This window comes from Rhizobium jaguaris (assembly GCF_003627755.1).
GTDB classification, from domain to species: domain Bacteria; phylum Pseudomonadota; class Alphaproteobacteria; order Rhizobiales; family Rhizobiaceae; genus Rhizobium; species Rhizobium jaguaris.
On the sequence record NZ_CP032694.1, the window covers coordinates 2,268,243 to 2,324,841 of the forward strand.

The 56,599-nt window shown below is 59.3% G+C and carries 56 protein-coding genes and 1 pseudogene (2 of these 57 only partly in view); 26 read left to right on the forward strand and 31 right to left on the reverse strand.

The annotated features are described in order from the left end of the window. Together CCGE525_RS11130 and CCGE525_RS11135 are read right to left on the reverse strand one after the other, a co-directional pair. Nucleotides 1-851, reverse strand: the 5' portion of a protein-coding gene (locus tag CCGE525_RS11130) for a tyrosine-type recombinase/integrase (RefSeq protein WP_120703950.1). The gene continues 37 nt to the left of window position 1, outside the view; 851 of the gene's 888 nt are visible here — the first part of the coding sequence; the start codon lies at nt 849-851; the stop codon falls past the left edge of the window. Nucleotides 852-1,133: 282 nt separating this feature from the next. Continuing rightward, nucleotides 1,134-1,940: a DUF2189 domain-containing protein gene (locus CCGE525_RS11135; RefSeq protein WP_120704298.1), complete on the reverse strand. Its 807-nt coding sequence runs from the start codon at nt 1,938-1,940 to the stop codon at nt 1,134-1,136. A gap of 201 nt (nt 1,941-2,141) precedes the next feature. On the opposite strand from CCGE525_RS11135, the gene CCGE525_RS11140 reads away from it, so the two are divergent. The 7 genes from CCGE525_RS11140 to CCGE525_RS11170 all read left to right on the forward strand — a co-directional run bounded on the left by CCGE525_RS11140 (nt 2,142) and on the right by CCGE525_RS11170 (nt 6,100). Continuing rightward, nucleotides 2,142-2,696 (forward strand): RBBP9/YdeN family alpha/beta hydrolase, encoded by a 555-nt coding sequence (locus CCGE525_RS11140; protein ID WP_120704299.1) that lies wholly within the window; start codon nt 2,142-2,144, stop codon nt 2,694-2,696. Between the two features lie 265 nt (nt 2,697-2,961). Beyond that, nucleotides 2,962-3,726: a phosphoribosylaminoimidazolesuccinocarboxamide synthase gene (gene purC / locus CCGE525_RS11145; RefSeq protein ID WP_015340039.1), complete on the forward strand. Its 765-nt coding sequence runs from the start codon at nt 2,962-2,964 to the stop codon at nt 3,724-3,726. 17 nt (nt 3,727-3,743) lie between these two features. Then, a complete protein-coding gene (gene purS / locus CCGE525_RS11150) occupies nt 3,744-3,986 on the forward strand; it encodes a phosphoribosylformylglycinamidine synthase subunit PurS (protein WP_120704300.1) in 243 nt (80 codons plus the stop codon). A 17-nt stretch (nt 3,987-4,003) separates the two neighbouring features. Continuing rightward, complete coding sequence (locus tag CCGE525_RS11155) at nt 4,004-4,264, forward strand: hypothetical protein (RefSeq protein ID WP_120704301.1); 261 nt, start codon at nt 4,004-4,006, stop codon at nt 4,262-4,264. Beyond that, entirely contained in the window at nt 4,261-4,932 is a 672-nt protein-coding gene (purQ, locus tag CCGE525_RS11160; protein ID WP_120704302.1) for a phosphoribosylformylglycinamidine synthase subunit PurQ, read from the forward strand. The genes CCGE525_RS11155 and purQ overlap by 4 nt, the downstream gene beginning before the upstream one ends. A gap of 131 nt (nt 4,933-5,063) precedes the next feature. After that, nucleotides 5,064-5,468, forward strand: coding sequence for a hypothetical protein (locus CCGE525_RS11165; protein ID WP_120704303.1), 405 nt, complete (start codon nt 5,064-5,066; stop codon nt 5,466-5,468). Nucleotides 5,469-5,551: 83 nt separating this feature from the next. Further along, on the forward strand, nt 5,552-6,100 hold the full coding sequence (locus CCGE525_RS11170) for an AAA family ATPase (RefSeq protein ID WP_120704304.1): 549 nt from the start codon (nt 5,552-5,554) through the stop codon (nt 6,098-6,100). Between the two features lie 29 nt (nt 6,101-6,129). On the opposite strand, the gene CCGE525_RS11175 is transcribed toward CCGE525_RS11170, so the two are convergent. After that, nucleotides 6,130-6,369 (reverse strand): DUF1127 domain-containing protein, encoded by a 240-nt coding sequence (locus tag CCGE525_RS11175; protein WP_120704305.1) that lies wholly within the window; start codon nt 6,367-6,369, stop codon nt 6,130-6,132. A gap of 105 nt (nt 6,370-6,474) precedes the next feature. Here CCGE525_RS11175 and CCGE525_RS11180 point away from each other — a divergent pair, with 105 nt between their 5' ends. Then, nucleotides 6,475-7,893, forward strand: a complete 1,419-nt coding sequence (locus CCGE525_RS11180) for an aminotransferase-like domain-containing protein (protein ID WP_120704306.1) — start codon at nt 6,475-6,477, stop codon at nt 7,891-7,893. Nucleotides 7,894-8,049: 156 nt separating this feature from the next. Next, nucleotides 8,050-8,661, forward strand: a complete 612-nt coding sequence (locus CCGE525_RS11185) for an acyloxyacyl hydrolase (protein ID WP_120704307.1) — start codon at nt 8,050-8,052, stop codon at nt 8,659-8,661. A gap of 163 nt (nt 8,662-8,824) precedes the next feature. On the opposite strand, the gene CCGE525_RS11190 is transcribed toward CCGE525_RS11185, so the two are convergent. After that, the gene (locus CCGE525_RS11190) at nt 8,825-9,814 is read right to left on the reverse strand and encodes a nitrilase family protein (RefSeq protein WP_120704308.1); all 990 of its coding nucleotides are present in this window, start codon (nt 9,812-9,814) and stop codon (nt 8,825-8,827) included. Nucleotides 9,815-9,922: 108 nt separating this feature from the next. Between CCGE525_RS11190 and CCGE525_RS11195 the strand changes: the two genes are divergently transcribed. The 3 genes from CCGE525_RS11195 (at nt 9,923) to CCGE525_RS11205 (ending at nt 13,452) form a co-directional block, all read left to right on the forward strand. Then, nucleotides 9,923-10,852 carry a LysR family transcriptional regulator gene (locus CCGE525_RS11195; RefSeq protein WP_120704309.1) on the forward strand — a complete coding sequence of 310 codons (930 nt, stop codon included), beginning with the start codon at nt 9,923-9,925 and terminating at the stop codon, nt 10,850-10,852. A gap of 117 nt (nt 10,853-10,969) precedes the next feature. Beyond that, entirely contained in the window at nt 10,970-13,201 is a 2,232-nt protein-coding gene (gene purL, locus CCGE525_RS11200; protein WP_120704310.1) for a phosphoribosylformylglycinamidine synthase subunit PurL, read from the forward strand. A 17-nt stretch (nt 13,202-13,218) separates the two neighbouring features. Further along, entirely contained in the window at nt 13,219-13,452 is a 234-nt protein-coding gene (locus CCGE525_RS11205) for a BolA family protein (protein WP_004108912.1), read from the forward strand. On the opposite strand, the gene CCGE525_RS11210 is transcribed toward CCGE525_RS11205, so the two are convergent. Both CCGE525_RS11210 and CCGE525_RS11215 read right to left on the reverse strand, forming a co-directional pair. Then, nucleotides 13,438-14,643, reverse strand: coding sequence for a hypothetical protein (locus tag CCGE525_RS11210; RefSeq protein ID WP_120704311.1), 1,206 nt, complete (start codon nt 14,641-14,643; stop codon nt 13,438-13,440). The two genes, CCGE525_RS11205 and CCGE525_RS11210, sit on opposite strands and share 15 nt — an antisense overlap. 143 nt (nt 14,644-14,786) lie before the next feature. Then, complete coding sequence (locus tag CCGE525_RS11215; protein WP_120704312.1) at nt 14,787-15,101, reverse strand: hypothetical protein; 315 nt, start codon at nt 15,099-15,101, stop codon at nt 14,787-14,789. 374 nt (nt 15,102-15,475) lie between these two features. Between CCGE525_RS11215 and grxD the strand changes: the two genes are divergently transcribed. From grxD to CCGE525_RS11230, 3 genes are all read left to right on the forward strand, one after another. Next, the gene (grxD, locus tag CCGE525_RS11220; RefSeq protein ID WP_120704313.1) at nt 15,476-15,811 is read left to right on the forward strand and encodes a Grx4 family monothiol glutaredoxin; all 336 of its coding nucleotides are present in this window, start codon (nt 15,476-15,478) and stop codon (nt 15,809-15,811) included. 139 nt (nt 15,812-15,950) lie between these two features. Beyond that, nucleotides 15,951-17,183, forward strand: a complete 1,233-nt coding sequence (locus tag CCGE525_RS11225; RefSeq protein WP_120704314.1) for a multidrug effflux MFS transporter — start codon at nt 15,951-15,953, stop codon at nt 17,181-17,183. Nucleotides 17,184-17,196: 13 nt separating this feature from the next. Continuing rightward, nucleotides 17,197-18,477, forward strand: coding sequence for a multidrug effflux MFS transporter (locus CCGE525_RS11230; protein WP_120704315.1), 1,281 nt, complete (start codon nt 17,197-17,199; stop codon nt 18,475-18,477). Between the two features lie 23 nt (nt 18,478-18,500). On the opposite strand, the gene CCGE525_RS11235 is transcribed toward CCGE525_RS11230, so the two are convergent. The 14 genes and pseudogenes from CCGE525_RS11235 to CCGE525_RS11300 all read right to left on the reverse strand — a co-directional run bounded on the left by CCGE525_RS11235 (nt 18,501) and on the right by CCGE525_RS11300 (nt 31,187). Then, nucleotides 18,501-19,421, reverse strand: coding sequence for an adenylate/guanylate cyclase domain-containing protein (locus CCGE525_RS11235; protein ID WP_120704316.1), 921 nt, complete (start codon nt 19,419-19,421; stop codon nt 18,501-18,503). A 143-nt stretch (nt 19,422-19,564) separates the two neighbouring features. After that, on the reverse strand, nt 19,565-20,389 hold the full coding sequence (locus CCGE525_RS11240) for an inositol monophosphatase family protein (RefSeq protein WP_120704317.1): 825 nt from the start codon (nt 20,387-20,389) through the stop codon (nt 19,565-19,567). A gap of 17 nt (nt 20,390-20,406) precedes the next feature. After that, on the reverse strand, nt 20,407-21,231 hold the full coding sequence (locus tag CCGE525_RS11245) for an inositol monophosphatase family protein (RefSeq protein WP_120704318.1): 825 nt from the start codon (nt 21,229-21,231) through the stop codon (nt 20,407-20,409). Between the two features lie 90 nt (nt 21,232-21,321). Beyond that, on the reverse strand, nt 21,322-22,194 hold the full coding sequence (gene ttcA, locus CCGE525_RS11250; protein ID WP_120704319.1) for a tRNA 2-thiocytidine(32) synthetase TtcA: 873 nt from the start codon (nt 22,192-22,194) through the stop codon (nt 21,322-21,324). A gap of 60 nt (nt 22,195-22,254) precedes the next feature. Beyond that, on the reverse strand, nt 22,255-23,184 hold the full coding sequence (locus tag CCGE525_RS11255) for a glutaminase (RefSeq protein ID WP_120706371.1): 930 nt from the start codon (nt 23,182-23,184) through the stop codon (nt 22,255-22,257). Nucleotides 23,185-23,255: 71 nt separating this feature from the next. Continuing rightward, entirely contained in the window at nt 23,256-23,873 is a 618-nt protein-coding gene (rpsD, locus tag CCGE525_RS11260; RefSeq protein ID WP_120704320.1) for a 30S ribosomal protein S4, read from the reverse strand. Between the two features lie 224 nt (nt 23,874-24,097). After that, a complete protein-coding gene (locus tag CCGE525_RS11265) occupies nt 24,098-24,922 on the reverse strand; it encodes a nucleotidyl transferase AbiEii/AbiGii toxin family protein (RefSeq protein WP_162950154.1) in 825 nt (274 codons plus the stop codon). A 3-nt stretch (nt 24,923-24,925) separates the two neighbouring features. Next, entirely contained in the window at nt 24,926-25,261 is a 336-nt protein-coding gene (locus tag CCGE525_RS11270) for a hypothetical protein (RefSeq protein ID WP_120704321.1), read from the reverse strand. 67 nt (nt 25,262-25,328) lie between these two features. Then, the gene (locus tag CCGE525_RS11275) at nt 25,329-26,846 is read right to left on the reverse strand and encodes a helicase HerA domain-containing protein (protein WP_120704322.1); all 1,518 of its coding nucleotides are present in this window, start codon (nt 26,844-26,846) and stop codon (nt 25,329-25,331) included. Between the two features lie 127 nt (nt 26,847-26,973). Then, nucleotides 26,974-28,119, reverse strand: coding sequence for an alpha-hydroxy acid oxidase (locus CCGE525_RS11280; RefSeq protein WP_120704323.1), 1,146 nt, complete (start codon nt 28,117-28,119; stop codon nt 26,974-26,976). A gap of 215 nt (nt 28,120-28,334) precedes the next feature. Beyond that, nucleotides 28,335-28,788 (reverse strand): annotated as a pseudogene (locus tag CCGE525_RS11285) (N-acetyltransferase family protein). A gap of 2 nt (nt 28,789-28,790) precedes the next feature. Beyond that, on the reverse strand, nt 28,791-29,591 hold the full coding sequence (gene murI, locus CCGE525_RS11290; RefSeq protein ID WP_120704324.1) for a glutamate racemase: 801 nt from the start codon (nt 29,589-29,591) through the stop codon (nt 28,791-28,793). Continuing rightward, a complete protein-coding gene (locus tag CCGE525_RS11295; protein WP_120704325.1) occupies nt 29,572-30,414 on the reverse strand; it encodes an RNA methyltransferase in 843 nt (280 codons plus the stop codon). The genes murI and CCGE525_RS11295 overlap by 20 nt, the downstream gene beginning before the upstream one ends. A gap of 173 nt (nt 30,415-30,587) precedes the next feature. Next, a complete protein-coding gene (locus tag CCGE525_RS11300) occupies nt 30,588-31,187 on the reverse strand; it encodes a hypothetical protein (RefSeq protein WP_120704326.1) in 600 nt (199 codons plus the stop codon). Nucleotides 31,188-31,421: 234 nt separating this feature from the next. Here CCGE525_RS11300 and CCGE525_RS11305 point away from each other — a divergent pair, with 234 nt between their 5' ends. Then, nucleotides 31,422-32,636 (forward strand): NADP-dependent isocitrate dehydrogenase, encoded by a 1,215-nt coding sequence (locus tag CCGE525_RS11305; RefSeq protein WP_120704327.1) that lies wholly within the window; start codon nt 31,422-31,424, stop codon nt 32,634-32,636. Between the two features lie 121 nt (nt 32,637-32,757). Continuing rightward, the gene (locus tag CCGE525_RS11310) at nt 32,758-33,384 is read left to right on the forward strand and encodes a glutathione S-transferase family protein (RefSeq protein WP_120704328.1); all 627 of its coding nucleotides are present in this window, start codon (nt 32,758-32,760) and stop codon (nt 33,382-33,384) included. Nucleotides 33,385-33,429: 45 nt separating this feature from the next. On the opposite strand, the gene CCGE525_RS11315 is transcribed toward CCGE525_RS11310, so the two are convergent. From CCGE525_RS11315 to recA, 3 genes are all read right to left on the reverse strand, one after another. Beyond that, nucleotides 33,430-34,281, reverse strand: coding sequence for an AraC family transcriptional regulator (locus CCGE525_RS11315; RefSeq protein ID WP_120704329.1), 852 nt, complete (start codon nt 34,279-34,281; stop codon nt 33,430-33,432). Nucleotides 34,282-34,419: 138 nt separating this feature from the next. Next, complete coding sequence (gene alaS, locus CCGE525_RS11320; protein ID WP_120704330.1) at nt 34,420-37,080, reverse strand: alanine--tRNA ligase; 2,661 nt, start codon at nt 37,078-37,080, stop codon at nt 34,420-34,422. Between the two features lie 251 nt (nt 37,081-37,331). Continuing rightward, nucleotides 37,332-38,417 (reverse strand): recombinase RecA, encoded by a 1,086-nt coding sequence (gene recA / locus CCGE525_RS11325; RefSeq protein WP_120706373.1) that lies wholly within the window; start codon nt 38,415-38,417, stop codon nt 37,332-37,334. Between the two features lie 239 nt (nt 38,418-38,656). Here recA and CCGE525_RS11330 point away from each other — a divergent pair, with 239 nt between their 5' ends. Continuing rightward, nucleotides 38,657-39,601 (forward strand): carbohydrate kinase family protein, encoded by a 945-nt coding sequence (locus tag CCGE525_RS11330; protein WP_120704331.1) that lies wholly within the window; start codon nt 38,657-38,659, stop codon nt 39,599-39,601. A gap of 46 nt (nt 39,602-39,647) precedes the next feature. Next, on the forward strand, nt 39,648-40,574 hold the full coding sequence (locus CCGE525_RS11335) for a pseudouridine-5'-phosphate glycosidase (protein ID WP_120704332.1): 927 nt from the start codon (nt 39,648-39,650) through the stop codon (nt 40,572-40,574). Nucleotides 40,575-40,613: 39 nt separating this feature from the next. Here the strand turns inward: CCGE525_RS11335 and trpS are convergent, their stop codons facing one another. Together trpS and cckA are read right to left on the reverse strand one after the other, a co-directional pair. Further along, entirely contained in the window at nt 40,614-41,633 is a 1,020-nt protein-coding gene (gene trpS, locus CCGE525_RS11340; RefSeq protein ID WP_120706374.1) for a tryptophan--tRNA ligase, read from the reverse strand. A 302-nt stretch (nt 41,634-41,935) separates the two neighbouring features. After that, entirely contained in the window at nt 41,936-44,554 is a 2,619-nt protein-coding gene (cckA, locus tag CCGE525_RS11345; protein ID WP_120704333.1) for a cell cycle histidine kinase CckA, read from the reverse strand. A 290-nt stretch (nt 44,555-44,844) separates the two neighbouring features. Here cckA and CCGE525_RS11350 point away from each other — a divergent pair, with 290 nt between their 5' ends. Further along, nucleotides 44,845-45,768, forward strand: coding sequence for a flagellar biosynthetic protein FliO (locus tag CCGE525_RS11350; RefSeq protein WP_120704334.1), 924 nt, complete (start codon nt 44,845-44,847; stop codon nt 45,766-45,768). 204 nt (nt 45,769-45,972) lie between these two features. Here the strand turns inward: CCGE525_RS11350 and dksA are convergent, their stop codons facing one another. Then, nucleotides 45,973-46,392, reverse strand: a complete 420-nt coding sequence (dksA, locus tag CCGE525_RS11360) for an RNA polymerase-binding protein DksA (protein WP_120704336.1) — start codon at nt 46,390-46,392, stop codon at nt 45,973-45,975. Between the two features lie 280 nt (nt 46,393-46,672). On the opposite strand from dksA, the gene CCGE525_RS11365 reads away from it, so the two are divergent. The 4 genes from CCGE525_RS11365 (at nt 46,673) to CCGE525_RS11380 (ending at nt 50,514) form a co-directional block, all read left to right on the forward strand. Beyond that, a complete protein-coding gene (locus tag CCGE525_RS11365; protein ID WP_120704337.1) occupies nt 46,673-47,164 on the forward strand; it encodes a SixA phosphatase family protein in 492 nt (163 codons plus the stop codon). A 125-nt stretch (nt 47,165-47,289) separates the two neighbouring features. Beyond that, nucleotides 47,290-48,765 (forward strand): YcjX family GTP-binding protein, encoded by a 1,476-nt coding sequence (locus CCGE525_RS11370; protein ID WP_120706375.1) that lies wholly within the window; start codon nt 47,290-47,292, stop codon nt 48,763-48,765. Beyond that, a complete protein-coding gene (locus tag CCGE525_RS11375) occupies nt 48,762-49,850 on the forward strand; it encodes a YcjF family protein (RefSeq protein ID WP_120704338.1) in 1,089 nt (362 codons plus the stop codon). The genes CCGE525_RS11370 and CCGE525_RS11375 overlap by 4 nt, the downstream gene beginning before the upstream one ends. Nucleotides 49,851-49,962: 112 nt before the next feature. After that, on the forward strand, nt 49,963-50,514 hold the full coding sequence (locus tag CCGE525_RS11380; RefSeq protein WP_120704339.1) for a hypothetical protein: 552 nt from the start codon (nt 49,963-49,965) through the stop codon (nt 50,512-50,514). Between the two features lie 111 nt (nt 50,515-50,625). Here CCGE525_RS11380 and folK read toward each other — a convergent pair whose 3' ends face one another. From folK to folP, 3 genes are all read right to left on the reverse strand, one after another. After that, nucleotides 50,626-51,075, reverse strand: a complete 450-nt coding sequence (folK, locus tag CCGE525_RS11385) for a 2-amino-4-hydroxy-6-hydroxymethyldihydropteridine diphosphokinase (protein ID WP_425375899.1) — start codon at nt 51,073-51,075, stop codon at nt 50,626-50,628. Between the two features lie 73 nt (nt 51,076-51,148). Then, a complete protein-coding gene (gene folB / locus CCGE525_RS11390; protein ID WP_120706376.1) occupies nt 51,149-51,511 on the reverse strand; it encodes a dihydroneopterin aldolase in 363 nt (120 codons plus the stop codon). Nucleotides 51,512-51,516: 5 nt separating this feature from the next. Next, nucleotides 51,517-52,380 (reverse strand): dihydropteroate synthase, encoded by an 864-nt coding sequence (gene folP, locus CCGE525_RS11395; RefSeq protein ID WP_120704341.1) that lies wholly within the window; start codon nt 52,378-52,380, stop codon nt 51,517-51,519. A gap of 103 nt (nt 52,381-52,483) precedes the next feature. Between folP and CCGE525_RS11400 the strand changes: the two genes are divergently transcribed. Beyond that, nucleotides 52,484-53,101, forward strand: coding sequence for a DUF922 domain-containing Zn-dependent protease (locus CCGE525_RS11400; protein WP_120706377.1), 618 nt, complete (start codon nt 52,484-52,486; stop codon nt 53,099-53,101). Nucleotides 53,102-53,549: 448 nt separating this feature from the next. Here CCGE525_RS11400 and CCGE525_RS11405 read toward each other — a convergent pair whose 3' ends face one another. Next, nucleotides 53,550-53,870 carry a 2Fe-2S iron-sulfur cluster-binding protein gene (locus CCGE525_RS11405; protein WP_120704342.1) on the reverse strand — a complete coding sequence of 107 codons (321 nt, stop codon included), beginning with the start codon at nt 53,868-53,870 and terminating at the stop codon, nt 53,550-53,552. Nucleotides 53,871-54,019: 149 nt separating this feature from the next. Then, on the reverse strand, nt 54,020-54,388 hold the full coding sequence (locus CCGE525_RS11410) for an Hpt domain-containing protein (protein WP_120704343.1): 369 nt from the start codon (nt 54,386-54,388) through the stop codon (nt 54,020-54,022). 493 nt (nt 54,389-54,881) lie between these two features. Here CCGE525_RS11410 and CCGE525_RS11415 point away from each other — a divergent pair, with 493 nt between their 5' ends. Then, a protein-coding gene (locus CCGE525_RS11415; protein ID WP_120704344.1) for an apolipoprotein A-IV repeat region-like domain-containing protein crosses the window boundary here: on the forward strand, nt 54,882-56,599 show its 5' end (the start). It continues 5,512 nt past the right edge of the window; 1,718 of the gene's 7,230 nt are visible here — the first part of the coding sequence; it begins with the start codon at nt 54,882-54,884; its stop codon lies beyond the right edge, outside the window.

The window sequence follows — 56,599 nt, forward strand, 5'->3', positions numbered from 1 at the left end:
TTCTTCAGGGTCTCGAACGGGCTGATCGTGTCGCGGATCGTCTTCGTGGCGACATGCATATAACGGGCGGTGGTCGTCAGCTTGGCGTGTCCCAGAAGGACCTGGATCACCCGCACATCCGTGTTCGCTTCCAGCAGGTGGGTGGCAAAACTGTGCCGCAGGGTGTGCAGCGTCGCTGGCTTGGCGATCCCGGCCAGTTTTTTGGCGGCGGTGAAGGCGCGGTTGAGCTGCCGCGGCGAGATCGGGTTGATCTTCGGTTTGCCAGGAAAAAGCCAGCCCTGCGGCCGTGACTCGCGCCAATAGTCGCGCAAGAGTTCCAGCAGCAGGGGCGACAGCATCACCTTGCGGTCCTTCTGTCCCTTGCCCTGTTCGACATGGATCAGCATCCGATCGCTGTCGATGTCGCTGATCTTGAGGTTGCAGACTTCGGAGGCCCGCAGTCCGGCGCCATAGGAGATGCTGAGCGCCGCTCGATACTTCAGGCCCGGCCCCTGGGCCGCCACAAGCAGGTCGGAAACCTCCTCAACGCTCAAGACAACGGGCAACTTCTGCGGTTGCCGACGGAACTGCATATGCCGCTTCATCTCTTCGCGGTCGCAGGTGATGCCGAAAAAGAACCTCAGCGCGACGATGCGGGCGTTGAAGGTCGGCGGCGTGACGCCCGCATTGGTCATGTGCAATTGGTAGGCGCGCAGGTCGTCGGGTGTCGCGGTATCCGGAGATCGCTTCAGAAACCCGGCGAAATCCTTGATCGCCCGAATATGGGCTTGCCGGACTTTGTCGCCCATCCCGCGGATGCGCATGTCTTCGATCATCCGTTCGCGCAGCGGGGTCGTCTTCTCCTCCGTCATGGGAACCTCCTGTCTGGTGATTGAGAAGACCCCAATCCTCAGCCAGGACGGCAAACCCACAAAATGCACGGCGTTCAGATCGTTGCTGCACCGTCACCACGGGCGCCAATGCCGCGCGAGCGGCTTCGTCCTTGGGCATGCAGAGGTCAACGGAAAGCCGAACCTCGCACGCAACTCCCGAATTCCTTGGGATTCGGAGGATGCGCGCGAGATGATGCGGATCAACGTTACAAGGTCATTGGCGGTTCCACTCGATCCGAGTGGACCAATACCAAGGCGGATTTAGTTCCCAACGGGCGGCGCCACGAGTTTGCGATAGAGATGCCATGTAGCATGCCCGAGAATAGGCATGATCACAGCGAGCCCCGCAAAGATGGGGATCGTACCGACGACAAGAAGCGCGGCCACGATGAGACCCCAAATCGCCACTGGCACCGGATTGATCAACGTTGCGCGGATGCTGGCATCGATCGCCGCTACGGCGCCGATATCGCGATCGAGCAGCAGCGGGAAGGTGATGACCGTTGTTGCGAGCACGACGAGCGCAAAAACGAAGCCGATGAGATTACCCCAGAGGATCATCCCCTTGCCCTCGGGCGTGCTCAGCACGTTCGTCACGAAGGATGCCAGTGTAGCCGGCACGCTGTCGCCGAAATAGGCGGTGTAGATGGTCTGCGCCACGACCAGCCAGACGATGAAGAAGCCAAACAGCAACAGGCCCACCGCAATGATAGACGGCAGCGCCGGCGAAAAGCGCACGTCGAAAGCATGGCGCCAAGACGTGTCCAGCCCCATCTCCCGCCGTCGGCTGATCTCATAGAGGCCGATCGCCGCCAATGGTCCAAGCAGCGCGAAACCGGACATCAGCGGAAAGAGCAACGGCAGCAGATTTTCACCGGAACTCCAGACCACCAGCGCTATGCCCGCGATTGGATACATGAGACACAGGAATACGTAATGCGATGGTTTTTCGCCGAAATCGTCCAGCCCCAGTTTCAGGGCGTCGACGAGATCGACAACGCCGATCTTGCGGATGGCCGGACGCGTAAAGCTGTTGTTCGCACCAGCCATGACATGAAATGCCGTCATAGTATTCCTCCTCCTCATCAGCCTAGGTGTATCCTGCTGGCGGCACGAAAATGTCGGACAAAAGAGGTGCCGACATCATTCAATCGCTACCGGCAGCCGCAATGCTAGCAAATTTTGCCACAATTGTCGCCTTTTCCCTTGACAGCAGCGTCGTCCCTTTCCACATCGGCGCAATTCCTCCCTTTCCACATCGGCGCCACTATGAAAGCTTCCGACGCAGATATTCTCATCATTCCCGGATACACCAACTCAGGTCCGGAACACTGGCAGACACGCTGGGAACAGAAACTCTCGACGGCGCGACGAGTGGAGCAGGCCGAATGGTCGAAGCCCGTGCGCCAGGACTGGGTTGCCCGCATTGCCGCAGAAGTGAATGCGTCGAGCCGGCCGGCGGTGCTGGTGGCGCATTCGCTTGGCGTGCCCTCGGTGATCCACGCGATCCCGCATTTCCGCAACAAGGTCGCCGGTGCGTTCTTTGTCGCCCCGCCCGACGTCGCCAATCCGAAGATCAGGCCGAAGCATCTGATGACGTTCGGTCCCTACCCGCGTGATCCCCTGCCGTTTCCGTCGATCACCATCGCCAGCCGCAACGATCCCTTCGGCAGCTACGAGCACGCCGACGATATAGCTGGAAGCTGGGGTTCACTCCTGATCGATGCCGGCGAGTCCGGCCATATCAACGCCGATTCGGGCCATGGTCCCTGGCCGGAAGGCACGATGGTCTTCGCCAAGTTTCTCAGTCACCTCAAGCCATGATTGCGGCCGAGCATGATATAATGGCGTAGTAAGCCAGCCCACTAGCTTGTGTAGTACAGGGGCGGCTTCATTCCATCGTCAAATAAAAGCCTGTAGAACATGAGAGGACAGGATCCCGATTCTCGCATTGGTATAGAACCAAAGCCGGAATCCCAAGGAAGGAGGCGCAGGCGGATTGTGAATTCGCTTCTTATCCGTTATGGGGACGCCCAAAGATCGATCCACTTGCGCTATCTGAGAGCGCTAACGACAGAGAACAATACCAATGAACCGTCGCCGCCGTATTTACGAGGGCAAGGCCAAGATCCTTTACGAAGGGCCTGAGCCGGGCACGCTGATCCAGTTTTTCAAGGATGATGCCACCGCCTTCAATAAGAAAAAACACGAAGTCATTGATGGCAAAGGCGTTCTGAATAATCGTATCTGCGAATACATTTTCAGCCACCTGAATAAGATCGGCATTCCCACGCACTTCATACGCCGTCTGAACATGCGCGAGCAGCTGATCAAGGAAGTGGAGATGATTCCGCTCGAGATCGTCGTGCGCAATGTTGCCGCCGGCTCGCTCGCCAAGCGCCTCGGCATCGAAGAAGGCGTCGTACTGCCGCGCTCGATCATCGAATTCTATTACAAGTCCGACGCGCTCGAAGACCCGATGGTCTCCGAAGAACACATCACAGCCTTTGGCTGGGCCAATCCGGCCGAGCTTGACGACATCATGGCGCTCGCCATTCGCGTCAACGATTTCATGACCGGCCTCTTCCTCGGTGTCGGCATCCAGCTCGTCGATTTCAAGATCGAATGCGGCCGCCTGTTCGAAGGCGACATGATGCGTATCATTCTTGCCGACGAGATTTCGCCAGACTCCTGCCGCCTCTGGGACATCGAAACCCACGAAAAGATGGACAAGGACCGCTTTCGCCGCGACATGGGCGGCCTGCTGGAGGCCTATTCCGAAGTTGCCCGCCGTCTCGGCATCATCAATGAAAACGAACCCGTGCGCGGCACGGGCCCGGTTCTCGTCAAGTAAGCGCAGGAAGGACAATCGTGATCAAGGCTCGTGTAACCGTCACGCTGAAGAACGGCGTTCTCGATCCGCAGGGCAAGGCAATCGAAGGCGCGCTCGGCGCTCTCGGCTTTGACGGCGTCCACCAGGTTCGCCAGGGCAAGGTCTTCGACCTCGAGCTCGAAGGCGCCGACAAAAGCAAGGCCGAGGCGGATCTGAAAGCGATGTGCGAAAAGCTCCTCGCCAACACGGTGATCGAGAATTATAGTATCGCTCTCGACTAAGGATTGTGGAGCATGCGATGGCTGAGGTGACGCAAGAACTGATGTATGAGCTGTTCAAACGTCTTCATGCGGAGATCGCGTCTGTTAAGGATGGTCAGCGCGAGATCCAGGCTGAAATGAATGCCTTTAGGGGCAGTTTGGTCGCAGTGCATCAAGACCTTCTCAACATTCACACGACCCTGATCAGGCATGAACAGCGCCTTGACCGCATCGAAAATCGTCTTGAACTGCGCGAACTCGCAGAAGCAGCACAAACAAGGTATGAGCCGCACTCATGAAATCAGCAGTCGTCCAACTTCCCGGCCTCAATCGCGATCGTGACATGATCGCGGCGCTGACCAAGATTTCCGGCAAGGCGCCCATCACGGTCTGGCAGACCGAAACCGAGATCCCCGATGTCGACCTGATCGTCATTCCCGGAGGCTTTTCCTATGGCGATTATCTGCGCTGCGGCGCGATCGCAGCACGCATGCCGGTCATGCAGGCGATCAAGGAGAAGGCTGACAAGGGTGTCAAGGTTCTCGGCGTCTGCAACGGCTTCCAGATCCTGTTGGAAGCCGGCATGTTGCCCGGTGCGCTGATGCGCAATGCCTCGCTGAAATTCGTCTGCCGCGAAATCAAGCTCGAGGTCGTCAACGCCGAAACGGATTTTACCCGCGCCTATGCCAGGGGTCAGGTCATCCGCTGCCCGGTCGCTCACCACGACGGCAACTATTTTGCCGACGCGGAAACGCTGGCGGCAATCGAAGGCAATGGCCAGGTGGTGTTCCGCTATGCCGAAGACACCAATCCGAACGGCTCCATCAACGATATCGCCGCAGTCATCAACGCCAAGGGCAATGTACTTGGCATGATGCCGCATCCGGAGAACCTGATCGAAGCGGCCCACGGCGGCTCCGACGGTCGCGGCCTCTTTGCCTCCGCCCTCGACGTGATCGCCGCCTGAGGCGGTAAATCCGCAGCAGCAGGATTGCCATACCGGACGACGTTTTGTCCTGAACAAGGCGTCGGAAAGGTTTCGATTCACACCATCACAAGCTAAGAGCTGCCCTAACCGATTTTTTGGAAGAGAGATTGATGCGCCCTCGCCTCGTTACCGGATTGTACTCTGCCGCCGCGCTCGCAGCATTTGGCCTGCTCTTTACGTCCTGCGCGACACGCACCCCGAGCGTGAGCACCACTGAGCATAGCGCTTTGCCGACGATGGAGCGCGTCATGCTCAATGCCAATGCCTGCTGGTTCAAGTCGGCCGATCCGGCCTTTGCAGGCTACCAGCTCGCCCCCGAGCTCAATTCCTACACTGGCCGTCCGCGCATTCTCGTGGTTGACAAGAAACATCCGACCGGCCGGCCATCTCTCGTGGTCCAAGCCGAAGGCAACCCGGCGCAGTTGCAGGCTTTTGGCCCGATGATGAATGGCGCCTCCGGTGGCCGCATCACGGGCGATGTCAACCGCTGGGCTGCGGGCACGAAGGGCTGCTAAGGCGCAGCCTGCATCGTGATCAAGCGCGGGCATCGCGCGTTGCCGGAATAGCACGACCGGCCCGCAATTTCGGGGTTCCTCTCTTGGATCGATTTGTTGTCATTTCCGGATGTTCGGGCGGAGGCAAATCGACGCTGCTTGAAGAGCTTAGGCGGCGTGGCCACCAAGTCGTGGAGGAACCCGGACGTCGGATCGTCATCGAGGAATTGGATCGTGGCGGTTCGGCCTTGCCTTGGGCCGATGCTCCCGCCTTTGCCCGCCGGGCTACGGAGATGTCCATCGCCGATCGTTCTTCGGCGGCCTCCACCGCCGACCTCGTATTCTTCGACAGAGGCTTGATCGATGCCGCGGCTGCGCTGCAGCACCTGACCGGCGAAGACACTTTGGCCGCATTGAGCAAGTCTCATCGTTATAACAGGCATGTGTTCCTGACGCCGCCATGGCCGGAAATATACGTCGCGGACCGCGAACGAAAGCACGACCTTTCGGCAGCCATCGCGGAATATGACAGGCTGTGTGTGGTTTATCCTTCGCTGGGCTATCAGGTCCACATCCTGCCGAAAGTGCCTGTCGAGGAGCGCGCGGACTTCGTGCTTTCCACGTTGAATGGCGGTAACCGCCATTCAGTTTGATTCTGGCGCAGTAGCCCGTCGCCACCTCGTCAATCCCAGAAAAACGATTTGCTCGCCTCGGCCATTGATTCATGCCGGGTCAGGCCGATGTCGCGCAGCTCGTCGTCCGTCAGATATCGCAAAGTCCAACGGCTTTCTCGCTTCTGCATCCAGACTGCAAAAGCGTCGAGAGCACGACGTGCCAAGCGCGAAATCCGCCCGAAGATACGCGGCGTCCCCTCGTCAGCCACTGTACTTCTGTTAGGATGAATTGTATCTATTGTATCCATTTCTCTGCTCGTTTGATCGTGACAATCGGGGCGTATCGAGCCAAACGACACAAATTGACTCTTAATATTGACTCCATTGGTGAAGCAATCTAAGAAATTGTCATTATGACAAATTGGCTGCCTGACATATCCAGCGGGACCGGACCGGTTTACATCCGCGTTGCCGACAGCATCGAGAACGCGATCACTCATGGCGTGCTGCCGCCGGGCACGAAGCTGCCGCCGCAGCGCAATCTCGCCTATGATATCGGGGTGACGATCGGCACGGTCAGCCGCGCCTACGCGCTCGTGCATGAGCGCGGCCTCGTTGCCGGAGAAGTCGGCCGCGGCACCTATGTACTCGAGCGCGCCAACGGCAAGCAGATCGAGCCCGTGGACCCAATTACGCAGGCGCTCGCCGGCACCCGGGGTCTCGATATCCCGGGCGACAAGATTCGTTTCGATACGACAGCAGCACCCGACATTGGGCAGGGCGAGATTATCGGCCAGCTCTTTGCCGATATCAGCCGCGAACATCGGACGGAGATTTCCTCTTATTCGCGAAGCTTTCCCGCAAACTGGTTTCGTGCCGGCCAGGTTTGGCTCGCCCGTAACGGCTGGCAGCCGGCGATCGAAACGGTCGTGCCGACGCTCGGCGCCCATGCCGCCGCCATCGCCGTTATCTCCGCCGTCACCTCCCCCGGTGACAAAATCGTTTTCGAGAACCTGACCTATACGCAGATCAGCCGCGCCACCCGTCTTCTCGGCCGCCGTTCCGTGCTGGTGGATTCCGATGAACACGGCATCATCCCCGACGATTTCGAACGCCTGTGCCAGCAGCAGCATCCGCGCCTGGCTTTCCTGATGCCGACGGCGCACAATCCGACACTGATGACCATGCCGGAGGCGCGCCGCCGGGCCATCGCCGCCATAGCGCGCCGCCACAGCGTCTGGCTGATCGAAGACGATCTCTACGGAGGTATGACCGAAGATCAGAATCCGCTGATGGCAGCTATTGCGCCGGAACGTACCTTCCTGGTCAGCGGCCTGTCAAAATCGGTGACTGCCGGCGTGCGCGGCGGCTGGGTCGCCTGCCCGCAGCATTTCGCCCAGCGCATCAAGGTCACCCACAAGATGACGACCGGCGGTCTCCCCTTCATCCTGGCTGAAACCTGTGCTCGGCTCGTGCTCGAAGGTCATGCGCTGGCGCTGCGTCGTCAGGCGGTCAAGGAAATCCGCGCTCGCGAGCAGCTGGCGCGGGAAGCGTTGTCGGGCTTTGAATTCGCCTCGCATCCGCACGTCCCCTTCCTTTGGCTGAAACTGCCCGAACCCTGGCTTTCCGGCACCTTCAAGAATGCCGCCTTAGCCGAAGGCGTGCTCGTCGACGATGAGGACGAGTTCAAAGCCGCCCGCACGGACAGGGCCTATCATCGCGTACGCGTCGCCTTTTCCTCACCGCAGCGGCGCGACGATGTCGCGAGCGGATTCATGATATTACGTCACCTTCTGGATAATGGCTCGACGGGTTACGACAGCCATATATGAGGGCTGTCGATAGCCGTTTGTGACAGCGCTGTTGCAGCTTCGCTGCAGTTTTGGCGATATGCACTGTCATATAATCACGCCCACTTTACCCCGACCTCGGCGATGCTACCGTTTGGTTAACGAATCGCGAATCGCTTGGCATTTGGGGGTTGGTGCATGGCTGTTGACGCAATTTCTTGCGGCCGTTTTTGGAAATATGTGATCACAGCTATTGTAACGATTGGGTCAGTTTTTATCGCCGAGGAATCCGCTGCCGCGGCAGATGCCCAAATGGCCCCGAACACCAAAATATTCGACGAACTTCGCTTCGGCGCCAGCGGCTCCATCCAGACCGGGCATGACCATGAAGCCGGCGTTTTTCCGGAGGTCGAGGTGCTGTTCAATCCTTTCGGCTACAATCCGACAGACGGTTGGAAAGATCAGCTTTTGCGCCCGCGCATTCACCTGGGCACCTCGATCGGCACTTCTGATTCAGCGGCGACTCAGGTCTTTACCGGCCTGTCTTGGACACTCACCCACAGCAACGGCATCTTCACCGAAGTCGGCTTCGGCGGCACTGTGCACACAGGAAATCTTGACGACTGGACCGAACGCGGCCCGATGCTCGGCTGTCGTCTGCTCTTCCACGAATATGCCGGGGTCGGCTACAATTTCGACAAACATTGGAGCCTCATGGCGCAAGTGGCGCATTCCTCGCACGCCAATCTCTGCGATGGGCCGAATGCCGGCATGACGCGCGCCGGGCTGCTGGTGGGCTACAAATTCTGATGATCTGAGAGCGGCCGCAAATAGCCGTTTGTCTGACAAAAGTTTCAGCCTGCCATCGACGAGATCGTGGAGCGCATGACGCACCTTCGTGTCCCCCATATCGCCAGCAAGGATGATCGCTTCCCCCTCTCGCACTCTCTCGGGGCAGCTTGCGCAATGACCCTCACAACGTCTCGTCTGCACGTGTGTGCTTGCGGGTCGAGGTATCGGAGAACCTAGCGTCCATCGGCGAAAGGCCCTGTGGATCAGGCTGCGTCAGAACGCCGTAAAGTTCCGGACGACGGCCGCGAATCCAGCGCTGCCCCGTGCATTTATCGAGCAAAGAGAGATCTATTTCGGTGGTCACAATCGCGTCGGCGGCCTGCCAGGTCTCGACCAAAATCCGGCCATATGGATCGAGAATCATGGCGTTGCCGGTGCGCACTTCGTCCTCGTCTTGGCCGACGCCATTGCTGAACACCAGAAACATCCCGTTGTCATGCGCGCGAGACGGCAACCAACGCATAAACCACTCACGACCATTGGGACCACGAATTTCGGCTTCGATCGCTTCAGGGTCTTCATGACGTCGGGTCCACTTCTCGACCGGAATCCGCTTCATTCCATGCGGACTGACGGAATAGCCCCCGCCCGCCTGGTGAGGCGCGATCAGGATTTCTGCGCCAAGCAAGGCGGTTGCTCGCGCGTTTTCGATAAGATTGTTGTCCCAGCAAATCAGAATGCCCGCGCGCACTCCCCAAGGCGTATCGAAGACGGTAAATGCATCGCCGCTGGAAATGAGGCGATGCTCCCAGGCATGGAGTTTACGATGGCAATGAATTTGCCCATCCGGCATGCAGACGGCATAACTGTTGTACAGAGATTGATCGTCGGCCAACTCCAGGAATCCCGCGCCGATCGCAATCCCTTTCTCGCGTGCCAAGGCAGCGACATAGGAAATCGACGGGCCTGAAAGCGGTTCGGCAAGCGCGTGTAGACCAGCGCTATCCAATTTGGGGACATGCCAGTATCCGGTGATGCACATCTCCGGGAACGCGATGAACTGGCTGCCTGCGAGAATTGCCTCGTTCGTGAAATGCGTGATCCGCGCCAGGTTGTAGGCTTTGTCGCTGGCTTTGTGCTGAAACTGCACGGAAGAAACCTTGAACGTCATGACCGATGTCCCTGATGACCTGTGGCGATGGAATGCTTCGTGATGATTTGACCGTGCCGGCACCCTTTTGTAAAATGAAACTTTCGATCAAAAATATTCGGAAATGGAATGGAAATTAAACTGCTACGATCTTTCATCGAACTGGCCGATGCGGGTCACTACGGCAAGACCGCAGCGAAGCTGTTCATCACGCAATCGACGCTATCCAAGCAAATACAGGCACTGGAAGAAACTGTTGGAGGAGCACTGTTCGAGCGCGGGCGGCATGGCGCGATACTGACGCCATTGGGGATGCTGCTAAAGCGGGAAGCGTGGTCGCTCCTGCGCCTCAGCGAGGATATCGATGTCAAGATGCGTCGAGCCAATGCCGGGCTGACAGGGCAGTTGGACATTGGATTCGGCGTTTCGACGCTCATCGTCGCACCCGAACTGATCGCCGGATTTCGCGCGGCGACACCGGACAGCCAGATCACGCTCAATGATTTACCGTCACGTGAACAGCATCAGCGTTTGATGACCGGCCGGCTCGACGTCGGCTTTTGCCGAGCGCCTGAGGAAGACGGCGAGTTGTCTTTCATGCCGCTCGTCGAGGAGCAGTTGGCACTGGTGCTCCCTCGCGAGGTGGAGTTCCCTGCTCCAGATCGAATGTCGACGTTGAACCGCCTTGGTTTCGTAGCGCTCTCGCCGTCCAGTGGGCCGGGGTTGGATGGGCAGGTCAGCCGCTGGTGTGCGGCGAACGGCTTCAAGCCGCGTATCGTTCAACACGCTGAAGATATTCTGACCGTGCATGCGGTGGTGGCCGCCGGGCTAGGAGCGGCATTTTTACCATGGCGCGGCGTCAATGCTTTATCCGGTCGCACTCATCAGCAACCTCTCTCCGGCGTGGAGTCAAGCTGGCCTATCGGCCTTTGCTGGCACGAAAAACAAGCAACTCCTTTATTGAGCCGATTTGTAGACTATGTATCCGCACATCGGCGAGGAGACGCTTTCCTGTGCGACCAGCAGGAACAGTTCCAGCCGACGCCCCGTCGTAAATAACGGCGTGTTGTGAACGCGGTTATTTTCCTGTCGCACGACAGGTTCACATGCGCTAAAGAGACCCCGATCCCCTGACCGGCCTTCAAACCCTTTACAGGCAAGGACCATCGAGCGCCCATGACCCTTTCGAATACGATCCAGATCACCCCGGAACTCATTGCCGCCCACGGCCTGAAGCCGGACGAGTATCAGCGCATTCTGGATCTGATCGGCCGCGAGCCTTCCTTTACCGAGCTCGGCATTTTCTCGGCCATGTGGAACGAGCACTGCTCGTATAAATCCTCGAAGAAATGGCTTCGCACCTTGCCGACCAAGGGGCCGCGCGTCATTCAGGGTCCCGGCGAAAATGCCGGCGTGGTCGACATCGATGACGGCGATTGCGTCGTGTTCAAGATGGAGAGCCACAATCACCCCTCCTATATCGAACCCTACCAGGGCGCTGCGACCGGCGTCGGCGGCATCCTGCGCGATGTCTTCACGATGGGCGCGCGTCCGATTGCAGCGATGAACGCCCTGCGCTTCGGGGAGCCAGATCATCCGAAGACCCGCCATCTCGTGTCCGGCGTCGTAGCCGGCGTCGGCGGCTACGGCAATTCATTCGGTGTGCCGACCGTTGGCGGCGAAGTCGAATTCGACGCGCGCTACAACGGCAACATCCTCGTCAATGCCTTTGCCGCGGGTCTCGCCAAGTCCAACGCCATCTTCCTGTCCGAAGCCAAGGGCGTCGGCCTGCCTGTCGTCTATCTCGGCGCCAAGACCGGCCGTGATGGTGTCGGCGGCGCAACCATGGCCTCGGCCGAATTCGATGAATCGATAGAAGAGAAGCGTCCGACCGTCCAGGTCGGCGACCCCTTCACGGAAAAGTGCCTGCTGGAGGCCTGCCTTGAGCTGATGCAGACTGGCGCGGTCATTGCTATTCAGGACATGGGCGCCGCCGGCCTCACTTGCTCCGCCGTCGAAATGGGCGCCAAGGGCGACCTCGGCATCGAGCTCGATCTCGACAAGGTGCCGGTGCGCGAAGAGCGGATGACGGCCTATGAGATGATGCTGTCCGAAAGCCAGGAGCGCATGCTCATGGTGCTGCAGCCGGAAAAGGAAGCGATCGCCAAGGCGATCTTCGTCAAATGGGGCCTGGATTTCGCGATCGTCGGCAAGACCACGGATGATCTGCGCTTCCGTGTCATCCACCAGGGTGAGGAAGTCGCCAATCTGCCGATCAAGGATCTGGGCGACCAGGCGCCGGAATATGACCGGCCGTGGCGCGAGTCCGACAAGCGCGCCGACCTGCCCGCCAATCTCGTCGCCGCTCCTGAGGATTATGGTCAGGCGCTGCTGACGCTCGTCGGTTCGCCCAATCAATCCAGCCGTCGCTGGGTTTACGAGCAATACGACACGCTCATTCAGGGCAATTCCCTGCAGATTCCAGGCGGTGACGCCGGCGTCGTCCGCGTCGAGGGCCATCCCACCAAGGCGCTCGCCTTCTCCTCCGACGTTACGCCGCGCTATGTCGAGGCCGATCCGTTCGAAGGCGGCAAGCAGGCCGTCGCCGAATGCTGGCGCAACATCACCGCAACGGGCGCCGAGCCGCTGGCAGCGACCGACAACCTGAATTTCGGCAATCCGGAAAAACCCGAGATCATGGGCCAGTTCGTCGGCGCCATCAAGGGCATCGGCGAAGCCTGCCGAGCCCTCGATTTCCCGATCGTCTCGGGCAATGTCTCGCTTTACAACGAGACCAACGGCATCGCGATCCTGCCGACGCCGACGATTGCCGGTGTCGGGCTTCTGCCCGACTGGAAGGCGATGGCGCGCATCGGCACGGCCTCGGAAGGCGATCAGATTATCATGTTCGGTGTCGACGGCAGCCATCTCGGCTCCTCGGCCTATCTGCGCGATGTTCTTGGCATTGCGGACGGCCCGGCTCCAGAGGTCGACCTCTTCGCCGAACGTCGCAACGGTGATTTCGTCCGTTCGGCGATCCGCAATGGTCAGGTCACTGCCTGCCACGACATTTCCTCCGGCGGTCTTGTGCTGGCACTGGCTGAAATGGCGATGGCATCGGGCAAGGGTCTTCGTATCGATCTCGCCGAATCCAAGGGTCTGCCCCATGCCATACTCTTCGGCGAGGATCAGGCACGTTACGTTGTTGCGGTACCCGCCGATGTCGCGGAATTCGTCTGCATCAATGCCGAAAGCGCCGGCGTGCCCTTCCGTCGCCTCGGCACGGTCGGCGGCGATGTGCTTGCCATCGACGGGCTGCTGTCCGTTTCCGTTCGACAGTTGCGCGAGGCGCATGAATCGTGGTTTCCTGCCTTCATGGATGGCAGTGCACTCGCCGCTGCCGAATAAAGTGAGGTAAATCGCTGATGCCAATGAATCCCGGCGATATTGAAGACATGATCAAGGCCGGCATTCCCGGCGCCAAGGTGACAATTCGCGACCTGGCCGGGGATGGCGACCACTATGCGGCCGAAGTCGTGGCCGAAGCCTTCCGCGGCAAGAGCCGCGTGCAGCAACACCAAATGGTCTATGACGCGCTGAAGGGAAATATGGGCGGCGTGCTGCACGCCCTGGCGCTGCAGACCTCAGCGCCCGACTGAGGAAAGTCGGGCTTTTTCACCGTCATTGCCGGCGCCGAAAGTCAGGTCCGGCTTGGTGGCCTGGGTGAATGTTGCAAAGCTGGAAGCTGGCAGCGGGCTGGCCGTCAAGAGCGTGAAATCGAATGGGGCTCGGACATCCGGTCCGAGCACATATTGCCTATGCACGCGCAGGAAATCGCGCTTGATCTTGGCGTAGTGCTGTGACGTCAACATCTTCTTGAAGCGAACGAGTATGATCGTCGGCTGCGTCATGTCCGGATGTCCGCAAACAGCAGCCACCTTCGCTTTGTAGAAATGGATCGCATCGGTCAGGCAGTGGACGTCCAGCCAAAAAATCTCCTGACAGCGGGCTATCAGGCCGACGCGTGAGCGCAACACAGCGGCGGGCCGCAATAATGCGCATTGCAGGATAGCGCTGCCGAGCGTCGCGAAAACGACGCGCTTGCCTTGGAACAATTCCGGCTCCCGTTCGAGCAGCAGCCCGATCACATGGGCGGCTACGCTTGAGCCCATGCTGTGGGACGAGATGACATATTCGTCGGCTGGCTCGTCAAGCGCCTGGCGGGCACTGATGGCGCAGGCTTCGATCCACTGCTCGGCACCGATCCCGTTCAAGCCCGCCATGGCCACGGCCATTTCCCAGTCGGAAAAGAGGTGCAGCGTATGCAGCCGCTCGGCCTGTGGCAGGAAGACATAGCTGAAAAAGGCCACCGCCAAGGCGATGCTGCCGATATGGCTCCACGACGGGAGCCCGAAGACAAAGGGTGAAAAGGCGATGAACAGGCTGAGCAGCAACCCAACCAGCACCAGCAGGAACGGAAAGATGAAGAACAAGCCGAACCGCCAGGCATGCCGGAAATAGCCTGTCAGACCGCCGGAGAACGCAACCTTGGCGGCGGCGAGATAACCTTGCCCCAGCCGCTGAGAAAAAGGCCTGCCATTCAGTTTGGCGACCAGATCATCATGGTCGAGTATGTGGATTCGGCTATGGGTTTCCCAGTCCGTTCCCTTGGCGTTTACATCGAAATATGGGGCTCTGCCGAAATTTCGAAGCGTATCAACCGCCACCGAAAAATCCCAGACAGCCGCGCTTTGTTTTGCTGATCGCTCATAACGGGCCCTATGGGCCGTGGCCTCCAATGGTTCAAAGCCCGGGAAATGAAGGACTACCCTTTTTTTTATGCTATTCATAATGCTCTTAATTCCCGGCGCATTGGCAGCGTCACATAGACATAGGATACTGCCAACACCATGATCTGCCGGCTTTTTCATGGCAGGCATAATGCGAAAAATATGCGCGAGACCCCCACGATAGCGTTAAGGAATCTCTGACGTCAGCAATCGCGGCCGGCATAGGGCGAAAGATCGGAACAGGAATCGATCGGCGGATCGGTCATGATTCTATCGACAGGCGCGGCCTGAGCCTGCGCTGCCTGAGCCTGTGCCACCGGCGGCGTCGTACTGCGATAGCCGAAAGCGATGCTGAGAATCAAAACGATGACGCTGACCGTGATGGCGCTGTTCAGCATCGATGCTCGTGGGGTACGGACATGTTCATAATATTCCCGTTCGCCTTCACTCGTCTCGCTAGCCCCGTAGAATTCGCGCTCCTCGCCGACCTGGCCGTCGGAATAGTGATGATGGCTCATGGTGCCACTCCCTTAAAAAGCAATGTTCACAAAGGGACTGGTACTCGCTATGCCGCTTCCGCCGGCATACCCCAACAACTCCCGCCACCGGTCAAAATAACCCTAGTGGCACGATACTAAGCGTCCCTTGCTTCTTGCCTATGTGTGTTATTCAGCTTCCGCGTTGAAGAAGCAATTTCAAAACGCACTGTTCAAGAAAAGTTGCTAATTCCAATGTTCCGCCATCATTCGGAACCAATGTTGCGCGAAAGCCCATTCATGCGATGAAAAACACCTCGGGTGCATTATGCGGCTGGAAATCGAACCATCACCTTGCTATTTAAGGATGAGATTTGAAGCTGCGGACCTTGAACCCGCATGTGAAAGGACGAAATATGAGCGGCATCAACGAATTCATCGACAATGAAGTGAAGAACAACGACGTCGTTCTCTTCATGAAGGGCACTCCGCAGTTTCCGCAGTGTGGTTTCTCGGGCCAGGTAGTCCAGATCCTCGACTACATCGGCGTCGATTATAAGGGCATCAATGTTCTGGCTGATTCGGAAATTCGCCAGGGCATCAAGGACTATTCCAATTGGCCCACCATCCCCCAGCTCTACGTGAAGGGCGAATTCATCGGCGGTTGTGACATCGTGCGTGAAATGTTCCAGGCGGGCGAATTGCAGCAGCACTTCCAGGAACACGGTATCGCCATTCGCGGCGCCGCCTGATCGGTCACCGGGCTCTTTCGTCCGGTTTCCATAGTCCAATTGATTTGAAAGGCGCTGCTATCGGGCAGCGCCTTGACATGTTTATGGGAATAAAACCGTGACGACTACATCTCAGGCTATGTCCAGTGGGCAATTGCCCATGGGCAAACGCGAGTTCATAGCACTCGCGGCCTTCTTGATGGCGATCAACTCACTGGCGATCGACATCATGCTCCCCGCTCTTCAGCAGATCGGCTCCAGCCTCGGCGTTGAAAACGAGAACCACCGGCAATATGTGGTGACCGCCTATCTGATCGGCTTCGGCTCGGCGCAGCTTTTCTACGGTCCATTGTCGGATCGCTTCGGCCGTCGCATACCCCTGCTGATCGGCCTCGCTGTTTACATCATATCCGCCTTCGGTATTGCGCTGATACCCTCCTTTGCAAGCTTGCTCGCCCTGCGCTTCATTCAGGGCCTGGGCTCGGCGGCCACTCGCGTCATCACCATTTCCATCGTCCGCGATGTCTTCGGCGGCCGTCTGATGGCCGAGGTCATGTCGCTGATCATGATGGTCTTCATGATCGTGCCGGTCATCGCGCCTGGAAGCGGCCAGATCATCATGCTGGTCAGCACCTGGCACATGATCTTCGTCTTCATCGGCACCATGGCAACGCTCGTGGGCATTTGGATGTACTTCCGGCTTCCCGAAACGCTGAAGCCGGAAAATGTCCGCCCCCTGACGGTCAAATCCGTAGCGGCCGGTTTCCGCATAGTCCTGACGAACCGCGTGGCGCTCTGTTACACCCTTGCCAGCACGTTCCTGTTCGGGGCGCTGTTCGGCTTCATCAACTCGGCTCAGCAGATCTACAGCGGCATTTACGGACTTGGCGTCTACACGCCCGTCGCCTTTGGCGGTGTGGCGCTGTTCATGGCGCTGTCATCCTTCATCAATTCGCAGCTCGTTGGCCGTTTCGGCATGCGGCGGCTGTCGCACGCGGCCCTGCTCGGCTTTTCCCTCGTTACCTTCGTCTGGCTGATAGTGCAGCTTTACGGTCCTGCGCCGATGCCCTTCCCGTTATTCATGCTCTTCTTCGCGCTGGCGATGTTTCAGTTCGGCTGGATCGGCTCCAACTTCAACTCGCTCGCCATGGAGCCGCTCGGTCATGTTGCAGGCACAGCCTCCTCGGTGCTCGGTTTCATGAGCACGGTTGGCGGGGCATCGATCGGTGCCGGTATCGGCCAATATTTCAACGGCACGGCAACACCGATGGTCATCGGTTACTTCACCGTCTCCCTGTTCGGGTTGATGTTCGTGCTGATTGCCGAAAAGGGTCGCCTCTTCCGCCCGCACAATGCGCCACCACCGGCCGATCAATCCCTCGCTTTGCATTGACAGGCAAATCCATATGACCCCGCCTCAAGCACACACGCCGGTGCAATCCGGCTCCGCCCGCATCGGCCTCGGCATCGTCGAATTCATCATAATCATCGCGCTGATGACGGCGAGCATCTCGATGGGCATCGACAGCATGCTGCCGGCCCTGCCGAATATCGGCCAGTCGCTGGCAGTCGCCAATCCCAATGACACGCAATTGGTCATTGGTGTCTATTTCCTTGGCTTCGGTATCTGCCAACTCTTTTTCGGCAGCCTGTCCGATGCCTACGGCCGGCGGAATATCCTGCTCGGCGGACTCGCCTTTTACACTGTGACTCTTTTCGCTGCGGCCTGGAGCGGCAGCCTCACCGCGCTGCTCGTATTGCGCTTCATCCAGGGCGTCGGCGCCGCCGCCGTTCGTATCACCACCTTGGCGATCGTGCGCGATTGCTTCGGCGGTCGTGAAATGGCGCGGGTGATGTCCTATGTCACCATCGTTTTCATGATCATGCCGATGGTTGCACCTTTCGTCGGTCAAGTGATCGTCGCTCATTCGAACTGGCAATGGATCTTCATCGCACTGGGTATCGCAAGTGCCGCTCTCCTTCTTATCGCGTATCTTCGCATGAAGGAGACGTTGACTGACAATGAGCGCCTGCCGCTCTCCGTCAGTTCGGTAATATCCGGCTTCAAGACTGTGCTGACCAACCGCGTCACCTGCGGCTACATGATTGGTTTGACACTCTTCACCGGCGTTATTTGTGCCTACATCGTTTCGGTCCAGCAGGTGTTCGGCGAGGTCTATGGCCTTGGCGAATGGTTCCCTACGGCCTTTGCAGCGACGGCGGCCGGCACTGCGGTTGCGCAGTTCGCCAATGGCTATTTCGTTCGCAGCTTCGGCATGCGGCGCATCTCGCATGTGGCAATGATCATCTTCACCGTTCTCGGCGCTTTCGGCTATGTCGCGGGCTCCGCTGGTCTGCCGAGTTTCCTGTTCACCTATGTGCTGATCTCCGTGATGCTGATGATGTTTGCAGTCATCACCACCAATTTCATGGCCATCAGCCTTGAACCGATGGGGCACCTGGCAGGCACTGCCGCCGCAATTACGAGCTCCATCTCCACCACCGGCGGCGTATTGCTCGGCGGCATCGTCGGGCAGATGTTCGATGGAACCCCTCAGCCTTTGATTGCCGGCTTCACGATTTTCGGTGCCTTGACGATCGCTGCAACCTTATGGGCGGAAAAGGGAAAGCTCTTCACCCATCCAGGCGACAGCCCGCAGCTTGAGCCGGGCATGGGCCATGTTTGATTGGCAGCCCCGCGGCGCAGCGATTAGATATCGCTGCGTTGGCGAGTGACCCAGCGGATCCCTGCAAGAACCGCCAGAACCAGCAGTGGCCATATCGCCCAGGGCGTCCCGTGCCACGACAGAAGGTTGATCCCGACAAGGCCGGCGCCGACCACCGCGAAAATGGCGAGACGGCGATCGATTTGAGTGTTCCTTCGCGCCCAACGAAGCCCCGCCGCCATGGCGATAACGAGCACGGGCCATCTCGCCCAAAAGTCACCGTGCCATGTGAGAATGTTAAGCACCACCAAGCCCACAGCGATGACTGCAAGTACGCCATAACTCCGTTCGCCTTGTGTGGCGGCTTCTACGAAACTCGTGGCCGCACTGGGTACTTGTTCGCGGAGACTCTCAGGATTTGTCGATGTCGTGGCCGTCTGTGCTGCTCCTATCCGCACCGCATAACTCGGCACGCCGCCGTCGATATTCTTGACCTCGAGTTGGCCAAGAAAATCGAAGCCGACAGCCACCTTGTTGCGGACCTGATCGTAGACCGTATTGGAAATCACGATGCCGCCAGCGACCGCACATGCCTGAAGCCGGGCGGCGATGTTGACGCCGTCGCCATAGATGTCGTTGCCCTCGGCGATGACGTCTCCAAGGTTGAGGCCGATGCGAAAGAGCATCTGTGTGTTGGGGTCGCTGTTGGCATTATAGCCGGCAAGTTCGTTCTGAACGTCGATTGCTGCGCGCAAGGCCTCCACAACGCTGGGGAATTCGGCGAAGACCCCATCGCCCCAGGTGTTGATCACCCGACCGCCATGCGCTTCGATCAGGCGCGCCATGGCATCACGATATCGCTTCAGTGTTGCGAGCGTGCCTTCCTCGTCTTTCCGCATCAAGCGCGTATAGTCTTGAACGTCGGCGGAGAAGATGGTGGTCAGCTTGCGGCTCGTTTCGGACATCGATCTTATCCCAGCCGGAAAATCCCGCTGAAAGGCGGGTATAGCGCGTGAGCGACGATAACGTTTCGCTCACGGCTTTCCAAGTGAAAACACCCGCATAAGCGGTTTCGCAAGATCTGCCTGACTGTGCAGTCGCCGCCGTTTCAGATGGTGAAGACCTCGCGCCGCAGCAATTCCCATGATGCCTTGTCCGGCGTAATCAGTAGCCCACCATCGATATGATGCGGCAGATAGGGCGAACCGTCGAAGCGCCTGGCGTAGGCGCCCGCCTCCTCCGAAATCAGAGTGCCGGCCAAGTGATCCCAAGGCATCAGCTTGTTGTACATGAGATAATGGACATGCCCGCCGGCGAAGGTGCGGTATTCATGGGCGGCACAGCGGTAGTTGGTAAGAAAGCGCACTTTGGCGAGATTGCCCATGATTTCGGCGCGTTTCCCGTTCGGTAGGTAGCCGGTAGAGGCCATCCCGACCATTTCTTCCAGGGCAACCGGCGTTGCCACTGAGAGGCGCTGTGCCTCGCCATCCGGCCGCCGGAGCCAAGCCCCACCACCCTTTTCCGCCATCACCCAATCGTCACCCATCGGATCGAAGATGATGCCTGCCACCGTCTCACCCTTGGAAACCACCGAAGCCATGACACCGAACGCGGGAACGCCGGATGCAAAATTGAAGGTGCCGTCCACGGGATCGACGATGATGGCCAGCTCCGCACTGGATAGCTTGTCGAGCAGCGCCGGTTCGGCCGCGACCGACTCCTCGCCGATGAAAAGCGCGCCCGGCCAAAGCTGTTTGGCCTCCGCCTTGATCATCCGCTCGGCCTGCTCATCCGCTTCAGTCACGAGATCGGTCGCCTCGCTCTTGGCACGGACATCGTCAGTGCCGAGTCTGCGGAAGCGTGGCAGAATTTCCGCCTGCGCTGCACGGCGCAAAAGCTCGGCCAGGGTCGTAACGTCAACGGGCGATGTCATGAAGCAATCCTTTCCAATCAACCAATGATCTCGCAGCGGATCATCCGCCAGCTTTCCTCATCCGGTGCCAAAATAATGCCGCCCGTCGTTTCAGCGGGGAGATAAGGCGTGCCGTCGAATTTTGCGGCAAAGCCGCCGGCCTCCTGATGAATAAGCACGCCAGCGAGATGATCCCAGGGCATCAGCCTCGCGTGGCCAATGAAGTGGATTCTGCCCGATGCGATCAACCAATATTCATAGGCCGAACAATTCAGCGAAAATGGCATGCGTATCTTCGCCATATTGGTGCTGATGCGCGAACGATCCGGCTCGTCCAAATAGAGCCAGGATATCAAGCCAGCCATCTGGCTCAAGGGTACGGCCGGGGCAACCGCCAGCCGGCTCACCTGTCCTCCTCGTCGCCGCAAATAGGCGCCGGAACCGCGTATGGCGGTGACGGTATCCCCAAGCACTGAATCATGGATGATACCGGCAATCGTCTCGCCCTTGGCGACAACGGCAAGGATGGTTCCGAAAAGAGGCGAACCGGATGCAAAATTGAAGGTGCCGTCAACCGGATCGATAACAAAGGCGAGTTCCGCGTCCGCCAACGCCGGCAAGACCGACTTATCGGCCTCGTAGGCTTCCTCCCCCACGATGAGCGCGTCGGGAAAGCGCGCTTTCAGCGCCGCCGTGATATGCTTTTCCGCCAACAGATCAGCTTGCGTCACCACATCAATGGCCGAGGTCTTCTCGGAAATACCACCAACGCCCAGATTGCGGAAGCGCGGCAGGATTTCCTGCGCCGCAGCCTCGGCTACTGTTGCCATCAGATATTCGAAGTCTAAATCAGAGAGCGTCATCGGTGGCCTTTGTCTGAAGAGGGAGCTCCTCTTATGCCCGATTCGATGACGCCGATGTGGCAAAAGCGATTGATTCCGACGATCGGAAGCTCAGGGGTTTTGCGTCATCAACCCGGCAAAATCAAACAGCTTGGGGTCGAGCAGATGCGACGGGTTCACGTGCGCCAGTGCCCGCAACATCGTATCCTTGCGGCCGGGCATGCGGCGTTCGATATCGGCCAGCATATCCTTCATCGCATTGCGCTGCAGACCATCCTGCGAACCGCAGAGATCGCAGGGAATGATCGGAAACTGCATGGCGACTGCAAACTTGGCGAGATCATCCTCGGCGGCATAGGCGAGCGGACGCAGCACCATCAGGTCGCCCTCATCGTTCAAGAGCTTTGCCGGCATCGAAGCAAGCCGGCCGCCGTGGAAGAAATTCATAAAGAAGGTTTCGAGGATATCCTCACGATGATGGCCGAGCACCAGGGCGTCGCAGCCCTCTTCACGGGCGATGCGATAAAGATTGCCGCGGCGCAGGCGCGAACAGAGTGAGCAATAGGTGGCGCCCTCCGGCACCTTTTCCTTCACGATCGAATAGGTATCGCGATATTCAATCCGGTGTTCGACACCGATCTTCGTGAGATACTCCGGCAGGACATGCTTCGGAAAATTCGGCTGTCCCTGGTCGAGATTGCAGGCGATCAGCTCGACCGGCAGCAGACCGCGCCATTTGAGATCGAGCAGGATCGACAACAAGCCGTAGGAATCCTTGCCGCCGGACAGACCGACGAGCCAACGCTTCTGGCCCTTCAACATCTGGAAATCGTCGAGGGCCTGGCGCGCCTGGCGCAACAGGCGTTTGCGCAGCTTGTTGAAGGAGACCGACCGCGGTGCATCGGCAAACAACGGATGGGCGCTGCCGCCGCCATCCTCGGCTTCGAAATCGAGTTCGTCCGCCACTGTCGTTGCGATATTCATCTTGTCATCCTTCAGGCTTCGCCACGCTGATAGCAGAAAGCGCGGCCGCAAGACACCTTATCAATCGCCGAAGACCGACCATCCGGTACGCGCGGCCAGCATTTCCAGAGCCACCGCGCCGAGCTGCGAATTGCCGACCTTGTTCAGCCCCGGCGACCAGACCGCGATCGAGCCAATACCCGGAGCGACGGCCAGAATGCCGCCGCCGACGCCGCTCTTGCCGGGCAAGCCGACATGATAGGCGAAATCGCCGGAACCGTCATAGTGGCCACAGGTCAGCATCAGCGCATTGATACGTCGCGCCCGCTTCGGCGAAACGACCGAGTGGCCGGTGATCGGGTTGGTGCCGCGAGCCGCGAGATAGAGCCCCGCTCTGGCCAGTTGCTCGCAACTCATCGACAGCGCGCACTGATGGAAATAGACGCCGAGGACGTGCTCGACGGGATGATCGAGATTGCCGTAGGCGCGCATGAAATTGGCGAGCGCGATGTTGCGAAAACCGGTCTGCGTCTCCGAGCGTGCCACCTTGTCGTCGATGGTGATTGACTCGTCGTCGGCGACATAGCGCACGAAACGCAACAACTCGCCAATCGCTTCGCGCGGTGCATGGCCGGAGAGCACGACATCGCTGATGGCGATCGCGCCGGCATTGATGAAGGGATTGCGCGGAATTCCTTCTTCGCGTTCGAGCTGGACGATGGAGTTGAAGGCTGTTCCCGAAGGCTCGCGCCCGACCCGCTTCCATAGGCCTTCGCCCACCTTGCCAAGCGCCAAGGTCAGCATGAAGACCTTGGAAATGCTCTGGATGGAAAAAGGAATATCGGCATCGCCGACACTGCGGACATTGCCGTCCACCGTAGCGATCGCCATGCCGAACTGCTTTGGATCAACCTTGGCAAGCTCCGGAATGTAGTCAGCCACCTTGCCTTCGCCGAGGCGCGGCAAAAGCTCTGCATGAATGCTGTCGAGAATTGCCTGCAGATCGGTCATCGGACGCTCCAAAGACAAAAAAGCCGCTCGAAGGGAGCGGCTTTTCCATTCGTAAGAAAGATATCCGCCTGTTAACGCGAATAGAATTCGACGACCAGATGCGGTTCCATGACGACCGGGTACGGTACGTCGCCGAGAGCCGGAACGCGGGCGAAGGTCGCAACCATCTTGTTGTGGTCGACTTCGACGTACTCCGGAACGTCGCGTTCAGCCAGAGCAACCGATTCCAGAACGGTGACGAGCTGCTTGGACTTTTCGCGAACTTCGATAACGTCCCCAGCCTTGCAGCGGAAAGAACCGATATTGACGCGAACGCCGTTCACGGTGACGTGGCCATGGTTGACGAACTGACGGGCAGCAAAGACGGTCGGAACGAACTTGGCGCGGTAGACGATCGCGTCGAGGCGCGATTCCAGCAGGCCGATCAGGTTTTCCGAGGTGTCGCCCTTGCGGCGGTTGGCTTCGTCGAAGATGGCGCGGAACTGCTTTTCACGCAGGTCGCCGTAGTAGCCCTTCAGCTTCTGCTTGGCGCGCAGCTGCACGCCGAAGTCGGAGAGCTTGCCCTTGCGGCGCTGGCCGTGCTGGCCCGGGCCGTATTCGCGGCGGTTGACCGGGGACTTCGGACGGCCCCAGATGTTTTCGCCCATACGGCGGTCAATTTTGTACTTGGACGATTCGCGCTTGCTCATCGCATTTCCTTTCAAAGTGTTATAGCGGCCCGTTGCCGAACCGCGAAGGAAACACGCCCTCCTCTGAACTCCGTTTTCGAGCTCTGACAGGCTTCTCACGTTAGCGAACGGACGAAGCCACGGGACATGTCAAATGAAACACCGGACATTTCTGCCCGGCGTTGGCGCGGTCTGTAAGGGGTCGTCATGAAAATGTCAACAGCGGGATGGCGAGAAGCATGGTTTCAATCGGCGTTATCTATTCTGCGCCAGCTTTCCGGCACGTCCGGCAACGAGGGCATCACATCTGGCTCGGATGTCGCTTTTCGAAACTGCACGCCCGCTTCGTTCAAAACCGATATCTGAACGGGTATACCATTGCTATCGATCACAAGCAGACCGACGATATCCGCAGGCGCCAATCGAGCATAATCCTCGGCTCGATCCAGTGCCTCAACGAGTCGTTCGCGGATGACAGTAGCCGTGAAGTCGTCCGGAAGGCCTTTCACGGAATTATACTCATCAGTCGAAACCGAAAGTCCCCTTCGCCGAATTTCATCGACGATCTTGATAGGGGAATAGTGCGGCGGTTTTCCCGATGCAGCCATTATGAGTGCGCCGAGGGGCGACAGCCTTTCGTCGATCATTAGCAAGTCGACGAAATCGCGCGGCTTCGTTCTTGTTGATGCCGCCAGCACTTTGTTCACAGCGAGATCCGCAGGATGGAGCCTCGCTCCCCACTCCTCATCTCGAATGAGTGGAAAAAAGCGGATTCGCGATTCGCTCATCCATTGGATGAGTGTATTTTCAAGCGCCTGGGAAACTTCAGCTTCGACGCAGCCGTAGACATTTACCTCAATATAAACGCGAAAACCGTCACTCCTGAGTGTTTCTATATCTCGGTCGGCAGTCGGACCAATTTCCTCATCGGTGTCTTGAAAAATGTCAATGTCATCAGAAAGACGAGGCCAGTTCATATTCAGAACTAGCCCGCCGGCTACATAGCTGGTTTCCGAGCGGTTCTTTGCGATGGATGCCATAATTGCCTTTTGCAGCTTCGTGAGCGCCATCGTCTATTGGCCGATCTCGTTAAGCATGCGCCGTCCCATAACAAAAGCACGCGCATCACCGCGCTCCATTAAGGCCTTGGCCACCACTTTCGCTTTTTGGGCGAGGTCTGGAAGTCGGGTTAAGTCGATGTTGTCCAACAAGCGAACGCTGTACCGGGCAAGCGCTTCATCGAGATTCTGCTGAAGACGTTCTTTTCTTTGCCGGTGTTCAGCGCGCATCTCGGCAGCTTGCGACAGGATATCGTTGCGACGCGCAGCCGGAACCAGAACTTCCACCCTCACCAGGTCGGAAGCCCCTCCACTTTCTCTATATCGCTGTATTCTCTCACGCACAGCCATTCGCCATCTCCTATGGAAACGAATATAGGCGTATCCCGGATACGGTTCAACCGTGCCGTATTCCCTGCTATTCCGCCGCTGCCTGCTCCCCGGCATCGGTGTCAGGCGCATTGGCGTCACCCGGCGCGGTCTGGCAGCCCATATCCGGAAACGCCACGATGCGCTTGCCGGAAAAATCCGTGTGGACGACGACGCTGCCCTGTTCCTCAAAATAGCCAAGCAAGCGCCGGGCGCGGCGGGCGGAGTGGGTGCCGTAAGCGCGAGCGATCCGGGCATCGGAAGGGCATGGCTCGCCGCAGACGGCCGCTTTGGCGAGCATCAGGAAAACACCCTGCAGATCGTCAGTGACGCCAGAAGAGAGCGACAGCGCCGTTGCCCAGGCGTCCGTCGCCATGACAGCCTCATCGGCGCCGGAGCGTACGATTGCCACACGGCGGCGGAATTCCGGCAGCGATATCGGTGCGCCCGGCACGCGACGCATGCGCAGCCGCACGAGGAATTCCTGATAGAGCACCGAATCGGTGCGGAAGGCCGAAGCCGGATCATCGAGGATTTCCGAGAGCACGGCACTCACCCGCGCCTCCCGGTCCTCGGTCGACAGGTCGGGCTGGCTGGCCTTTGGTTCAGCCGGCGTCGCGCTGGCGGCGGGTGTGGAACGGGAGAGCTCCGCCAAAATATCCGTCGTCGGACGCGGTGGAGGTGCGGCGCGGCGAACGACCGGTCGCGAGAACTCCTCGGGATCCGGCGTAAAAATCAGATCTTCGACGTCTTGTGGTGCATCCGGCAGCGGCATCAGCTTAGGGCTGGAGGAGCGCGCCGAGGTTTCGACTGTGCCGATGGTGATCGGCAGAGGCCGGCGCGACAGTGCCGGTCCGAGTGCTACGAAATTGCCGCGCTTCAAGTCGCGGAACATTTCTGCCTGTCGCCGGTCCATGCCGAGCAGGTCGGCTGCGCGGGCCATGTCGATATCGAGAAAGGTGCGGCCCATCAGGAAATTCGAAGCTTCGGCGGCAACGTTCTTGGCGAGCTTGGCCAGGCGCTGCGTGGCGATGACGCCGGCAAGCCCGCGCTTGCGGCCACGGCACATCAGGTTGGTCATGGCGCCAAGCGACATTTTACGTGCGTCTTCGGAAACGTCGCCGCCGACGGACGGGGCAAACATCTGCGCCTCATCGACGACGACAAGCACCGGATACCAATATTCGCGATCGGCATCGAACATGCCGTTAAGGAAGGCGGCCGCAGCGCGCATCTGCTGCTCGATATCGAGGCCTTCGAGCGTCAGCACGCAGGAGACGCGATGCTGGCGGATGCGATTGGCAATGCCGGCAAGCTCCGCCTCCGTGCGCTCGCCGTCCACCACCACATGGCCGAACTTGTCTGCCAACGTGACGAAATCGCCTTCGGGATCGATGATAACCTGCTGTACCCACTGCGCCGACTGCTCCAGCAAGCGGCGCAACAGATGCGATTTTCCGGAACCAGAATTGCCCTGCACGAGGAGACGCGTTGCCAGCAGTTCCTCGATATCGAGTTGGGCGCTGGTCCCGCCGGACGCCGTTCCCATGTCGATGCCGACCTGCAATGCACTACCCCTTTGACAAGACTCAGATGTGAAGGTGCCCATCTTTCAGAAGCGGGGCGCCTTCGTCTATCAAAGATTTCCAAGCTTCGCGCCCGTGGATTGAAAAAACCCACAGGCGATTATGACGTCAGCGGAACCGCAGATTGGCCCGCGACAATTCGCTGACCGAGGTGCATCCCATCAGCTTCATGTCGCGCTCGATCTCGGTGCGCAAATGCCTCAATGCCCGCTCCACACCTGGCTGACCGGCAGCCGCCAGCGGATAGAGATAGAAACGGCCGATACCGACAGCCTTGGCGCCGAGCGACAGGGCCTTCAGCACGTGTGTGCCGCGCTGGATGCCGCCGTCCATCATCACATCAATCCGATCTCCGACCGCATCGGCGATCTCTGCCAGTTGATCGAATGCGGAGCGCGAGCCGTCCAATTGCCTGCCGCCATGGTTCGAAAGCACGATGCCTGTGCATCCGATATCGACAGCACGCTTGGCATCCTCGACCGACATGATGCCCTTCAGGCAGAATTGCCCGTTCCAGTGCTTCACCATTTCGGCGACATCGTTCCAGTTCATCGACGGATCGAGCATCTCGGTGAAATATTTGCCGATCGACATGGCGCCACCGCTCATGTCCACATGCTCATCGAGCTGCGGCAGGCGGAATTTCTCGTGCGTCAGATAGTTCAAGGCCCAGGTGGGCTTGATGGCGAACTGGGTGATACCCGCCAGATTGAGCTTGAACGGAATGGAAAATCCGGTGCGAAGATCACGCTCGCGATTGCCGCCGGTAATGCTATCGACCGTCAGCATCATCACGTTGACGCCGGCATCCTTCGCCCGCTCCATCATGGCCCGGTTCAGCCCACGATCCCTATGGAAATAGAATTGGTAGACCTGCGGACCCGGATACTTCTTCCGTATCTCCTCGAGGCTAACTGTGCCGAGCGATGAGACGCCGAACATCGTGCCGAGCGAAGAGGCAGCCGCCGCGACAGCGTTCTCGCCCTGGTGATGAAACAGCCGCTGTAAGGCTGTCGGCGAGCAATAAAACGGCGTTGCCAGCTTCTGCCCCATGACTGTAACCGACATGTCCACGCTGCTGACGCCACGAAGGACATTGGGGACCAGATCGCAGCATTCGAAGCTTTCCGTGTTCCGGCGAAGTGTCACTTCGTCGTCGGCGGCGCCGTCGATATAGTTGAAGATAGGTCCCGGCAGCCGACGTTTGGCGAGAGTCCTGAAGTCATGGAAATTGTGGCAGTCACCCAGGCGCATGGCTTACTTCGCTGATTGATTTAAGACGGTCCGTTAAGATACTAATGTAGAACATTTTTTATTATAGGAAAATTGTTTGCATTTGTATCCTGATCCTAGTCACCTTCTTCCTGACGGGAGGACCCTGGTCACGGAAAAAAGCGCCTAGCATTTGTTTCTGAATGATATAATCGTCAGTAAATGTAGCGCGTATCGATGCATGCAGCAATCGTATATTACATCCGATGCAGCCGGGCTTCCCATTTGTAGAGCATGTCCGGCTCCCTTTCCTCATTGCCTGCCCCATCCGACTCGTCAACAACGAAGAAGCCGTGCTTCTCGTAAAAGCGGCGAGCCGGCGCATTTCGTTGAAATGTCCATAGGGAAAGAACCGGATAGGCCGACTTGGCGATATCAAGCAGACGGCTGCCGACGCCGCGGCCCTGCGCCTCCGGCAGAACGTAGAGCTGGTCGATCCAATCTTCGAAGAAAGCAATGACGACCGCCCTCTTCCGCGCCCCAGATCTGGCAATCCTTGAAAACCACGGCGCTCCAGAAGCCGACGTCTTCTTCCGGCGTATGAAGTCCGGCAAGCGTCGGCAGCCTTTCGTTGAACGAAGCGCGATGGACGGTCGCGGCCGCCGGCATGTCCGCGAGATCGAGTTTGCGCAACGAAATTTTGCCAGTCATCATCAAGCCTTAAGCCCAAAGCCCTGCATCAGCCGGCGGGTGGGAAAATCCGGCGCACCTGAGGTGAAGACCGCGAAGTCGAAATTGTCCGGATGAATGGCATCGACCGCCTGCGGCAGCAGGCTGCGGGCACGCCTTGCAATCGCCTCGGCTGGATCGAGCCAATCGACCGGCCATGGCGCGAGCCGGCGGAAAATATTGGCCATGAAGGGATAATGCGTGCAGGCCAGCACAACGATATCGGTTTTGCGCCCTTCCTTCTCGACAAAACACTGATCGATTTCGGAGCGAACGGCGTCGTCCGAAACGGCATCGCCACGAATATAAGCCTCTGCCATGCGCGCCAGATTTTCCGAGCCGACCAGACGCACATGGCATTGTGTCGCAAAGGATTGGATGAGATCGCGCGTATAGGCACGTTTGACGGTGCCTGGCGTCGCCAGCACCGAAACCAGCCCCGAGCGCGTCCGCTCCGCCGCCGGTTTGATCGCCGGCACGGTGCCCACGAAGGTCATTTGCGGAAAGGCCGCACGCAGATCGGCGCCGGCGAGCGTGAACGCCGTATTGCAGGCGATGATGCAGACTTCGGGATTGTGTTCCATGAGCAGCTTGGCGAAGAGGCCGATGATGCGCTCCCGCAAAGCCTGTTCCTCCCAGCCGCCATAGGGAAAGCCGGCATCGTCGGCGACATAGATGAAACCGCGCTCCGGCATCAGTACCCGTGCCTCGCGCAGCACGGTCAGCCCGCCAATGCCCGAGTCGAAGACCAGAATGGGTTTCTGCTCATTCGCCGTTGCTGTCATCGCGCTTGATATCCTTCGGTACTGCAGGGGATCTGGGATGCGAGCCGCTGCCGCGCGGAGACTTCCGCGAGAAGCGGTCGAGGGACGAGATCACACCGCGCAGGACGCTGATTTCCTGTTCCGTAAACGCCTGGCGCGAGAGGACGGCGCGCAGATTGTCGACCATTTTCGGCTTTTTCCCGGCAGGATGGAAATAGTTGCGTGCATCCAATGCTTCTTCCAGTTGATCAAACAGACCGAAGAGCTGTTCCTTGGTGGAAGGCCGTTGCCCTATCGCCTGGAAGGGCACGGTGGCGAGATCCTCCATGCCGGATTTCATCCATTCATAGGACATCAGCAACACTGCTTGCGCGATGTTCAAAGAGGCGAAGGCAGGATTGACGGGAAAGGTCACGATCTCGTCGGCGAGCGCCACTTCTTCGTTGGTCAGCCCCCAGCGCTCGCGGCCGAAGAGAATGCCGGTCCCCTCGCCGGCCTTGAATTTCGCCCGCAGGGTTTCGGCGGCAGCGACCGGTGAGCGCACCGGCTTATAGCCGTCGCGTTCCCGCGCAGTCGTCGCATAAACGAAATTGAGATCGGCGATCGCCTGCTCCAACGTGTCGTAGACTTTGGTCGCTTCAATGATGTGATCAGCCTTCGAGGCAGTCGCCTGCGCCCTCTCATTCGGCCAGCCGTCGCGCGGATTGACGAGGCGCAGTTCCGCCAAACCGAAATTTGCCATCGCGCGCGCCACCATGCCGATATTCTCGCCCATCTGCGGCTCGACCAAAATGATGGCCGGCCCTTCGGCCAGAAGTTGACGCTCGCTATTGGTGCCTGCCATGAACTCAAATCCCTATGCGGTAAGCATACCGCGCAAATAAGGGCCGAAATAGCGGCGCCGGCTGCAATCGGCAAGGGCGAAGTCGGCTATCGCTGCCGATCTAACAAGCTGAAGCGGTGGCCAGTGATGCGACGGATGTCTGCAAAGCAGAGCGTCCACCAATCGTCACTTGATTACTGCTGTTGCTGCTGCGGCTGATCCTGCTGCGGCGTCTGATCCGATGGCAGCTGTTGCTGCTGCTTGACGATGTCCTGCATGACCGACTTTAGCGAATTGGTCTGACCAGCATCGTCGACCGTGATGATGTCGTCGATGACCGGCTTGCCGGCTTCCTGGATGACTTCGAAGCGCACCGTGGTCGTTCCCTGATAATCAGCGTCCGCGCCCATGCAAGTCGACTTCTTGAAGGTTGCAACGACCTCCGTCGTGTCACCCTTCGGTGCTTGCGGGACAATGTTCACCTCCTGCAGCGGACACGCATCCTGGCCGCCGACAATGACATCGTAATCGAAGGGCGAAATGCCGTCTTCATCGGCGGCCGGGAACTGTGCCGCCGCCTGGTATTTCGCAACAAAATCCTTGCTGTAGAGGTTCTTCAGCTTGCTGTCGTCGAAAATATCCTGCCAGTCGCTGTCACCGCCCGCCCAATTGGAAACAGTAGCATCCATCACCGTCTTGACTGGCGCCGCCGCGTCGGCTGCCGCGGCTGAATTCGCGCTAAGCGAGAGTGGAAGGAAAACGGCGAGAAGCGCGGCAGCGGCAATTTTCTGCATGATAAAAATCCGTGATGATCGGCGAAGCATGCGCGCGACATTAGCCGCATCCATCGCTTTGGCAATGGGCCGATCTTGAAAAGCGTGCGTCGCGATGAGGCCGACGTGACGAGCAAAAACGCCGTTTCGTCGCCGCTATCGGCTTTGCGTTCGGGACTTGCGGTGCTATAGCCCTCGGGACTTCACATCACTCACAGGGACATCCGGTCCCATCAGCTTAAATGAGGCAGAAGCATGAAGAAGATCAAGGTCGCAAACCCCGTTGCCGATCTCGATGGCGACGAAATGACTCGCATCATCTGGCAGCTCATCAAAGAAAAACTGATCTTCCCCTACCTCGATATCGATATCGATTATTACGACCTCTCCGTCGAAAACCGCGATGCCACCAACGACCAGGTCACCGTCGATGCCGCCAACGCCATCAAGAAATACGGCGTCGGCATTAAGTGCGCCACGATCACGCCGGATGAGGCCCGCGTGAAGGAATTCAACCTCAAGGAAATGTGGAAGAGCCCGAACGGCACGATCCGCAACATCCTCGGCGGCGTCATTTTCCGCGAGCCGATCATCTGCAAGAACGTTCCGCGCCTGGTTCCGGGCTGGACGCAGCCGATCGTCGTCGGCCGTCACGCTTTCGGCGACCAGTATCGCGCCACCGACTTCAAATTCCCCGGCAAGGGCAAGCTCACCATCAAGTTCGTCGGTGAAGACGGCCAGGTCATCGAAAAGGAAGTCTTCAACGCTCCGGGCGCCGGCGTTGCCATGGCGATGTACAACCTCGACGAATCGATCCGCGAATTCGCCCGGGCTTCGATGATGTATGGCCTGATGCGCAAGTGGCCGGTCTATCTCTCGACCAAGAACACCATCCTCAAGGCCTATGACGGCCGCTTCAAGGACATCTTCGAAGAAGTCTACCAGAACGAGTTCAAGGCGCAGTTCGACGAAGCCGGCATCACCTACGAGCACCGCCTGATCGACGACATGGTCGCTTCCGCCCTGAAGTGGTCCGGCGGCTACGTCTGGGCCTGCAAGAACTACGACGGCGACGTCCAGTCCGATACAGTTGCCCAGGGCTTCGGCTCGCTCGGACTGATGACCTCGGTTCTGCTGACCCCGGACGGCAAGACGGTCGAAGCCGAGGCCGCTCACGGTACGGTCACCCGCCACTATCGTCAGCACCAGAAGGGCCAGGAAACCTCGACGAACTCAATCGCTTCGATCTTCGCATGGACCCGCGGCCTCGCTCATCGCGCCAAGCTCGACGACAATGCCGAACTCGCCAAGTTCGCTTCCACGCTCGAAAAGGTCTGCGTCGATACCGTCGAAGCCGGCTACATGACCAAGGACCTGGCGCTACTAATCGGTCCCGATCAGCCGTGGCTCTCCACCGCCGCTTTCCTCGACAAGATCGACGAGAATCTGAAAAAGGCCATGGCAGCCTAAGTCCAGGCTCCATCAAGCTTCAAGGAAACCCGGCTTCGTTGCCGGGTTTTCTTTTGCCGAGAAAATCTTGCGGTTACACGTTGCTGGTGGCAAAAATATCGCGAGAAATGAGGAGGAGCATATGACCGAGGAACTCGTTTTCTACACCAACCCTATGTCGCGCGGACGCATCGCCCGCTGGATGCTGGAGGAGATCGGTGAGCCCTATCGCACTGAATATCTCGACTTCGGCACGACGATGAAGGCGCCCGAATACCTCTCAGTGAACCCCATGGGCAAGGTTCCGGCGATCAGGCATGGCGACACAATCGTCACCGAATGTGCCGCCATCTGCGCCTATATGGCCGAAACATTTCCGCAGGCCGGTCTGGCGCCGACGGCAGCAGAACGCGGCAACTATTTCCGCTGGATGTTCTTTGCTGCCGGACCGATGGAAATGGCTGTTGTCAACCACGCCTTGGGCTTTGAAATCCCTCCCGAACGCCTGCGCATGGCCGGCTGCGGCAGTCTGGCCCATGTCTTCGACACTTTGGAACAGGCCGTTAGCGCCTCGCCGTTCATCGCCGGCGACCGTTTCACGGCCGCCGACGTTTATGTCGGTTCGCACGTCGGCTGGGGCCTGAATTTCGGCACCATCGAGAAGCGCCAGGCTTTCATCGATTATTGGGGCCGCGTCAGCGACCGCGATGCATATCGCCGCGGCAACGAACTGGACAATGCCGCAATGCCCAAGCAACCGAACTCCTGATAAGACAACCGGTTATAGACAAAACATCCAGTGAAATATCAGCCGCTATTGCAGCGGCATGTGAATTTCCGTCAGTAATTCCGTCGGCGGCACATCGCGAGGATTGTTGAGATATTCTTCGAACATCACGGCATCGCGCAGTTGCCGGCCAGAAGCCGGTAGCCATTCGGCATAGAGCCATTGGTACGCCTTATACATGTCGGAATATGGGCCTTTGTGCCGTAGCACAGCATATTCCCCGCCATCGATATTCCATCGCTCCAACGGCGCATCTGCAGGAATCTGGTCGTCGGCATTGACGCAAGCATAAGAGCGTAGCTGGTCGGCGGAAACGAGATCGGGATCGTCGAGATAGACGCCAATCATGCGCATGTCAGGCCTGGCGAGGCCGCGGGCATAGATGGTGCCGAAGAGTGTTTCGAAAGCCTGGCCGATCTGCATGTAGGAGCCGCGATGGGCAACGCCGATAAGCGAGATCGGGGAGATGGTGCGAAGCGTAACGTCGAACATGACCGTGATCCTTGCTTGGGTACTGGGTTCGAAGATCGTGTGGCTTCCCTCATTCCGATATCGCGCCGGCGGCATGCCGTAGACGGATTTGAAGATGCGGTTGAACGACTGGAGATTGGGATAGCCCGACCGCTTTGCGATGTCGTTGACAGATATACGGGTGTTGACGAGATTGCCGGCTGCACGATGCAGCCGCAGCCGCTTGACGGTGGCCGCCGCCGTCTCGCCATAGATCGCCCGATAGATCCTGTGCCAATGATAGCTCGACATGCATGCGATCTCGGCAAGCTTTTCCATATCGAGCTCTTCATCCAGATGCTCGTGGATATAAGCAGAGACCCGCCGCAGACGGGTTTCATAAAGCGCCCATGCCGTTTCGCCGTTCATGTCAGCCCCTTGCAAATCGATCGGTCTCAAAGAACCATATCTCGATTTGACAAATCCTGCTGACTTCAGGGCATAAACGAAAAGCGGCGGAGGCCATTGGCTCCCGCCGCTTCTGGTATTTGGAATAAGATCTTGCCGTTAGCCGGCGAGAGCCGCAGCAACAGCCTCGATCGCTTCATCCGCCTTGGCGCCATCCGGGCCGCCGGCCTGCGCCATGTCCGGACGACCACCACCACCCTTGCCGCCAAGAGCGGCGGAGGCGATGCGGACGAGATCGACGGCGCTGAGGCGGCCGGTCAAATCGTCCGTCACCGCCACAACGGCGCTGGCCTTGCCATCGTCGGAGACGCCGATCAGTGCCACGACGCCAGAGCCGAGGCTGGTCTTGCCATCATCGGCCAGCCCCTTGAGGTCCTTCGGATCGACGCCGGAAATGGCCTTGCCAAGGAACTTGACGCCGCTGATTTCGCGCACGGCATCCGCCGAGCCGCCCTGACCGCCGCCCATGGCGAGCTTGCGCTTAGCGTCGGCCAATTCGCGCTCCAGCTTACGGCGCTCATCCATCAACGCCTCGACGCGCGACACGACATCGCCCGGCTGCACCTTCAAGGTCGAGGCTAGCGTCTTCACGCGCTCATCCTGCTCGGCAAGATAGTCGCGTGCTGATTCACCAGTCACGGCTTCGATACGGCGCACGCCAGCACCGACGGCGCTTTCGCCGAGAATGCGAACAAGGCCGATCTGACCGGTGGCCGAAACATGTGTGCCGCCACACAGTTCGACGGAATAGGGCTTGCCGGTCTTGGCACCGCGCACGCCCTGCCCCATGGATACGACGCGTACTTCATCGCCATACTTCTCGCCGAACAGCGCCATTGCGCCCTCGGCAATCGCGTCATCGACGCTCATCAGCCGGGTCGTCACGGGCGAGTTCTGCAGCACGATTTCGTTCGCCATGTCCTCGACGACCTTCAGCTCCTCGGCCGACATCGGCTTCGGATGCGAGACGTCGAAGCGCAGGCGCTCGGGCGCCACCAGGGAGCCCTTCTGCGCGACATGCGTGCCGAGAACCTCGCGCAGCGCTTCATGCAGCAGGTGGGTCGCCGAATGATTGGCGCGCAGGCGCGAGCGTCTGTTGTGATCGACCGTCAAAGCGACGGCATCGCCGGCTTTGATCGTGCCTTCCGAAACGGTGGCAGTATGCACGAACAGGCCCTCACCCTTCTTCTGGGTATCGCTGACCGAAAGCTTGCCGTGGTCGCTGGAGATGACGCCGGTATCGCCCATCTGGCCGCCGGATTCGCCGTAGAACGGCGTCTGGTTGACAACGATCTGCACCTTGTCGCCGGCCGAGGCGCTGTCGACGGCTACGCCATCCTTGACGATTGCCTGGATCACGCCTTCAGCCGATTCCGTGTCGTAGCCGAGGAATTCGGTCGCGCCGAACTTCTCCTTGAGCTCGAACCAAATGGTCTCGGTTGCCTTGTCACCTGAGCCGGCCCAATGCGAGCGGGCCTCGGCCTTTTGCCGTTCCATCGCATCGGTGAAGCTCGAGATATCGACGCCGATGCCGCGAGCGCGCAATGCGTCCTGCGTCAGGTCGAGCGGGAATCCGTAGGTGTCGTAAAGCTTGAAAGCGGTTTCGCCATCAAGGCTGTCGCCCTTGTGAAGGGTCGAGGTTGCATCCGCGAGAAGAGACAGGCCGCGTTCCAGCGTCTTGCGGAAACGGGTCTCTTCCAGCTTCAGCGTCTCGGAGATCAACGCTTCGGCGCGTACGAGCTCGGGATAGGCGCGGCCCATCTGCTGCACCAGCGTCGGCAACAGCTTCCAGACCAGCGGCTCCTTGGCGCCGAGCAGCTGCGCATGGCGCATGGCACGGCGCATGATGCGGCGAAGCACATAGCCGCGGCCTTCGTTCGACGGCAGCACGCCGTCAGCAACCAGGAAGGCAGATGAGCGCAGATGGTCGGCGATGACGCGATGGCTGGCGCGATGCTCGCCCTCGGCCTTGACGCCGGTCGCCTCTTCCGAAGCTTCGATCAGCGCGCGGAACAGGTCGATATCGTAATTGTCATGTTTGCCCTGCAGCACGGCGGCAACACGTTCGAGACCCATGCCGGTATCGATCGACGGGCGCGGCAGGTCGACCCGCTGTTCCTTGGTGATCTGCTCGAACTGCATGAAAACGAGATTCCAGATCTCGATGAAGCGATCGCCATCCTCTTCCGGCGAGCCGGGAGGGCCGCCCCAGATATGGTCGCCATGATCATAGAAGATTTCGGAGCATGGGCCGCAGGGACCGGTGTCGCCCATCGCCCAGAAATTATCGCTGGTGGCGATACGGATGATCTTGTCGTCCGAAAGACCGGCGATCTTCTTCCAGAGATCATAGGCTGCGTCGTCCGTATGGTAGACCGTCACCAGCAGGCGCTTGGCGTCGAGGCCGAATTCCTTGGTGATCAGGTTCCAGGCAAGCTCGATGGCGCGCTCCTTGAAATAGTCGCCGAACGAGAAATTGCCGAGCATCTCGAAGAAGGTGTGGTGACGGGCGGTGTAACCGACATTGTCGAGGTCGTTATGCTTGCCGCCGGCACGCACGCATTTCTGCGCCGTCGACGCAGTCTTGTAAGCGCGCTGCTCCAGACCGGTGAAGACGTTCTTGAACTGCACCATGCCGGCATTGGTGAACATCAGCGTCGGGTCGTTGCGCGGCACAAGCGGGCTCGACGGCACGATCTCGTGGCCGTTTTTCTTAAAATAGTCGAGAAAGGTCGACCGGATTTCATTCACACCGCTCATATTGGGCCCTTCAGTCCTTGCCTCAAGCGAGATTTCGTCTCGCTCATGTTCCTTCGTTTAGCTTGATCTTATGCAAAAACCGCTTCGCACTTTGGGGATCACGCTCTGGCAATATTTAGTAAATCCAGTGGCTTTTATCGTCCGCTCCCGGCCCTGTCCAGCCGCACAAACAAAACCGGCCGTACATCCCTTAGACAATACGGCCGGTTTCGAATTTTAGTCTTGGTTAGTCCTTGGCTCGATCGCGGAAATTACGCGTCCGCGGCGTCGCCGTCATCAGCGTCAGGTCCGCCATTCTGCAGGAAGCGATCGGCGATCAGGCCAGCATTCTGGCGCAGCGACAGTTCGATCTCGCGGGCGAGATCCGGATTGTCGCGCAGGAAGAGCTTTGCATTCTCGCGACCCTGACCCAGACGCTGGCTGTTATAGGAGAACCAGGCACCGGACTTCTCGACGATCCCAGCCTTGACACCCAGATCGACCAATTCGCCGGTCTTGGAAACGCCTTCGCCATACATGATGTCGAACTCGACCTGCTTGAAGGGGGGCGCCATCTTGTTCTTGACGACCTTCACGCGCGTCTGGTTGCCGACCACCTCTTCGCGCTCCTTGACCGCCCCGATACGGCGGATGTCGAGACGAACGGAGGCGTAGAATTTCAGCGCGTTACCGCCGGTCGTCGTTTCCGGCGAACCGAACATGACGCCGATCTTCATGCGGATCTGGTTGATGAAGATCACCATGCAATTGGACTTCGAGATCGAAGCGGTCAGCTTGCGCAACGCCTGGCTCATCAGACGCGCCTGCAAGCCCGGCAGGCTGTCGCCCATTTCGCCTTCGATTTCGGCGCGCGGCGTCAGAGCCGCAACGGAATCGACGACGAGAACATCGATGGCGCCGGAGCGCACCAGCGTATCGGTAATTTCAAGCGCCTGTTCGCCGGTGTCCGGCTGCGAAATCAGAAGGTTCTGCAGGTCGACGCCGAGCTTGCGGGCATAGACCGGATCAAGCGCGTGTTCGGCGTCGACGAAGGCGCAAATGCCACCCTTCTTCTGAGATTCTGCGATCGTCTGCAGCGCCAGCGTTGTTTTACCAGAGCTTTCCGGTCCGTAGATCTCGATGATACGCCCCTTCGGCAAGCCACCAATGCCGAGGGCGATATCGAGGCTCAGGGAGCCGGTGGAAACTGTTTCGATTTCGACCACATTCTCGTTCGAACCGAGCTTCATGATCGAGCCCTTGCCGAACGACCGCTCAATTTGAGAGAGTGCCGCTTCAAGTGCCTTGCTTTTATCCACCGATTTGTCCTCTACAAGCCGCAAAGAATTCTGAGACATCCGATCCACCTTTAGGTTATTGAAGCCGCTCAAGCAATGTCGCCGCTGATGAGAATTGTGTACTCCATTTGTTCTCATGCCGCAAGAGCACAACAAGCGATTGAAAGAAAAAGGTAAAATGAATTCCGTTCTACATTTGTTTTCTTCTTTCATAGCAAGGACTTACATGCCCTCGCCCGGCTTTTTGCGCGAAAAATCAGCCGGCTCGATTCGCCTTTGGGACCGCTGAGGAGATCGATATGGCGAAGAAGATTCTGGTGCTGGGTGGTGCCCATATCGATCGGCGCGGCCGCATCTTCGGCGAGACGGCGCCGGGGGCCAGCAACCCGGGCGCATGGTTTGAAGAGCCGGGCGGCGGCGGCTTCAACGCGGCGCGCAATCTGGCTCGCCTCGGCTTCGATGTGCGGCTGATCTCGCCGCGCGGCGGCGACGCAGCCGGCGAGATGGTGGCGGACGCCGCGCGCAATGCCGGGGTCGATGACAAGCCCTTCGTTTTCCTCGATCGCAAGACGCCGAGCTATACCGCAATCCTGGAACACGACGGCAATTTGGTGATCGCGCTTGCCGATATGGAGCTCTACAAACTGTTTGTGCCGCGCCGGCTGGCAATCCGCGCTATTCGCGACGCCTTCGCGGCTACCGACCTGATCCTCTGCGATGCCAACCTTCCGGCCGAAACGCTGGCGGCTATCGCAACGCGTGCCGCCGATTGCGGCAAGCCGTTGGCCGCGATCGCAATTTCGCCGGCCAAGGTGGTGCGCCTGAAACCAAGCCTTGCCGGTATCGACCATCTTTTTCTGAACGAAGCGGAAGCCGTGGCATTGACCGAAAGCCGCCCCGACGACCCGCGCCATTGGGTTGCGGGATTGCGCTCACTCGGCCTCAAAGGTGGTGTGATCACCCGCGGAAAGCGCGAGTTGATCGCCTTCTCCGGCGATAACGCGATCAGCCTGCAGCCCCCCATCGTCGATGAGGTGGCCGATGTTACCGGGGCAGGCGACTCGCTCGCCGCCGGTGTTCTTGCCGCACTGCTTGCCGGCCACGATCTCGGCGAAGCCGTGCGCTATGGAGCGGCGGCGGCGGCGATCACCGTGCAGTCACCTTTCGCCACCGCGGAAAATCTTTCGCCCGAGCTTCTGAAGGCAACGCTGGCTCTTGTTCCCGAAGCCGCTATTCTATCTTGAAGCGCGCGTATTACGCATTTCCCATCTCAGCCAACTGGACTCAACCATGACCAAGCCCATTTCACCCTCGCTGCCGATCTCCTATTCGAAGGAGGTTGCTGCCGCCAAGCTGCGCGGCGCGCCGTTGGTGGCGCTGGAATCGACCATCATAACCCACGGCATGCCCTATCCAGGCAATATCGAGATGGCACGCAGCGTCGAGGCGATCATCCGGCAGGAAGGCGCCGTTCCGGCGACGATCGCCGTCATTCACGGCGTGCTGCATATTGGCCTGGAGCCGGCAGAGCTGGAAGCGCTTGCCAAGACCAGCGGCGCGATGAAGGTGTCGCGCGCCGATCTCGCCTTCGCGATTGCCGAGCGCCGCACAGGCGCCACCACCGTTGCCGCAACGATGATTGCCGCGGCGCGGGCCGGCATCAAGGTCTTCGCGACCGGCGGCATTGGCGGCGTACATCGCGGCGCTGAGGAAAGCTTCGATATCTCGGCCGACCTGGAAGAGCTCGCCCGCACCGACGTCATCGTCGTTTGCGCCGGCGCCAAGGCCATCCTCGATATCCCGAAAACACTCGAAGTGCTGGAAACCCGCGGCGTCCCTGTCGTCACCTATGACAGCGCCGAATTCCCCGCCTTCTGGTCGCGTTCTTCCGGCCTGCCGAGCCCGCTCACGCTGAATAGCCCGGCCGCGATCGCCAACTTCCAGACAACGCGTGAACAGCTCGGGATCGACGGCGGCATGCTGATCGCCAATCCCGTGCCGGAAGCCGATGAAATCCCGCGCGAGGAAATGGAGATTTACATCGAGCGCGCCCTGGACAGCGCCGAGCGCGACGAGATCGCCGGCAAGGCGGTTACCCCCTACCTGCTCAGCACCATCTTCGATATCACCGACGGCCGCAGCCTCAAGACCAATATCTCGCTCGTCGAAAACAATGCTCGCCTTGCCGCTGAGATCGCGGTTGCTCTGGCCGAATAAGTACGACGTCCCGTTACGGATGTCGGCCCTGTGGCCGCTTTAGGTGAAGGTGAATAGACCTAAAGCGGCGCGCAGTTCTGCAAAGGTTGCCTCCGTCCGCTCTTTAGCCCTGAGCGTGCCTTGCCGCAGCATGTCCAGAACATAGCCGGGATCACCGGCGAAGCGCTTACGGCGCTCGCGGATCGGAGCGAGCAGAGCTTGCAGAATATTTTCGAGCTGTCGTTTCACGACCATGTCGCCAAGGCCGCCCTTTCGATAGCGCGCCTTCAGCTCCTCGACGAAATCCTTGTCCTCGGCAAATGCATCGAGATAGGTGAAGACGACATTGCCTTCGACCTTTCCCGGATCGACGGCGCGCAGATGGTCGGGATCGGTGAACATTCCGCGCACGGCTTGCCGAATATCATCGGGCGAGGCGGATAGCGGGATGGCATTGCCCTGCGACTTGCTCATCTTAGCCTTGCCGTCGATGCCCGGCAGGCGGCCCACCATCGGTATCATCGCTTCGGCCTCCGGGAGAACGTCGCGGCCGACCTGCCGGTTGAGACGACGTACGATTTCGTTGGTTTGCTCGATCAATGGGGCCTGATCTTCGCCCACCGGAACGAGCGTCGCCTTGAAGGCGGTGATGTCAGCCGCCTGAGCGACGGGATAGCAAAGAAATCCTACCGGAATATCGCGCTCGAAACCGCGAAGCTGGATTTCCGTCTTGATCGTCGGGTTGCGCTCCAGCCGTCCGACAGTCACGAAGTTCAGATAGAGCAGCGTCAACTCCGCCAGCGCCGGCAAGGCGGACTGCACGCAGATCGTTGTTGCGGCCGGATCGATCCCGACTGCGAGATAGTCGAAGGCCACTTCCAGCACGTTGCGGCGAATCCTGTCCGGATCATGGGCGTTGTCGGTCAGGGCCTGCGTATCCGCGAGAAGCAGGAATTGCCGGTGGCTATGCTGAAGGGCAACGCGGTTCCTGAGGGACCCGACATAATGACCGAGATGGAGAGGACCGGTGGTGCGGTCGCCGGTAAGAATGACCGGTCTGTTATCGATAGGTGAAGACATTGGTTGCTCCGCAAAGGAGCCGCCGCGATCGAGGAAATGTCGGGAAATGACCATACCTGCCGAATCACGGCGGCAAGGGTCGATTTCAAGAAATGACGACTGCCGCTCCTAGAGGGAGCGCCACCACATCCGCAGACTGAGGTTTGCAAGGTCGATCATGCCGGCTTGATGCCATGGATCGGATAGGTATGGCAACCGGAAATGTCAGCGCCTGTCACCTCCGCCGCCTCCATGCCCCACGCCTCTCCAGATCGCTGACCGGTAAAGCACATTGGAACAGCGCCTTACACAGCTTTTCTCGTCTATCGATCCAGCGTCTCTCTAACGACGACGGCAAGCTGCTTCAGAGAGAAGGGCTTGGGCAGGAAACCGAATTTGGCGTCGGCCGGCAAATTGCGGGCAAAGGCATCTTCAGCATAGCCGGACACGAAGATGAATTTCATGTCGGGATATTTTTTACGCAATTCGCGCAACAGCGAAGGCCCGTCCATCTCCGGCATGACAACGTCGGAGACGACGACATCCACCTGCCCGTCCAGCTCATCCATGATGTCGAGCGCCTCGACGCCGGACCCTGCCTCGTAGACTGTATAGCCGCGCGTCTCGAGCATGCGCTTGCCGCCACGGCGCACAGCCTCCTCGTCCTCGACCAGGAGAACGACGGCCGACTTCCCGGTGAGGTCGGCAGGCTCGTCCGGCGGGGGGACGATGGCGGCGACGCTCTGATCCATCGCCGAGATATCGCGGCTCTCGGAGACCTGCCCTTCGATAATCGTGGGGATCTCAACGATGTGGCGCGGCAGGAAGATGCGGAAGGTCGTGCCCTTGCCGACTTCGGATTCTGGATGGATATAGCCGCCCGATTGCTTGATGATGCCGTAGACCATGGCGAGCCCAAGCCCGGTGCCTTTGCCCACTTCCTTCGTCGTGAAGAAGGGCTCGAAGATCTTATCCATGATATCGGGCGCGATGCCCGTACCCGTGTCGCTGACCTCGACCAGCACCATTTCCTCATGCGGCAGATAGGCGTAGTTGAAAGAGGCCACATCTGTTGCCGACAAATTGCGGGTGCGCAGCGTCAAGGTGCCGCCGCCCGGCATGGCGTCGCGGGCGTTGACGCAGAGATTGATCAGCACCTGCTCGAACTGCGACAGGTCGGTCTTCACCGGCCAGAGATCGCGACCATAGTCGACATCCAGTTTGACGTGCGTGCCCGAAAGCAGCCGGTCCACCAGCATACGCAGGTCGCCGATCACGTCAGTCAGATTGAGGATCGTCGGCCGCATCGTCTGTTTGCGCGAGAAGGCCAGCAATTGCCGCACCAGCACAGCGGCACGGTTGGCGTTGCGCTTGATCTCCATCAAGTCGGCAAAGCTCGCGTCGGATGGCCGCGCCTGCAGCAACAGATGGTCCGAAGACAGCAAGATCGCCGTCAGCACGTTGTTGAAATCATGCGCGATGCCGCCGGCGAGCGTGCCGACCGCATTCAGCTTCTGCGTCTGCGCCATTTGCGTTTCCAGCGCCTTCTGCTCGGTCACTTCGACGGCATAGACGATGGCCGCTTCCTCAGGCGCTTCGTCAGTCTGGTCGATGACGGCATTGACATAGAAGCGGAAATGCCGCGTGTCATCGTTCGGGTTGCGGGAGTCGATCGGCGGGATATCACCTTGCCGGTCCTTGGCGGCGGCAAGCGCCTGTTCGAGCCGCGGCCGGTCAGCTTCATAAACGATGGTCTCGAGAGCAGCACCACGCTCGATATCGTCACGCGATACGAGATCGGAGAAGAGTTTCAGGAAAGGTGCGTTGGTGCGCAGAATGCGCCCTGCACCGTCGACTGAGGCAATCGCCATCGGCGTATTGTTGAAGAAGCGGCTGAAGCGCATCGCCGCAACAGACGCGGATTGATCGTTGTCGCCGCCATTCTGTCGCGTCAGCACGATGGTGCGGCTTTCGCCCGGCGCGCCGTCGCGCATCGACGTGACGCTGTGGACAATCTGCACCGGCAAGCTCTGGCCATTGGCGCGGCGCAGGTCGAGATCGAGTGACACCGTCTTTTTCAGCCCGGGCTCGGCCTGCACGGACTGGATCAGAGCCAAGCCCTCGCCGGCGACGAGATCGCCGATGGTCATCGAGCCCGGCGTGAATTTGGTGAGATCGAAGCCGAGCCATTCGGCAAGTGTCGCATTCAGATAGAATATCTCGCCCTTGCGGCCGGCCGAAAAGAAGCCCGCCGGCGCATGATCGAGATAGTCGATGGCGTTCTGCAGTTCCTTGAAGAAACGCTCCTGATCGTCCCGCTCCGAGGTAATGTCGGTGACCTGCCAGATATGCAGTGCTTTGCCGCTCCCCTGCTCTGGCGGCAGTACACGCGCCTTCAAGCGATACCAATGTGCGCCGTTGCCATTGCCTTCCTCTGGGCCGAGCGGCTTTAGGAGCCGAAATTCCTCCGAACCTTCCTTGCCATCGCGCAAACCGTTGGCGAGACGGTATAGCGCCTCGTTGGATTCGCGATTGCGGGATAGCAGCGTTTCCAGCGATTGCACTTCGGTAGCCTTGGCTGCGCCCGTCAACCGACCGTAGGCGGCATTGGCGTAGATGATACGGCCCTTTTCGTCCGTAATCAGCGTGCCGTCCGGATGGCTGTTCAGGAACGAACGCGCCAGGCTGTCGGACTGCGTCTGCGGCATGACCTCGACGAAGCCGATGATGGAGGAGACAAGGAAGAAGATGCCGACCATAGCAAGAATGCCGAGCCCGCCAAGCACCGTTTCATTGTCAAGCTGGTCCTTGAAGACCACAAAAGCCACGGCGGCGGCCACCAGCACCAGGGCAAGCAGGATGATGCGCAATGCGGTGCCCGACCGAACCCCGCGATCCACCAGCGGCACGCTATACTCGTCGGACTGACGCTGCTTCGTCATAAACCCCTCGTCTCCATCCTCTTCCTTGTCACGTCACGTGCTTGACGGATCGCTGGATTCGGATCTTTTCGAATCTTCTTTACCAATTTGCAGCATCAGCAAAAAGCTTTGCGGGGCTAGAAAGGCCTGTATTCACAAGGAAGAGCGCTGGACAAACAACGATCCTATCTTGTTTCCGGGGCAGACCTGTCCATATGATCGCCTCATATCAAGACAAAGGTGAAGACGTAGGCCGGTCGTTACGTTACGGCAAGGTCACGACATCGGGGACAATTACGGAGTATCTCGAAATGTGGGACGAAATCGCCGGGGCTTACGGCAGTCGCTTCTTCCTCGCAGCCGGTGGGGTCGGCATTGCCCTTCTTCTGCTGATCTGCATCCTCTGGATCTTCCGCAACCGAGCGCCCTCGCCTTTCGTGCGCGGCGGCAAAAACCGCCAGCCTCGCCTGCAGGTGCTTGATGCTGCTGCCGTCGACGCTCGCCGCCGTCTCGTGTTGGTACGGCGCGATGGCATCGAGCATCTTATCATGATCGGCGGCCCGACCGATATCGTCATTGAGTCCGGCATTTCGGATGCGGCCAAGGCAGGCATGCCGGGGCCGGTCGGAACGCCCTTGGCCTTCGAACAGCGCTTGGAGCCAGCGCAGGAAGCGCCGCGCGTCGATCATCAGTCGGCGGCAGGTTTACAACCGTCTATGCCGGAGGAAGTCTCACTCGAATCTCCTATGCGGCCTGAGCCTCAGGCTGGCTTTGAGCCGCCCCCGCGTCGTGTCACGCCCGCGGTCGAGCAGCCCGCCCCCGCGTCTCAGCAGCGCGCGCAGCAGTCGGCTGCCATGCTGGGCGAGGCGGAAGTGGCCGAAATTCTCGATGCAGCACGTCAGCACGTATTGCCGCAAGAGCCAGCGCGTGTCGCTCCGGCCGCACAGCCCATTCGCCCCTCCGTCGTCGCAGCAGCACCGGTGGTTGCGCCTCCGCCGGTGCGCGAACCCGGCACCGAATTCCAGCGCATATTGGAAGCGGAAATGTCCAACAATCTGACTGCCGAGCGGATCATCCCGAATGCGCAGGCACAACGGCAAATACAGCAGCAGCCCGCAGTTTCCCCACAGCAACGCCGAGATCCGGAACTCGCTCCGATGGCCGGGTCGGATGCCGCGCTTCAGAAGGAGGTTGCACGTATCTTCGGTGAAATGAGCGTCAACCGCGACAAATAAGGTGGAGCGCTCAAGCATGTCGCGCAAAAGTGCGCCGCGGTTTTGCGATAACGACATGCGCAAAATCAGGAAGCTAAAGCGCAGGGAGCGAATCCCAGAGATCGCGATGCGCTTTAGCCGTCTTCGAAACGGTATGAAAAAGGCACGACGGAAATTTCCGCCGTGCCTTAATTTTTTTGCGCTCCAAGCGGCTCGATCAGACGCTTATTCGTCGCGATAGACTTTTTCGCGGCGCTCGTGGCGTTCCTGCGCTTCGATCGACAAGGTGGCAATCGGGCGGGCGTCCAGGCGCTTGAGACCGATCGGTTCGCCGGTTTCCTCGCAGTAACCGTAGGTCCCGTCCTCGATCCGCTGCAGAGCGGCGTCAATTTTTGAGATAAGCTTGCGCTGACGGTCGCGAGCCCGAAGCTCGATGGCTCTGTCAGTTTCAGAAGAAGCCCTATCAGCGAGATCCGGATGGTTTGCGCTTTCTTCGGCCAGATGATCGAGGGTTTCGCGCGCTTCCCTTAAGATGTCATTTTTCCAGGCGACTAGCTTTGCACGAAAATAGGCACGCTGGTTTCCATTCATGAACTCCTCATCCTCAGAGGGTACATAACTGCTAAGATCGATCTTCTCACTCAACGCGATTCTCCTGAAGAACATCTCATATGGCGCGCTGTATATCCCAACCGATAGTATCGATTCAAGCCAAATAGACGTGGTAAACGGTTTTTTAAATTTGTCATAAAATTCGGCTAAAGGTCTATTTTTTCATCATATATTCGCGATACTAAAAATGTGGTAGAACCATAACCTTCGCGTGAACGACCGCCAAACTCGTGCATCGCCGATGGTTCCGCTGTTGACGGCGCATGGGATGAGGCGGTACGTCAAACGACAAATCCAGCACGGGAATTCCGCCATGACCCGCATCACGCCGCCGCCTTCCCGGATTTATCTGTTGCGTCATGCCAAGGCTCAGCGACCCGCGTCCGGCCAGAAGGATTTCGACCGCGCGCTCAGCGACAAAGGCTATGCCGCAGCCGAAATCGTTGCCGAAAAAGCCGTCGAAAAGGACTACAAGCCGGATCTCGTCATCTCTTCGACGGCGTTGCGCTGTCGCCAAACCGCCGACGCCATTCGCCGCGCCATGAGCCCTTCTACAGAGTTTCGTTACGTCGATGCGCTATACGACGCCACAACGGACATCTATCTCGAAATCATCTCATCGCAGGCGACCAATGACTCCGTCATGCTGGTCGGCCATAACCCGACCATAGAACGGACGCTGGAAGCGCTAATTGGCCATGACGCCTTGGTCTCCGCGATTCCCGATGGCTTTCCGACCGCCGGACTTGCCGTCGTCGACTCGACGCCGTCGGGCTGGGTTCTGACGGATTTCGTCACCAGATAGGTTCGGCAGCAAAGATCAGGCGCAGCGACGATTGAGTGGGCTTGCCCCTGAAAAGGCCGGTCATCTTTTCGGCTCTCGCATCGCTTCCTATATTGACGATCACGCTGTCATCCAGGGATCCCGCCTTGCCGCCAAGCCTGACCTCCTTCACAGACGACGCCCTGATCGCCTTCGATAATCTCATCGACCGCACGACGGGTCTCGTCAATCCGACGATCCGCCTCGGCGTCACCGGTCTTTCGCGTTCGGGCAAGACCGTCTTCATTTCCTCCCTGGTTCATAATCTGCTGAACGGTGGTCGCCTGCCGCTGTTCGAGCCGGTGCAATCCGGCCGCGTCTCCGCCGTTCGTCTCGAGCCTCAGCCCGACGATGCCGTACCGCGCTTCCAATACGAGGATCACATCCGTGCGTTGGTGAAGGAGCGCATCTGGCCGGATTCGACCCGGGCTATCTCCGAGCTCCGCATCACGCTGGACTATCAAAGCGCCAGCGGGTGGAATCGGCTGTTTTCACCCGGTCGCCTTTCCATAGACATTGTCGACTATCCCGGCGAATGGCTGCTCGATCTGCCATTGCTCGCCAAGGATTTCCGGGCCTTCAGCGAGGAGACGCTGACGCTTGCCAAGACCGGCATTCGCGCGGAGCTGTCGCGTGCTTGGCTCGCGATGACGCAAGCGACCGATGCTGCCACAGCCGCTGATGAGACGACCGCACGCGAACTCGCCACCGCCTTCGCCAACTATCTCAAGGCCTGCAAATCCGACGAACGTTCGCTGTCGACCTTGCCGCCAGGCCGCTTCCTGCTGCCGGGCGATCTCGACGGTTCGCCGGCGCTGACTTTCGCGCCGCTGGTGCCTCCGGTAGAAGGCAAGGCGCAGAAGGGCTCGTTGTGGGCGATGATGGAGCGCCGCTACGAGGCCTACAAATCGGTCGTGGTAAAACCGTTCTTCCGTGAACATTTCGCCCGCCTCGACCGACAGATCGTCCTCGTGGACGCACTGCAGGCCATCAACCGAGGCCCGGAAGCGGTGCAGGACCTGGAGCGGGCGCTGACGGACGTGCTTGCCTGCTTCCGCCCAGGCGCCAATTCTTTTTTCTCCTCATTGCTTGGCCGTCGCATCGACCGGGTGCTGGTTGCCGCGACCAAGGCCGATCATCTTCATCACGAAAGCCACGACCGGTTGGAGGCGTTGACCCGCCGCCTGGTGGAACGCGCCATAGAACGTATCGGCATGGCCGGTGCCGGCATCGAGGTCATGGCGATCGCCTCTGTCCGTGCCACCCGCGAGGCAACGGTAAAGCGCGACGGCCATACCCTCCCCGTCATCGTCGGCACGCCAATGGACCGGGAGACGATCGGCGGCGAGAGCTTCGACGGCAACCGCAAGACGGCGATCTTCCCAGGGGACTTGCCGGAAAATCCGCAGTGGCTGTTCGATGCGCTGGAAGGGGATGCAGCAAACGTACATTTGCCCGAGGTTAATGTCGTCCGCTTCCGTCCGCCGGAGTTGGACGAGTCCGTTGGCGGCATCAAGCTCTCCGTGCCGCATATCCGCCTCGACCGCGCCATGCAGTTCCTGTTCGGAGACCGTCTAGCATGACGAAGCCGCCCCCAGACGATCCCAGAGGCCTTTCCCGCCGTCCCGCCGCCTTTTCGCTGGGGCCGGAGGCATCGAAAGAAGTTGCGCCCGCCAAAACGGCGGCCGAAGCGCCGCGCCGCGAGCCACGGAGTTTCGATACAGAAGTCGTTCTGACGCCGGATGAGGAAGATCCGTTCCTCAGTCCCGCCCTCGCCGCCTCGGCTGACGAAGCCGCAATTGCCGCGCCGCGCCGCAGAGGTCTTTCCTTCGGCAAGATCGCCGCCGGCGCCTTCGGCATTCTTTTGTCGCTTGCCTTCGGTCTCTGGACCGATCGACTGATTCGCGATCTCTTCGATCGTGCCGACTGGTTGGGCTATACCGCCCTTGCGGTGCTCGGCATCGGCACTCTCGCTGTCCTCGCCATTGTCATTCGCGAGACCGCGGGCATGATGCGGCTTGCCGCCGTTCAGACGATCAAAGCCGAGGCGGAAGCTGCCATTGCCGAGACGCGTCCGGCGCGCGCAAAAGCCCTGGTCCAGCGCCTATGCACGCTTTTGGAGGCCAATCCGGAAACGGCAAGAGGCCGCGCCACGCTGAAGGCGGCAGAGGACGATATCATTGACGCGCCGCAGTTGATCGACCTTGCCGAACGCGAACTGCTCGGCCCGCTGGACCGCCGCGCCCGAGGGCTGATTCTCGGCGCTTCTAAAAGAGTGTCGGTCGTCACGGCCGTTAGCCCGCGTGCGCTGGTGGACATTCTCTACGTGCTTTATGAAGCGGCCAAGCTGGTGCGCGCGATGGCGGAGCTCTACGGCGGCAGGCCCGGCACGCTCGGCATGATCCGATTGATGCGGGACGTACTCGCGCACCTCGCCGTTACCGGCTCCATCGCCGTCGGCGACAGCATCGTGCAGCAGTTGATCGGCCACGGTTTAGCCTCGAAACTTTCGGCTCGTCTGGGTGAAGGCGTCGTCAACGGCATGATGACGGCGCGCATCGGCATCGCAGCAATGGACCTCTGTAGGCCCCTGTCGTTCAAGGCGTTGAAGCGGCCGGGGATCAGTGACTTCGCGGGCGACCTCGCGCCGAACATCAGCGGCCGCTGAGTGTCGTAAACGCCCACGAACGCGGCTTTTGCCTCCATAAGAAACCAAGCATTAACCATTCTAAGGCAAAAATGGATACCAGTTTTCGGTTCCTCTTCGCTAGGGAATGTCCATGTTTTCGCGCCAATTTCTTCTTGTTTGCGGCTTTGCCGCCGCGGCCCTCTCCGCAGGTGCCTGGGTGCATTCAGCCGATGCGGCATCCCGTGACAAGGCCTTCTTCCAGTCCGTTGCCGGTTCGTGGCGCGGCCCGGGCGAGATCGTCGCCGGCAAGTACAAGGGCACGAAGTTCACCTGCAACCTGACAGGACACGCGGTCGACGGCAGCGACGCAGGCGTCAAACTCGACGGCACCTGCCGCGTCGGCGTCTTCCAGCAGCCAATGACGGCTGAAATCACCCAGAAGGGTGGCAGCTACTCAGGAAAATTTCTCGATGGTGCAGCCGGCAAGGGTCTGGATGTCACATCGGGTACCGTCAATGACGGCACCGTGGTGCTCGGCCTGAACCGCCAGAAGCTGAATGGCGCCATGATTGCCCGCGTAGCGGACAATAAAACGATGAATGTAACGATTTCCGTCAAGGTCAACGACCAGATGGTGCCCGTTATCGGTGTGACGCTCCAGCGCGCCGATGTCGATCAAATGGCTGTGGGATCAATCCAGTAGAGCTTATGAACCGACGGCAAAAGACGCCTCCGGCCTTTGCGATCAGGCCGGAGGCGTTTTTTTAGTTGCCGATCTGAATGTAGCTGATTGCGATCTCAGTCGAGACCGGCACTACGCCACCTTCCACCAATTGCGATTTTCATCCGCAACATCTATTCCCCGCACATCCGCCTCGCTCAACCACTCCGCCACCTTGCGGCCCTTGATCACGAGATCGGCGTCGAAATCCGCAAGCGGCATCAGCACGAACCCACGCTCGGTCATGCGCGGATGCGGGATCGTCAATAGCGGCTCGGCCCGTTCGATATCGCCATAGGTCAGGATATCGATATCGAGCGTCCGCGGCCCCCAGCGTTCGATGCGCACCCGCTTCATCTCACGCTCGATACCGAGGCACACATCGAGCAGCGCCTCCGGCGACAGCGTGGTATCGACGGCTGCACAGGAATTATAGAAGAAAGACTGGTCAGTCTTGCCCCAGGGCGGCGTGCGGTAAAGACGAGAAACCCCGGCAATGCGGCAGTCCGCGCGCCCGTCTAATGTCCGCAAGGCAAGCGCCATGGCTCGAACGGGATTGTCAATGTTGCCGCCGAGGCCGAGGGTAGCGCGTGTCGAACCGGAGACAAGACTCGTGTCAGGCAAAATGCTCAACGCTCACCTGCACATAATCAAGAACCCCCGGGACCGGCGCATTGGGTTTGCGCACCGAGATCTTCGCCCGGCGAATAGTCGGAAAACGCCGGCAAAGTTCCTTTGCGACATCGAGAGCCAGCGCCTCGATTAGATAGCGTCGGCGCCCGGTGACGATTTCCTCGATGACGCTGAAGGCGATGCCGTAGTTCACGGTGTCATCGATCGAATCCCGCTCCAGCGCATCGCCGGCTTCGACATCGAGCTCGGCATCGACGAAGAAGCGCTGGCCGAGGAATTCCTCCTCGTCGTGCACGCCATGGCGAGCGAAGAATGCGCAGTTCTGAAGGGTGATGGTGTAAATCATATCGCTCATGGCGTCCTGCCGCCTAATTTTGCCCGTGTCCTGAGGATAGCATCCGCAACCGCCAGCGCATCCCTGTTGATTGCGACATTATGAACCCGGAAAATTGCCGCGCCCTGCAAACGCAATATAGCACTGCTGGCGGCCGTTCCCACATCCCGATCCGGCGCATCGCGCCCGGTAACGGCACCGACGAATCGCTTCCGTGACGTGCCCGCCAGCAAAGGCAATTCGAAGCGGAGCAGTGCGGTAAAGCGTGCCATCAGCTCGAGATTCTCTTCAGTATCCTTAGCGAAGCCGAAGCCGGGATCGAGTACGATATTCTGCCTGTTCACGCCGGCGGCAGCCGCGATGTCGAGCGATCGGCTTAGAAACAACACCTGATCGTCGATGACATCAGGAAGCTTTGGCCGTTCGCGCCCGGTATGCATGATGCAGAGCCCTGCGCCCGTCTGCGCCGCCAACGCCGCGATTTCCGGCTCGCGTTGCAGGCCGAAGACATCATTGACGATGTGAGCGCCGGCGCTGATCGCCAGCCTTGCCGTGTCGGCGCGATAGGTATCGATGGAAATCAACGCATCCGTCTTGCCGCGCAGCGCCTCTATCACAGGCAGCACCCGCCCCTGCTCCTCCGTGGCGCTGACTGCCTCGGCGTCGGGCTTGGTCGATTCCCCGCCGATATCGATGATCGCGGCCCCCTCCTTGGCGCAGGCAAGTGCGTGCGCGACCGCCGTATCGACAGCCTCGTAATCGCCGCCATCGGAAAAAGAATCCGGTGTCACGTTGACGATCGCCATGATGACACTCTGTTCGCCGACATCGATGCTGCGCCCATGCGCGACATGCCAGCTATGGCTGCGAAGCTCTATCACGAACCGTCCATCCCATTGAAAATGAAAAAACTCCGCCCCGGATATTGCGCTTGCGGTGGCTATGCCGCAAGCTTCAACGAAGTTCAACCTGGTAGCAGCACGAATGCCGTTTGCGTCTCAACACATCCGTGTCTCGCTTATCCTATTGCTGTGCGGCATTTCCAGCGTTGCCGACGCTGAGGTGATCGCCCGCAAATCGGTCTCCTATTTCGATATCAAGGGCGACAGCGCCGATGCACTCGATGCGTCGCTGAACGCACGCGGACCGGTTACGATGGGTTCTAGCAGCCGCCACCCAGGCGCAACGAAGATTCACTTCAGCGGTAGTGCGACATATACGGAGCGGAACGGCCGCTGCTATATCACTGAGGTCAAAATCACGGTCGATACCGAAATCATTCTGCCACGCTGGCGCGATCGGCGGCATGCGAGCCGGCAACTGTCGATGATCTGGGATACGCTTTCGGAAGACATCCGCCGCCACGAGGACCGGCATGCGGAAATCGCGCGCGACCACGCGCGACAAATGGAAAAAGCGATCCTCGCCCTGCCTTCGGCCAAGGATTGCGATACGCTTCAGGACAAGGCAAACGCTGTCACCATGCAGCAAACACAGCTACATGATGAGGATCAGGCCCGATTCGACAAAATCGAAGCGATCAATTTCCAGAGCCGCATCCAGCGGCTGATGACCTATCGCAGCCAGCAGAGTGGCGAATAATTACCGTTTTAGGCCTCTTTTTTGCCAAAATTGCATGCCGATCACCGCAATCTGTGTGAAAACTGTCACTATACCTGTGAATCGTCCACTACTTCTACTTTTTGAACTTTACGAGAATCTGAAATAGGTTTTTCCTATCGCAAGTGGCGTCGATCCGCTCCGGCGGATTATGATTCGGAAACCAGAGGGGTTTTCGCAAAAGATCTATCAGAGTTCTTGCGCCGGTGGCTCGTTCCTCCGCGCTGTTTAGTGCTTGACGCGTGTGTTCAGTTCTCCTGGCGCGTCCTGAAGCCGCAGGTGTTTCCTCCCTTACCTGTCGGTGATGCGCCCGCCTTGCCTCGCTCGCTGCGACAAGCTGAGCGAGGCTTCTTTTTGTCCAGACATCCCGATACCGGCCCCAATTCGGGGACGTCTCCGATGACATGCGTTATAAAGTGAGCGGCAGACGTTAGGCTTGGCGCTCCGGAACATGCACGACGAGGCCGTCAAGCTCTTTGGCCACCTTGATCTGACAGGACAGGCGCGAATTCGGGCGGACGTCGAAAGCGAAATCCAGCATGTCCTCTTCCATCGGCTCCGGGCTGCCGACCTTCTCCACCCATTCCTCATCGACATAGACATGACAGGTGGCGCAGGCACAAGCGCCGCCACATTCCGCCTCGATGCCAGGCACGGAATTGCGCACGGCATTTTCCATTACGGTGGAGCCATCCTCGGCATCGAGGTCAAAACGGGTACCGTCGAAAGCGACGATGGTCAGTTTGGTCATATGAGTGAATTCCGGTATTCGTGAGTGAAGGGGTAGATCCGGAATTTTTCTTCCAACAATTCCCGAGGGCAGTCAACAATTGCGCCACCGAAACGGCTGAAACCATCTGGTGGCGCAGGTAGACACTGACAATTTCGGGTGGCCTTAGCTCAACGCGACAGTCTCAGAATGAAGTTCTCCGCTTCAACGACGCAGGCCGTGACCGTCGCCATGCGAGTTGGGTCGCCGATATCGCTTTCGAGCGCATTGGCGGCATCGGCCACCTTGAATGCGCCAACGGCGCTTGCCGCACCCTTCAACCGGTGCGAAGCGGCCACGGCGCGCTTGCGATCGCCGCTGCCGATTTCCTGCAGGCAGGACCGCGCCTGCCGGGCAAACATCTGAAGCACTTCCACTTCCAGGGCCTTGTCGCCCATCGTCTGCTTCGCGAGGTGAACCAGGTCGATCGCCCGCTCCCGCGATGGCGCCGCGCCGCGCGAATTGTCCGGCGCTTCGAACGCGATATTTAATGCTGCCATGTGCCAAATCTCCCGTCTTATATCTATAACTGTCTCTGGGATTTGCCGCATGCTTGCGGCCTGCCGATGGCCATCGAGTTAAATTTTGGCACATTCGGGGCGGAAATCTCGGGACATGGTTAACGCGCGTTAAACATGGCTAAATTATTAGGTTTTCAGCAAGTTGCGACGACGAAAAGTGTTAACAATGGCTTAATGCGGCACGTCGTCGACTGTGGAATTAATTGTCACGCTTGGGGGAATGTGTCACTACGGTACTGATAAATTGGGTTCATGGCGTATGCCTTTGCCCAAGAGGTGGATAGTGGTAATGTTTTAATACCATCCGTTTGAAAAAGCGGTTATCCACTCTGAAATGTAACGGGAAATCCATCTCCGACATCAGTCAGGGGCGGGTAACCCTACGGGAGGCAGGGTTCGTCTTTTCTGGACGTTGGCGGATTTCCGGAAAAGGCACGGCAGGCCCGACCGAGTTGTAACGAGGCGTAACCGCATGGCGAACAAAAAGTACATCGAGTCGATCGAAGACAAGGCCTTTCAGGCCCTGGACGAAGCTTTGCAGATCGATTTCAGTGACGAGAACTTGGAGCCTCGCAGCGGTTCAACGCCTGACGCCCCGGAGACAAGAGTGTCTGAGCCATCGCCTTCAAAACAGACTCAGGATGAAGCCGCACGCAAAGCGGCCGCAGCGCGCAGCGCCACCGCTGCCGCCGCGGCGGCCCGACCGGCTGAAGTGCCGAAGAGCCCCATCTTTGCTCCAGCCAACGACGCCAACCGCGTCAGCCCGGCCAGCATCCTGAAATCGCTTGATGGCGCCTCTCAAAGCCACGCCGTACGCAACGCGACGATTTTTTCGCTGTTCTGGATCGTCGGCGGCATCGGCCTCGCCTTCCTGCTTTACGGACCGCAGCTCCTGAATATTCGGACGGTCGCCGATCTCGCCGCCCTTCCCGGCGTCATCGCGTGCATCATCGGTATCATCGTTCCCGTCCTGCTGTTCTATGCTTTCGGCGTGATGATTTCGCGCGCCCAGGATATGCGCAACGCCGCCCGCTCCATGGCGGAAGTGGCGCTGCGCCTCGCCGAACCAGAAACGGTTGCCTCCGAGCGCATCATGACGGTCGGTCAGGCCGTGCGCCGCGAAGTCTCAGCCATGAACGAAGGCATCGAGCGGACGATCGCCCGTGCCACCGAGCTCGAGACGTTGGTACATACCGAAGTCAATGCGCTGGAGCGCAGCTATGCCGACAACGAGCTGCGCGTGCGCGGTCTCGTGCATGAACTCGGCTCCGAGCGCGACGCCATCGTCAACCATGCCGAACGCATCCGCTCCTCGATCGTCGGCGTGCACGACCAGATCAAGGAAGATCTGTCGCTCGCGACCGAAGAAATTGCCGTGCGCCTGTCGACCTCGGGCGAAGCTTTCGCCTCGATGATCGATACGCGCGCCGCGACGCTGATGGAGAAGTCCGATTCTGCCTTGGAGGCACTTGGCACCCTACTCGCCGCCAAGACCGACAGCCTCTTGCAGAACGTCAATGCTTCCGGCGTCGCGCTAAGCCAGGAATTCGACACGCGTCTCGAATCTCTGTCTTCGACGCTCGCTGAGCGCGGCAATGAGCTATTGAGCCAGTTCGAAACCCGTGCCTCAACGCTCGATGCCAACACCGAGAAGCTGAACACCGCCCTCAATGATCGTGCTCGTCAGTTGAATGAGACGTTGGTCGCTCGCACCCGGGAAATCAGCGAAAGCCTCACCGGCAGCGAACGCTCGATCACCGGCACGCTCGATGACGTACTCTCCAAGCTCAACACCGCCCTCGACGAAAAAGGTGCGAGCTTCCGGCAGAGCCTGCAGTCGACCGCAGACGACACCATTATGGATATCGACCTGCGCACCGGCTTCTTCGAGGAACGCATGCAGTCGACCGTGGCGCAGATTTCGACTGCCTTCGACGAGCGGGTCTCGGAATTCACCTCGGCCTTCGACAAGCGCGCCGGTTCGCTGGACAGCAAGCTGTCGGAAAGCCTGACACGGATCAACGAAACGCTCAGCGGCGGCTCGGATGCTATTGACGGTATTCTGAATTCCAGCATCGAGCGCATCGGCTCTTCGCTGACCGACCAGTCTTTTGCCCTGGCGACGACACTTGCCACCAGCCAGGAAGTAATGGAAAGCGCCATCGGCTCCAAGGCCGGCGAGATCGCTTC

Coding starts and splice junctions, on each gene's coding strand:
- CCGE525_RS11135 (WP_120704298.1), bottom strand. CDS start 1,940: ATGACGGCATTTCATGTCATGGCTGGTGCGAACAACAGCTTTACGCGT.
- CCGE525_RS11140 (WP_120704299.1), top strand. CDS start 2,142: ATGAAAGCTTCCGACGCAGATATTCTCATCATTCCCGGATACACCAAC.
- purC (WP_015340039.1), top strand. CDS start 2,962: ATGAACCGTCGCCGCCGTATTTACGAGGGCAAGGCCAAGATCCTTTAC.
- CCGE525_RS11155 (WP_120704301.1), top strand. CDS start 4,004: ATGGCTGAGGTGACGCAAGAACTGATGTATGAGCTGTTCAAACGTCTT.
- purQ (WP_120704302.1), top strand. CDS start 4,261: ATGAAATCAGCAGTCGTCCAACTTCCCGGCCTCAATCGCGATCGTGAC.
- CCGE525_RS11165 (WP_120704303.1), top strand. CDS start 5,064: ATGCGCCCTCGCCTCGTTACCGGATTGTACTCTGCCGCCGCGCTCGCA.
- CCGE525_RS11175 (WP_120704305.1), bottom strand. CDS start 6,369: ATGGATACAATAGATACAATTCATCCTAACAGAAGTACAGTGGCTGAC.
- CCGE525_RS11180 (WP_120704306.1), top strand. CDS start 6,475: ATGACAAATTGGCTGCCTGACATATCCAGCGGGACCGGACCGGTTTAC.
- CCGE525_RS11185 (WP_120704307.1), top strand. CDS start 8,050: ATGGCTGTTGACGCAATTTCTTGCGGCCGTTTTTGGAAATATGTGATC.
- CCGE525_RS11190 (WP_120704308.1), bottom strand. CDS start 9,814: ATGACGTTCAAGGTTTCTTCCGTGCAGTTTCAGCACAAAGCCAGCGAC.
- CCGE525_RS11195 (WP_120704309.1), top strand. CDS start 9,923: ATGGAAATTAAACTGCTACGATCTTTCATCGAACTGGCCGATGCGGGT.
- purL (WP_120704310.1), top strand. CDS start 10,970: ATGACCCTTTCGAATACGATCCAGATCACCCCGGAACTCATTGCCGCC.
- CCGE525_RS11205 (WP_004108912.1), top strand. CDS start 13,219: ATGCCAATGAATCCCGGCGATATTGAAGACATGATCAAGGCCGGCATT.
- CCGE525_RS11210 (WP_120704311.1), bottom strand. CDS start 14,643: ATGAATAGCATAAAAAAAAGGGTAGTCCTTCATTTCCCGGGCTTTGAA.
- CCGE525_RS11215 (WP_120704312.1), bottom strand. CDS start 15,101: ATGAGCCATCATCACTATTCCGACGGCCAGGTCGGCGAGGAGCGCGAA.
- grxD (WP_120704313.1), top strand. CDS start 15,476: ATGAGCGGCATCAACGAATTCATCGACAATGAAGTGAAGAACAACGAC.
- CCGE525_RS11225 (WP_120704314.1), top strand. CDS start 15,951: ATGGGCAAACGCGAGTTCATAGCACTCGCGGCCTTCTTGATGGCGATC.
- CCGE525_RS11230 (WP_120704315.1), top strand. CDS start 17,197: ATGACCCCGCCTCAAGCACACACGCCGGTGCAATCCGGCTCCGCCCGC.
- CCGE525_RS11235 (WP_120704316.1), bottom strand. CDS start 19,421: ATGTCCGAAACGAGCCGCAAGCTGACCACCATCTTCTCCGCCGACGTT.
- CCGE525_RS11240 (WP_120704317.1), bottom strand. CDS start 20,389: ATGACATCGCCCGTTGACGTTACGACCCTGGCCGAGCTTTTGCGCCGT.
- CCGE525_RS11245 (WP_120704318.1), bottom strand. CDS start 21,231: ATGACGCTCTCTGATTTAGACTTCGAATATCTGATGGCAACAGTAGCC.
- ttcA (WP_120704319.1), bottom strand. CDS start 22,194: ATGAATATCGCAACGACAGTGGCGGACGAACTCGATTTCGAAGCCGAG.
- CCGE525_RS11255 (WP_120706371.1), bottom strand. CDS start 23,184: ATGACCGATCTGCAGGCAATTCTCGACAGCATTCATGCAGAGCTTTTG.
- rpsD (WP_120704320.1), bottom strand. CDS start 23,873: ATGAGCAAGCGCGAATCGTCCAAGTACAAAATTGACCGCCGTATGGGC.
- CCGE525_RS11265 (WP_162950154.1), bottom strand. CDS start 24,922: ATGGCGCTCACGAAGCTGCAAAAGGCAATTATGGCATCCATCGCAAAG.
- CCGE525_RS11270 (WP_120704321.1), bottom strand. CDS start 25,261: ATGGCTGTGCGTGAGAGAATACAGCGATATAGAGAAAGTGGAGGGGCT.
- CCGE525_RS11280 (WP_120704323.1), bottom strand. CDS start 28,119: ATGCGCCTGGGTGACTGCCACAATTTCCATGACTTCAGGACTCTCGCC.
- murI (WP_120704324.1), bottom strand. CDS start 29,591: ATGACAGCAACGGCGAATGAGCAGAAACCCATTCTGGTCTTCGACTCG.
- CCGE525_RS11295 (WP_120704325.1), bottom strand. CDS start 30,414: ATGGCAGGCACCAATAGCGAGCGTCAACTTCTGGCCGAAGGGCCGGCC.
- CCGE525_RS11300 (WP_120704326.1), bottom strand. CDS start 31,187: ATGCAGAAAATTGCCGCTGCCGCGCTTCTCGCCGTTTTCCTTCCACTC.
- CCGE525_RS11305 (WP_120704327.1), top strand. CDS start 31,422: ATGAAGAAGATCAAGGTCGCAAACCCCGTTGCCGATCTCGATGGCGAC.
- CCGE525_RS11310 (WP_120704328.1), top strand. CDS start 32,758: ATGACCGAGGAACTCGTTTTCTACACCAACCCTATGTCGCGCGGACGC.
- CCGE525_RS11315 (WP_120704329.1), bottom strand. CDS start 34,281: ATGAACGGCGAAACGGCATGGGCGCTTTATGAAACCCGTCTGCGGCGG.
- alaS (WP_120704330.1), bottom strand. CDS start 37,080: ATGAGCGGTGTGAATGAAATCCGGTCGACCTTTCTCGACTATTTTAAG.
- recA (WP_120706373.1), bottom strand. CDS start 38,417: ATGTCTCAGAATTCTTTGCGGCTTGTAGAGGACAAATCGGTGGATAAA.
- CCGE525_RS11330 (WP_120704331.1), top strand. CDS start 38,657: ATGGCGAAGAAGATTCTGGTGCTGGGTGGTGCCCATATCGATCGGCGC.
- CCGE525_RS11335 (WP_120704332.1), top strand. CDS start 39,648: ATGACCAAGCCCATTTCACCCTCGCTGCCGATCTCCTATTCGAAGGAG.
- trpS (WP_120706374.1), bottom strand. CDS start 41,633: ATGTCTTCACCTATCGATAACAGACCGGTCATTCTTACCGGCGACCGC.
- cckA (WP_120704333.1), bottom strand. CDS start 44,554: ATGACGAAGCAGCGTCAGTCCGACGAGTATAGCGTGCCGCTGGTGGAT.
- CCGE525_RS11350 (WP_120704334.1), top strand. CDS start 44,845: ATGTGGGACGAAATCGCCGGGGCTTACGGCAGTCGCTTCTTCCTCGCA.
- CCGE525_RS11365 (WP_120704337.1), top strand. CDS start 46,673: ATGACCCGCATCACGCCGCCGCCTTCCCGGATTTATCTGTTGCGTCAT.
- CCGE525_RS11375 (WP_120704338.1), top strand. CDS start 48,762: ATGACGAAGCCGCCCCCAGACGATCCCAGAGGCCTTTCCCGCCGTCCC.
- CCGE525_RS11380 (WP_120704339.1), top strand. CDS start 49,963: ATGTTTTCGCGCCAATTTCTTCTTGTTTGCGGCTTTGCCGCCGCGGCC.
- folK (WP_425375899.1), bottom strand. CDS start 51,075: ATGGCGCTTGCCTTGCGGACATTAGACGGGCGCGCGGACTGCCGCATT.
- folB (WP_120706376.1), bottom strand. CDS start 51,511: ATGATTTACACCATCACCCTTCAGAACTGCGCATTCTTCGCTCGCCAT.
- CCGE525_RS11400 (WP_120706377.1), top strand. CDS start 52,484: ATGCCGTTTGCGTCTCAACACATCCGTGTCTCGCTTATCCTATTGCTG.
- CCGE525_RS11405 (WP_120704342.1), bottom strand. CDS start 53,870: ATGACCAAACTGACCATCGTCGCTTTCGACGGTACCCGTTTTGACCTC.
- CCGE525_RS11410 (WP_120704343.1), bottom strand. CDS start 54,388: ATGGCAGCATTAAATATCGCGTTCGAAGCGCCGGACAATTCGCGCGGC.